A 57,671-nucleotide genomic window follows, 5' to 3' on the forward strand; every position below is an offset into this window, starting at 1 on the left:
TTTGCCAAAATTAACTTGAGAAGCTGTAATGTTATTATTGAGTTTGTTTAGGTTTTCTAATATCCAAATACACGAACTACAATGTATATGCGGAATATACAAGGTGACAATTTGAATACGTCCATCATTAAATTCCGTGAGTTTTTCAATAATGTTTTCTTTTGAGAGAAAATCATATTTACCCTGAATCTCTTTAGGTGCAGAGCCTGGTGATGCTTGTAAGTCGTAATAACAAGTTAAATCGTTTTCTGAAAAGATTTCATAAACCGTTTTACAACCATTACAACAAAATAATTTTTCGTCGTAAGTAATTTGTTCTGAATTGCATATATCACCACAGTGGAAACATTTGTGTTGTTCCATAAAATTTGCCCATTTATACCTTTTGCAAAGGTAAAATATAAGCATTGATTTAATATGATTTTTGTCATGTATTGTGTATTTTTGATGTTAACTTATTTTAGGCTGATATGAGTAAATGTGAATCCTGTATTGCAAAACAATTGAATTCTTTAAATGCTTTAACTAGCGAAGAATTGCGAAAGGTATCAGCTTGTAAAACAACACGTTTTTATAAAAAAGGTGATATTATTTTTGATGAAGGCGAATCGCTTCATGGCGTTTATTGTGTTCGTAGTGGTGTTTGTAAACTAACCAAATTAAGTGCAAATGGTAAAGATCATACCGTTAAATTACTTGGGAAAGGTGAACTTTTAGGGCAACGCTCTATTATTAGTGATGAGCGGACCAATTTAAGTGCTGTGGCTTTAAATGATATTGAATTATGTTTTGTGCCGAAAGATCAAATTATTACGCCTTTACACGAAAATCAAAATTTTTCATTTGATGTATTACAGAATTTAGCTAAAGATTTACGAAGCGCGGAAGACGACCTAATTAATATGGCTCAAAAATCCGTTAAGCAACGTATGGCGGAAACACTAATTTATATTCAACGTGTTTTTGGTGTTGATTCGTCTGGAGCATTAAATGTTATATTATCACGTGAAGATTATGCTAGTATTGTAGGTACAGCAACAGAATCTGCCATCCGAATTTTATCACAGTTTAAAAAGGAAAAATTGATTGCTACATCTGGTAAACACATAACGATTACAGATATTGAAGGACTCAAACGTGTGGATTAAAAAAAATGCTTCAATCGTTTTAGATTAAAGCATTTTTACCATTGTTATATTGATTTTCTTAAAACATTTTAACGGGTTTAAAAGGATTGAGTTGTAGTTTTTCCATTTCAGATTGATAGGTTTTCCAAGATTCTTTATAGAAAGCATTTGTTTTATTAATAGCTTCGTTAAGCGCATCTTCCGCGTGTTTTATCAAGGTGTCTTCAGTAGTTGTTATACCATTTTTACGAGACCTAGAATACCAACCTGCTGTTCCTAATCTACTACTTACGGGAATATCATCTGAATTCGTAATGCCTTGACGCTTATCTGGTTTTCCTAAATATAGGTTGATGAGCGCATCTGCCTGTTCAGAAATGTCTTTAGATTCTTTTATGGCATCCTTGTATTTTTCTTTATCTAATTTCTTTAAATCTGACGCATATTTATCGGCAGTATTCTTGCTTTCAACAAGCTGTTTTACAGCATTTGCCATTTTCTCTTGTAGCACTTCTAAACGTTTGGCTGTATTATAAATGGCCTCTATATTAGCTTGTGTTACATTTAATCGCGGATCTGATTTAACTTCAATATTTTTTTCAGACATTTCAGTTCCATAAGTCATGACCACACGGTATGTTCCTGGCTTAACCGAAACACCACCAGATTCGCTTGTTCGTTTTCTAATGGATCGGGATGCACGCGGAACACCAGCTTCATCCATATACCATGTCCATTTATGAACTCCTGTTTCTTTAGGTGTTTTACGTTTTAAAGTTCTAATAAGTCGATTGCCATCATAAAACTGTAAGGTGATGGAGTCCTTGGTGGCAATAGATTTCTCTACGACTTCTGAAGAATCTTCGTCTTCAAGTGTATCTTCTGTCTGATCTTCTGCTTCAGATGATTCTTTTAGTTTTTGTTCTTTTTGTTCTTTCCTTTTAGTTGAATCTACTTTTACGAAATAGGAGAGTTCAGCACCATAACTACGATTTTCACCATGATACGTAGCATCTGCTCCAAAACGACTTCCGGTTGGTTGTTGGTAAGTGGCTTGATAGGCAATTGGTGGACTAAACAACTCTAAATTCGCGTTGAGCATTTGTTTGTTTTTCGCCATGGCTCGTAACGGTCTAATATCATCTAAAACCCATGCTGCACGACCAAAAGTACCAATTACTAAATCGTGTTCTCTTGGGTGAATTACTAAATCCTTAACCGAAACGGTGGGGAAACCTTCGGTCCATTTTGTCCATTTGTTTCCAGCGTCTATAGATATATATAAACCATCATCTGTTCCTAAAAATAGTAAATTGGGTTCTTCTAAATCTTCAATAATTGACAGTGTGTAGCTTTCTACATCGTCTGCATTAACAATACGCGTCCAAGTTTTTCCGTAATTAGTAGTTCTATAGGCATAAGGCTCATAGTTAAAACGTCTGTAATCATTTGCAATCAGTAACGCTTCACCTTTATTTTTATTCGATGCTTTAATCTGTGGAATCCAGCTACCAGCTGGTAACCCTTTGATGTTTTTAGATACGTCAGACCAGGTTTCGCCACCATTTCTGGTAATATGTACGCGTCCATCATCGGTGCTTACCCAAAGCATATTGTTTTCAATAGGTGAGGGCTCAATGACCAAAATGGTGCAATGATTTTCAGCACCTGTTGCATCCATGGTTAAACCACCACTTTCATTTTGTTTGAGTTTTTCAGGATCGTTGGTTGTTAAATCGTCTGAAATAATAGTCCAAGTTTCGCCTTTGTCAGTTGATTTATGGACAAATTGACTCCCAAAATAAATGGTGCTATTATTAAAGGGATCTATGTTAATTGCTGAATTCCAATTGAAACGTAATTTTACATTCGGATCTGGATGGATGGGTTTTACCGTGTAATTACTTCCAGTTTCCCAATCATACCGACTTACGGAACCTTCTTGACTCATAGTCCAACCGTAACGAGAATCGTCTTTGTCTGGCACTACATCAAAACCATCACCAAAACTAATTTCTTGCCAATAACTATTTCTGATACCTTGTGCACGCCAAACATAAGCAGGTCCACGCCAAGAACCATTGTCTTGCATACCTCCATATACGTTATACGGAAAATCATTATCGACATTTATATGATAAAATTGAGCAACTGGAAGATTTCCTATAAAACGCCAAGTGTCACCACCATCATGTGTGATATTCAAACCACCGTCGTTACCATCAATCATAAAACTACCATCTTCTGGGTGCACCCACCAGGCGTGATGATCAGGATGAATTCCATTATCTACACCATAAGCAGGCATAAGTCTCTGAAAACTTTTTCCACCATCCTGACTGACATTTACATAGGTAAATACCGAATACACGCGATTTTCATTCTGCGGATCCACATATATTTCAGAATAATAGAATGGTCTATCGCCAATATCATTTTTGTCATTAATTTTGCGCCATGTAAAGCCACCATCTTCACTTTTGTAAAGTGCATTTTTTTTGGCCTCAACCAAAGCATAAATAACATCTGGTTTACTTGGCGCAATGGCAACACCAATCCTTCCTAAATTCCCGGAAGGAAAACCATCATCTTCGGTTATTTTTTTCCATGTATCACCACCATCAAAGGTAATGTGCATGCCCGAACCTTCACCTCCTGAATTAAAAAACCAAGGATCGCGTTTGTGTTCCCACATGGCAGCAATTAATTTGTTAGGATTGGTTGGATCCATAATTAAATCGGCAGCACCAGTTTTATTATTGGCAAAGAGAATATTTTTCCATGTTTTTCCACCATCCGTTGTTTTATAAACACCACGTTCTGGATGTTCTCCCCAAGGTGAGCCGATGGCAGCAGCATAAACCACATTCGGATTTGTTGGGTCAATAACCACACGATGAATATGTCGTGTTTTCTCTAAGCCCATAGCTTGCCAGTTTTTGCCACCATCCAAAGATTTATAAATTCCGTAACCACCATTTAAACTGTTTCTAGGATTCCCTTCACCAGTACCAACCCAAATAACACTCGGGTTTGATTGTTGAATAGCAACTGCACCAATAGATGCTGTAAGCTCATGATCGAAAATAGGATCCCACTTTATGCCACCTGAAGTCGATTTCCATAAACCACCTGAAGCAGTACCAACAAACATTACGTCTGGATTGGAATGTACAACATCAATAGCCGTTACACGACCAGACATACCTCCAGGACCAATATTTCTGGGTTTCATGTTTTTTACTAAATCGAGGTTGAAATCTTGCGAAAACCCTGAAATTGATATAAATAGGAATAATATAAGAAAACGTTTTTTCATAAGTGGTAGTTTAGTTTGCCTTAAAGTTAAGCAAGAAAACTTAAATAGATGTTAAGGCCTTAATTTTTGAGTGAAAATTGTCGTATTTTTATGATGCATGAAAAAAGAAGATAAACACAGAAAAGGCTTCGTATTTAAACAATATGAGTCGCCTTCACAAAGCCCGTTTGAAAAACTTTTTGATGTTTTCAAAGAGCTGATTACCCATACATCGGGTGATTTTGATGAAGCAATAGATTGGTTAAAACAATTGGATGACGAATACAAGTTAACAACTCCCGATTACACAATTGAAGACTTTATTGAAGATCTAAAAGCGAAAGGCTACATTCGTGAGGAAATTCGTCCGGATGGTAAAAAAGGGACAGCCATTACTGCAAAAACGGAACGTGCTATTAGACAATCTGCGTTAGCCCAAATTTTTGGAAATTTAAAAAAGAGTGGAAGCGGTAATCATAAAAGTAAAGGTCTTGGAATAGGTGATGAGCATACAGGGGATTTTAGAAATTACCAGTTTGGTGATGGCTTGGATAAAGTGAATATTACGGAAAGTCTTCGGAATGCCCAAATTAATAATGGGATAGGAAATTTTAATTTAACCGAAGATGATTTAGTGGTTGAAGAAACCACACATAAATCGCAAATGAGTACTATTTTAATGATAGACATTAGCCATAGTATGATTCTGTATGGTGAGGATCGGATTACGCCAGCCAAAAAAGTTGCCATGGCATTGGCAGAATTAATTACCACACGCTATCCAAAAGATACACTTGATATTTTGGTTTTTGGAAACGATGCGTGGCCAATAAAAATTAAAGATTTGCCGTATTTAAATGTGGGGCCTTATCATACCAATACAGTTGCAGGATTACAATTGGCTATGGATTTGTTGAGACGAAAACGAAATACGAACAAGCAAATATTTATGATTACAGACGGCAAGCCGAGTTGCTTAAAGTTACCAGATGGCACTTATTATAAAGATAGTAATGGTTTAAATCCGCACATTACTAATAAATGTTATGCTATGGCGCAACAAGCCAGAAAATTACATATTCCCATTACAACATTTATGATTGCTCAAGATCCCTATTTAATGCAGTTTGTTGAAGAATTTACAAAAGCAAATCAAGGCAAAGCATTTTACACAGGCCTAAAAGGTTTAGGCGAAATGATTTTTGAGGATTATGAAACGAATAGAAAGAAACGGATTAAGGGGTAAATAAAAGTTAAGAGTTACAAGTTAATAGTTGTGAGTTTTTCTCACTGTTATGAAAAAATGATATATGAAAATAAAAAGTATTAAAACATTAGTACAACTAAAAGAATCAGGTTACCAATCGCGATCCATAAAAGATGAATTGCGCGATAACTTAATTGAAAAAATTAAAAATAAAGAACCCATTTTTGAAGGAATCTACGGCTATGAAAATACCGTTATTCCAGAATTACAACGTGCTATTTTATCACGACACAATATTAATTTATTAGGACTTCGTGGACAAGCAAAAACCCGTTTAGCGCGTTTAATGCTCACCTTGTTAGATGAATATATTCCCGTTGTTGAAGGTTCTGAAATAAATGATGATCCGTTGAATCCAATTTCCCGATACGCCAAAGAATTAATTAATGAAAAAGGTGATAACACCCCAATTTCTTGGATGCATAGAAGTGAGCGTTTTGCCGAAAAATTAGCCACACCTGATGTTACAGTAGCCGATATTATTGGTGATGTAGATCCTATAAAAGCAGCCAATTTAAAGTTGAGTTATGCTGATGATCGTGTCATTCATTATGGCATGATTCCACGTGCAAATCGTTGTATTTTTGTTATTAATGAGTTGCCAGATCTACAAGCTAGAATCCAAGTAGCCTTATTTAATATTTTACAAGAAGGCGATATTCAAATTCGTGGATTTAAATTACGATTGCCTTTAGATATGCAGTTTGTTTTTACAGCAAACCCAGAAGATTACACCAATCGTGGTAACATTATTACACCATTAAAAGATAGAATTGGTTCTCAAATTTTGACGCATTATCCAGATGATATTGAAACGGCTAAACTGATTACACAGCAAGAAGCCAAATCCGATATACGCCAAAAGGAAAATATTCATGTACCAGAATTAGCCAAAGATTTATTAGAACAGATAGTTTTTGAAGCCCGTGAAAGCGATTTCATTGATGAAAAAAGTGGTGTTAGTGCTAGATTGAGTATTACAGCTTTTGAGAATTTATTAAGTACAGCAGAATTACGTGCGCTAAAAGCAGGCGATGCTAAAACAACGGTTCGTTTGTCTGATTTTCTTGGCATTATTCCAGCCATTACAGGAAAAGTAGAATTGGTTTATGAAGGAGAACAAGAAGGCGCAGCTCAAGTGGCATACAATTTAATAGGTGAAGCGGTTAAAAGTTTATTTCCCGAGTTTTTTCCGAAGATAGAAAAACTCCGAAAACAAAATGATGAGAGTCCGTATGATCCTATTGTATCTTGGTTTTTTAATAACACAGATGAATTTGAATTGTTAGACGATTTACGTGATAAGGCGTATAAATTGTTATTAGAATCGGTATCGCCTTTAGATGATTTATTAGGTGAACACCAACCAAAACTTTCCAAAAAGGAAAGTTATTTCGTGAAAGAATTTGTGCTTTGGGCTTTAGTGGAACATAAATTATTGAGTAAATACCGCTTTACAGAAGGGCTACAGTTTAAAGATCCCTATGGTAGTTTTATCAGTGATTTATAAAAATAGGTATTAATTAAAAATGAAAAAGCGGTCAATTTGATCGCTTTTTCATTTTAATCTGTTTCGGTTTTAACCACAACCAAAATCCCGTAAAAGCTAATAAAATCAAGCCTAGTGAGCTAATAGTGGAATAAAATAATTTTATAGGTTTTGACTGATTTCCAAAAAGATAATCCAGGATGGAGCCATCATGAATCATTTCAATAATATCAGCAGTTCGGGTTTTGTCCGATAGAATAGCACCCGAATAACAGTCAATTTGAATTTCGGTGAAATGGGTTTCAAAGCGTATTTTGGCAATGCCTTTAGAGGGTCTGTAATCAATCCGGTTTATTTCAGAAGGTAAGTTCTGCAGGTTTACATAATTGATGGCAATGGCTTGAATACTATCCAAACTAATCAGCTCCAACTGTTGACTTATTGCTTTTTGAGACTTTGGTTTTAGCTGTAATTCATCCTTCCATGTAAGGAGTAGTCCTGTAGCTCCCAAAATAAACATAAATACAACCAATGGCATAGCAATAAAGCGATGCATTTTACGATACCATCGTGATTGTTTAGCTAATTTTTTACGTTTTTCCTTCAAGTTAAGTAGTTATGGGACATGCGAAAATAAGTAATTGTTTGGTTTTTTCTCTTAAAGCTATGTTAACGCAAATTCAACAAAATTCTATAATTTAGAAACTTGAATGTAAAAATCGCTATCAACTGTCAGTTTTTCATCTGAAATAGTAGTTTTTTTCCATTCCGTTGTTGGATAAAGCCACTGTTCTTTGTTATTAAAAGTTACTTGGGTTGGCATATCAAAATCAGCAACAACATGGTTCCAACGGTATTTTAAACTACCATTGCTAATACTATATTCCAAGTTAGGAATATGTGACTGACGTAAATATTGATTAAAAAATGCGGTTAAATCAATTCCAGATTTTTCACTAATATAATCCTCAATCTGTTTGGTTGTGACTGTTTGATGGTAAAACGTTTTGTTCAATCCACGTAAAATATTACGCCATTTTTCGTCATCGGCAACTAATTGTCGTAAGGTGTGCAACATATTGGCTCCTTTGTAATACATATCACCAGAGCCTTCTTTATTTACATTGTAAGTTCCAATTAAAGGTGTATCATTTTGAATACGTTTTCGGGTGCCAATCACATAATCGGCAGATGCTTCTTTGCCATAAAAATAATCGACAAATAAATTTTCAGAATAGGCTGTAAACCCCTCGTGAATCCACATATCGGCAATATCTTTATTCGTGATATTATTGGCGAACCATTCGTGTCCAGCCTCATGAATAATGATGAAATCGAATTTTAAGCCCCAACCGGATTCCGATAAATCGTTTCCTAAATAACCCATTTTATATTGATTCCCATAGGTTACAGAACTTTGGTGCTCCATGCCTAAATACGGAACTTCCACTAATTTAAAACCATCCTCATAAAATGGATATGGTCCAAACCAATGCTCAAAGGCTTCCATCATGCGAGGCGCATCTTTAAAATGTGTTTTTGCTTTTTCTAAATTATCACGGAGTACATAATAATCCATATCCAAAGGCCCATTTTCACCTGAATAAACTTCAGAAAAATGTACATAATCACCAATATTTACATTCACACCATAATTATTAATTGGGTTTTTTACAGCCCAATTATATGTCGTGGTTTCTTTATTTTGAACAATACTTTGTAAACGACCGTTAGAAACATTCATTAATCCTTTTGGCACTGTTATGCTAATATCCATGCTATCCACCTCGTCATACATATGGTCTTTGTTCGGCCACCAAATACTAGCGCCTAGACCTTGACAAGATGTGGCCACAAAATGATTGCCGTTAGTATCTTTTTTCCAGGAAAAACCACCATCCCAAGGTGCACGAATGGCTTCTTTTGGATGGCCTTCGTAGTGTATTTCAATAGCATTGTTGGAGCCAAGAATTTGTTTATCAATCAATCCGATAAAATAGGCATTGCCATCACGCGATGCTTTCAATTCTTTACCATTTTGTGTGACCTTGGTTATATATAAAGGTTCTTGTAAATCGATTTGAATAATGGCATACGGTTTTAAAACGGTGTATTTAACCGTGTTTTTTCCCTTAATAAATTTGGTGTCTGGATCTACAGAAATATCTAAATGATAATAGGTTAAATCCCACCATTCGCGTTCTGGTGTTATGGAACCACGAAGCGTGTCTTGATGTGTAAAGGTGTTTTTTTCTTGAAGTAAACCTTGACTAAATATCGTAAATGGTAGTAGAAAAAAAACTATTAGGAGTCTGTATATTTTCATGATAAAATTTTTACTAAAATACGGAAAAAAGAGAAAACCACTATATATTGTAAAACCTGATTTAAACTTTTATGTTAAGACATTTATTACTTGTATAATTGATGCATTTCATTAATATGTTTTTTTATTTTATCTCTAAACCATTGTGGTTTTAACACTTCAACCATGTTACCTAGTTTTAAAATTTGAATTTCAAATTCGTAGTTAGGCTTTAGTTTATAGGTTACGGTTCCCCAATCCTGGATGCCATTCACACATATTTGCGATTTATGAATTGGTAAACTACGTAAATATTTTAGTTGGTTGTTATGCGCTTTAATAATAACATCTTCAACCTTGCCGCTTTCAGTCTCACTATAATTTAACCCAACTATATAATCGTATTGCTTTAATTGTTTTTCAACATTTTCAATCTTTGAAGACTTCGTGTTTATTATCTCTATTTTAGAAAGTCTATCAATTCCAAAATTTCTAATTTCTTTTTCTCCATCAGCTACAGCAATTAAATACCAGCGATTTGCGTATTCCTTGATACATAAAGGAGAAACCGTATACTCTTTTATAGTGTTTTCGTAATAATTTTCTTTAACAAATGTGATTTTGTGATTTATTGATATAGCTTGGATAAGCTTTTTCAGGTGATGAATTCCTGTAAATCCAGAACTATCTTCTGGAATAATCCATTTTTGAAAGGATTTATAATCTTTTAAACCACGCTCATATACTTCTGCCATAGCCGCGAATTTTGCAAACTTAAAAAATAGGGCTAAAGAATCTTCCGTATCTTCAATTGTGTAACCGCGAGATTTATGGTTATAATTGATTGATATACCAAAGTCTGATTCTAAAATGTTTTTATCGCGTTCTAAAGTGCGTTCTGCCACAACCAAATCATAATTATTGATCAAGCGTTCTAAAATCTCATTTTTAGTGATGTTAGGGTTTGCTTTAACTATTTGTGCTATACAGTTCAATCGTTTTAATATTTTATAGTCTGCCATAGAAGGAGTTTACTTCAAAATTATGAGTTAAACACAAAACAAGTTTGCTTTTTTTTTAGAAATATAAGATTAATTTTTCAGTCCGACATCATTTGGCGGTATGTGATACGTTCTTTGTATAAACAAACAAAAGATAACAGCATGGAAAATAATTTTTTACTTAAAACCGAATTTGAAAACTATTTAGATAATCTAAAAGGTGTACTTTGTTTTAAGACATCTTTTTATATTAACCAAATAATTAAACTAACCGAATCACACCATATTATGGAAAACCAAATTTGTTTATTTGAGATGTTGGAAAATGAGATACGCTGTGATAATCAAGAAAGAGTTGAAGAGATTATTATAAAATTTTTAGATAATATTGAACGGAAAGCAATTCGTAATAACGCTCATATTATTGATAATAAGTGGAATGCTTTACGAATAGGCTTATTAAAATATAGATTGTTTCTTCATCAATTTATGAAAAAAAAACAGATTAATAATTCGGCGGAATCTTCCAATATTTTCGATTGTGCAAAACGAAAACGATTAGAACTTTTATTTGACAAAAAAGATTCCTATTTCGTGCCTATTTACCATGATATATATACGTATAACCAGTTGAATATTGATTATATATGGCAAGTTTGTTTACAACTATATTCAAATAATGCTTTCGATAGTAAAGAAAAGCGAAAACCCCATCATTTTTATTTTGAAACGATAACAGTACGACAAGAAAAAAAGAGATTTTTAGAAATTATAAATGGAGGAAATACGTTTATCATGCTCACCCTTTTAATGCATGCTTTAAACGCGTTTTCTAAAGGCGATAATTTTTTGAATAAAAAGAGACATTCTGAAAAAACACTTAGCAAAACATTACAATTTGAAACCAACCTAAACGACCAAAGATTCTTTAATATTTTGATTAAAAACCACATTAATAAAAAGGCTACAACTCCTGAAGAAATAATAAAAATGGTGCCTTATAAATTTTTACCACTTTCTTTAAATGAAGGATATCATTTTCTAGAAACCACGTTTCGATTTGTGCAATTAATACAAGAATCACAAATTCCACAATCAGAAAATTATATTGCGGATATTGATGTTTTTATAAATAGTTTATTAAGGAATAGTAGTATAAACTTTGTAGAATTAACAGATGAACATTACGGTAAAACATATTTGAACGATACAGAACATTTAATACAAGATGTTATGTCGTGGTTATAAGCTCTTGTATTTATCAATTTAAAGTTAACAAAATTATATACATGAACACAAACATTTACTATGAAGTAGAGACTAAATATTGGCGACGAAACGTTCCAAATATTCACGATGAGTTTACCACTACAGTTCCTAAAAAAACAGATATAGTAGAATCATCCACTAAATTTGAAAACAAATCTCCTTTTCTCGCTAGAGAAAATGCCTTCAATCATTATTTTAGCATTTTAGATGTATTGTATGAAGGATTAGGAAAGGAGCACACCACGGATGCACAAGCTCGGATAGATTTACAGCACTACTTCGATTCTGGAAACGCTATTGAAATAGGAGGAAAGGAATCTAAATTCAAATCATCTCCTGATTGTGATAAAGGCATAGAAATTTACGCGGTTATAGAAGACACACTAAATAGCACTTCTGAAAAATTCTTAATACATGGCATTCGATATTTAGAGTATTTGGATAGATTCGATGTTGGTATTCAAGAATCTTTGCAAGGTTTGATTCAAGAATATAACTATTATAAACAAAATGAATTTCTAGTAACTAGTTATGTAGAAAATTTAGATATGGAATCTATTGGAGGTGAAAAAGTATCTGTTCTAAAAACCCCTTTCGATTGGGAAAAACTTACTACTGATTATTCAGGATTGGATTTGTTTGAGGTTTGGTAATCTTATATTATAAGAGTGTTAAGGTCTCCAGGTTATACTTCTAAAGGAAATGATTATGCTATATTTGGTATAAGAAATGTCATTTTAGAGACTTTTTAAAAATAAAATTAAACAATAAATAAAAACATGGTAAAAAAAAACAATCGCTTTTTTGAAGAGTCAAATTTCTATGACTGGTTGATTGATAATAACATTACGAGTAAAGCATCTGCAATTAGTTATTGTTCTTATGTTAATTCTGTAAACAATAATAATGATTTATATTTTAACAACAAATTGTTGGAAATACACAAAAATGAAATATCTCAAAATTATTCTGAATTAATAGAAGAAGTGTTACAGATTTTAACTGCTAAAGATTTTTATAAAAAAATAAACAAGGCAGATAAAACTATTAGCAATTGGAAAAGTGGATTTCGTGCTTACGGAGAGTTTTTAGTAAACAATTTTCAATTTGAGGATGAGGGAACTATCGCTTATGAGATTGACGATGAAAGTTTGTTGATGGATTATAAAATATCATACACGAAACAAGACTTATTTAAAAACTTCACTTTAAGACTAATTACACAAGATAGACTTTCAGGTGAAGTTTATTTCCCTATTAGTTTTATAAAGAAGATTTTTTATAAAACAAATAATAAAGCCTTTTTTGATGTATGGATTAAAAATATATTAAATAATACAGAGGTCCATCTTGAAAATAGCGAAATAAAACTAAATGAAATTAGTAATTTATATATTGATTCAGAAGGTGTTAAAATTGATCTTAAAAATAAGTACTTACATGTTTATACTAAACACGAAAATAACATAGATAAAAGTCCTTTCAAAACGAAAGAGCTAAAAAAGATATCATTGGATCATATCATACCAATGAAGCTAATTATGGATAAACTTGGAAGCCAACTTTTCGAATTTCAAAAAATAACATACGAAATTAATATTAAATTGAAAAAAGAAAAACTTAATCGTCCTAAATTGGCTAAAATTTCAAATGAGTTAATTTCTGAAATGTTTCTTGATAAAGTAAACTTAAACCAATTGAAAAATGATATGGATTTAATTAGAAAAAACACCAATTTGCAATTGATGGATAGCAAAATTAATTCAAAAAAGAGAGCTAATTAATCTTTGTGTATTAAATTGTGAATAATGGTTAATTTTAATTATTTGCAGTCTAACGAATTTATAAATAAATTTGAATATATAGAAAGTTTAAACTTAAAACCAGAAACTATGAAATGGGACATCAAACCAAATCAATCATCAATTTTTTATGAGGATACTAGTAAATCAAGGAGTATTAAAGCAATAGTAATTGATGTGGATAACCAAACTGTGAAAGAAATCGACATAAAAAATTATATTGACTATTTACAGAGGTTAATGAAATTCTATAATTATGAAGAACATCAGCTTACCAACGATAGAGATTTTATATTTATAAATAACGATTCCGACAGAAACACTAATCTTATGAAAGCCTTTTTTTGGACATCTAATAAAAACGCAATTTTCGGAAATGCAATTATCGTTAAAATTCCTAAAAGTGGTGATTACAATAAATTACAAAGCACGAAATTATCATTGGAGGAAGTAAAGGGTGCAGTAACTTTCGGAGAGTAAAAACCTAATAAATTTAAAAAGCCGTTCCGAATTTCGGAACGGCTTTTCGCTTCTAACTAAACTTAATCTATACTTAAAAACAGTATTTCTCTTCTTCTTTTACTTTTTCAGCAATTTCTTTACGTAAATCTACAATATCTGGATAGTTTGCATATTTAGTAAAACGTTTTAAGCCCATAAGCATCATACGTTGTTCATCCCCTTCAGCAAAAGAAATAATACTTTCTTTTCCTTTTTCTTCTACGATATCCACTGCGTGATATAAATATAATTTGGCCATGGCAATTTGAGCAGATTGTGCGTCTTCACCAAAACGTTTCGCATTCTTTTCGGTTCTTAATATAGCCGATTCTGCCATATAAATTTCGATTAAAATATCAGCAGCAGCAATTAATAATTGTTGATGTGCTTCTAAATCTGGACCAAATTTTTGAACGGCTCCACCAGCAACCATTAAGAATGTTTTCTTAAGTTTCTTAATCATTTCCTTTTCTTCAGAAAATAATTCAGAGTAATCTGGTGTATCAAATGAAGGAATTCCCATTAATTCATCCTGTACCTTTTGAGCAGGACCTAATAAATCAACGTGACCTTTCATGGCTTTTTTAACAAGCATACCAACAGCTAACATACGGTTGATTTCGTTTGTACCTTCGTAAATACGAGCAATACGTGCATCTCTCCAGGCAGCTTCCATAGGTGTCTCTTCCGAGAATCCCATACCACCAAAAATTTGAATCCCTTCATCAGCAGCATTCTGAACATCTTCAGAAACAGCTACCTTTAAAATAGAACATTCAATAGCATACTCTTCAACACCTTTTAATTCCGCTTCTTGATGCGAATTTCCAGCGGCTTGACGCATAGCAATACGATCTTCAATATTTTTAGACGCTCTATATGTTGCCGATTCACCAGCATATGCACTCGCAGCCATTTCAGCTAATTTCACTTTAATAGCTCCAAAATCTGAAATACGTGTGTTGAATTGTTTACGTTCATTAGCATACGTAACGGCTGTTGTTAAAATACGACGTTGCGAATCTAAACAGGCAGCAGCTAATTTAATACGACCAACGTTAAGAGCATTCATAGCAATTTTGAAACCTTCACCACGACCTGCTAACATATTTTCAGTAGATACAACTGTATCACTAAAGAAAACTTGACGTGTAGAACTGGCGCGAATTCCTAATTTATGTTCTTCTTCACCTAAAGTGATACCATTTGGATTTTCTTTGTCGTATTCAACAATGAAACCTGTAATGTTTTTATCATCTTCAATACGTGCAAAAACAATCATTAAGCGACAGAATCCGGCGTTTGAAATCCACATTTTCTGACCATTAATTTTATATGACTTTCCATCATCAGATAGGGTAGCGGTTGTTTTTCCAGAATTGGCATCTGATCCAGCACCTGGTTCCGTTAAACAATAAGCTCCAAACCATTCACCAGAAGCTAATTTAGGTACGTATTTTTGTTTTTGTTCATCAGTTCCGTAAAGTGTAATTGGCATTGTACCAATTCCAGTATGCGCACCAAATGCGGTACTGAAGGATCCAGTTCCACTTGAAATATAGTCGCAGGTTAACACAGTAGATACAAAGCCCATACCCATTCCACCATATTCTTCAGGAACAGCAACGCTTAAAAAGCCCATGTCACCAGCTTTTTTCATAACTTCTTCCGTTAAGGCAAAATCTTTTGCTTCAAAGCGGTTTTTGTGAGGAATAATTTCTCGGTCATTAAATTCTTTAACCGATTCTTTCATCATTGTTTGTTCTTCTGAAAAATCTTCAGGTGTGAACACATCTGCGCAATTCGTTTCTTTTACAAGAAATTGGCCACCTCTTAGGATGTCTTTATCTTTTTTTGCTTCCATTTTTTTGTTGATTCTAAACAGCTAGTAACTAAATTCTAAACTGTATTTTGTTGATTTAATTTCTGGTTACGTCTAATTTCTAGACTGGATTTTCTAATAGGCTTATTTCAGGAATTCAAAAATTCCACAAGCACCTTGTCCTGTCCCTACACACATGGTTACAGCGCCATATTTGCCGGCCATGTTACGTTTGCGCATTTCATCAAATAACTGAACTGATAATTTGGCGCCAGTACAGCCTAATGGGTGACCTAAAGCAATGGCTCCACCATTTACATTAATGATATCCGGATTTAAGTCTAATTCTCTAATAACGGCTAATGATTGAGATGCAAATGCTTCATTCAATTCTATAAGCTCTAAATCTGATTGTTGTAAACCAGCTTGTTTTAATGCTTTTGGAATAGCTTTTACAGGACCAATTCCCATAATACGAGGCTCTACACCAGCAGCTGCATAGTTTACTAAACGCGCAATTGGTTCTAAACCTAATTCTTTAACCATGTCCTCACTCATAACCATAACAAAGGCAGCACCATCACTCATTTGTGATGAGTTTCCAGCAGTTACACTTCCACCAGCAGCAAATACCGCTCGTAGTTTAGCTAAGGCTTCTTTACTAGTACCTGCACGAGGTCCTTCATCTTTGGTTACAGTATATGATTTTGTTGCTTTTTTACCATTAGCATCAACATAAGTTTGTTCAACTTCTATAGGAACTATTTGATCTTGAAAACGATTTTCAGCTTGTGCTCTTAAAGCTTTCATGTGTGAATGGTATGCAAACTCATCTTGATCTTCACGAGATACGTTGAATTGCTTGGCTACGGCTTCAGCCGTATTTCCCATTCCCCAATAATAATCCTCATGACCAGATTTTACAAGGTCATAATTTAATTCTGGTTTATAACCTGTCATAGGAACCGAACTCATGCTTTCTGCACCTCCTGCAATAATACAGTCGCCCATTCCAGCTTGAATTTTAGCGGTTGCCATTCCTATCGTTTCTATTCCAGATGAACAAAAACGGTTTACGGTAACACCAGGAACATCTACAATATCTAATCCCATTAAAGAGATTAATCGCGCCATGTTTAAACCTTGAGAACCTTCTGGCATAGCATTACCTACTATAACATCGTCAATGCGTTTTGGATCTAAATTAGGCAGTTCTTTCATCATGTATTTGATGGTTTCTGCTGCTAATTCGTCTGTTCTTTTAAAACGGAACACACCTTTTGGAGCTTTCCCAACGGCTGTTCTGTATGCTTTTACTATATATGCTTGTTTCATTTTTCTAGTTTCTTAATGGTTTTCCTGTTTTCAACATGTGCTGAATACGTTCTAATGTTTTACGCTCCGTACAAAGTGATAAAAATGCCTCACGCTCTAAATCCAATAGATATTGCTCGCTTACTAATGTTGGTTCTGATAAATCTCCACCAGCCATTACGTATGCCAATTTATTAGCGATTTTCATATCGTGTTCACTAATATAGTTGCTGTCTTGCATAGAATCGGTTCCTACTAAAAACATTCCTAATGCTTGTTTTCCAAGAACTTTAATGTCTGTACGTTTTACGGGTTGCGTATAACCTGAATCTGCCATTAATTTGGCATGCTGTTTAGCAACGGCTATTTGTCGGTCTTTATTAACGACAACCACATCTTTACCTTTTTGTAACAGGTTTAAGTCGAAAGCTTCATAAGCAGAAGTTGATACTTTAGCCATTCCAATAGTTAAGAAATGCTCTTGTAGGATATTTAATTGCACATCGCCTTTTTCGAAAAGATCTTGAGCTCTTAAAGCCATTTCTTTAGAACCTCCACCACCAGGAATAACACCAACACCAAACTCTACAAGTCCCATGTAAGTTTCTGCTGCTGCAACTACTTTATCAGCATGAAGCGATAATTCACATCCACCACCTAAAGCCATACCGTGAGGTGCAGAAATTGTAGGGATTGAAGAATAGCGCATGCGCATCATGGTATCTTGGAAATATTTGATAGCCATATTTAATTCATCATATTCTTGTTCGGCAGCCATCATGAAAATCATTCCAATATTTGCGCCCACAGAGAAGTTAGCGGCTTGATTTCCGACAACTAATCCGTCGAAATCTTTTTCTGCTAAATCTATCGCTTTATTAAGACCAGCTAAAACATCGCCACCAATGGTGTTCATTTTGCTTTGGAATTCGCAGTTTAAAATGCCATCTCCTAAATCTTCAATAACAACGCCTGAATTTTTAAAGACTTCATTGGATTTTCTAATATTATCTAAAATGATGAAACTATCTTGTCCAGGAATCTTTTCTTGAGATTTCTTCTGAATATCATAAGCATAAGAAGCGCCTTCTTTTACTGTGTAGAAAGATTTGCTTCCAGAAGCTAACATATCATTTACCCAAGCATTAGGCTCTAAACCTTCCGCTTTCATCAATTCAATTCCTTTTTCAACACCAATAGCATCCCATATTTGGAATGGTCCATGTTCCCAACCGAAACCAGCTTTCATAGCATCGTCAATTTTGTATAGATCATCTGCAATTTCAGGAATACGATTTGAAACGTAAGCGAATAATGCCGCAAAACTCTTACGGTAGAATTCACCTGCTTTATCTTTTCCTTTTACTAGAATTTTAAAACGATCAATAACTTTATCAACTGTTTTAGTTAATTCCAATGTTGCAAAGTTCGCGCGTTTTTTCTCTCTATATTCTAATGTGTTTAAGTCAAGTGATAAAATTTCTGAAGATCCATCATCTTTTCTTACCTTTTTATAAAACCCTTGACCTGTTTTACTTCCTAGCCATTTGTTTTCCATCATAGTCTTGATGAAATCTGGTAATTCAAACAACTCTAAACGTTCATCATTAAGACAATTTTCTCTAATTCCGTTAGCAACGTGAACTAAAGTATCTAATCCAACAACATCGACTGTACGGAAGGTTGCCGATTTTGGACGTCCAATAACTGGTCCAGATAGTTTGTCTACTTCTTCGATAGTTAAATCTAAATCTTTAACGGCGTGAAATAAGCTTTGAATACTAAATATTCCCACTCTATTTCCAATAAATGCTGGAGTATCTTTAGCTATAACAGACGTTTTACCTAAAAACTTTTCACCATACTCATTTAAGAAGTCCAAAACAGCTTGATCTGTCTTTGGACCAGGAATAATTTCAAATAACTTTAAGTAACGTGCTGGGTTGAAGAAGTGTGTTCCACAGAAGTGTTTCTGGAAATCTTCACTACGACCTTCACTCATAAAGTGAATAGGAATACCAGAGGTATTAGATGTAATTAAAGTACCTGGCGTTCTGTGTTTTTCCAAGTTTTCAAAAACTTGCTTCTTAATATCGAGACGTTCTACAACAACCTCAATAATCCAATCTACATCTTTTACCTTTGCAATATCGTCTTCTAAATTACCAGTGGTAATGCGGCTAGCAAATTTTTGATGATAAATAGGAGAGGGTTTTGATTTTAAAGCGGCTGTTAATGAATCATTAACGATGCGGTTTCTAACTGCTTTATCTTGTAAAGTTAGTTTTTTAGCTTCTTCTGTAGCGGTTAATTCTCTAGGAACAATGTCTAATAATAGGACATCGACACCAATATTGGCAAAATGGCAAGCAATACCGCTTCCCATAATTCCAGAGCCAATAACTGCTATTTTTTTTATTCTACGTTTACTCATATTATTTAGGATTGTGTTCTTTTTGATTGTAAATTTTCTTGTTAGATATCATATTATTGATAATGTCAGCAACTTCATAAAAGCTTTCTAATTTTTCTGCTGAAACATTTTTACGAATAGCGTCATTAAAAGTCAAAACTTTTTCTCTTGAATAGGCACGTTTTTCACGACCAAATTCGGTTAAGTGAATAATAACACCACGACCATCTTCAGGGTTTGGCTTTCGCTCAATGAGTCCTTTATCCTGCATGATCTTTAATGTTCTAGAAAGACTTGTAGCTTCCATGCCCATTTTAGGACCTAATGAAGTACTTGCTGTGCCGTGTTCAGGGTCTATACTTAATAATGCAAACCCTGTAGACATGCTTGTCTCAAATTTTGCAGCCTCTTCGTTATACATTTTATTAATAGCTAACCATGTGGTTCTAAATATATAATCGATGGTTTTATCCTTCATATTTGCTTATTGGAATCCAAATATAGTAAAAATTTATTATGCACGCATAACAAATTGTAAAATTTTAACATTGTTATTGGACAAAAAAAAACTCCTAAAGAATTAGGAGTTTGTTATTTAAGGACGGTATATTTTTTCGATGAGGTCTTTGTAAATTTCTTTAATAACCTTTCGTTTCATTTTCATAGTAGGCGTTAAGTGTCCGCCTTCAATGGTCCATGCATCGGGTGTTATTTCAAACTTTTTAATTTGTTCCCAATGACCAAACTTTTGGTTAGCTTCATCTATTTCTTCTTGAATACGATCTCGCAAAATTTGGCTTGAAGGGATATCGTCTTTAGATTTTAAGGGATGGTTGTGTCGTTTTGCCCATTCCTCAACAAATTCATAATTAACCTGAATTAAAGCAGCTGGCATTTTTTCACCTTCACCAATAACCATGATTTGTTCAATAAAACGCGATTGTTTAAATTTATTTTCTAATAATGCTGGTGCTACATATTTACCACCAGACGTTTTAAACATTTCTTTTTTTCTATCTGTAATCTTTAGGAAACCATCTGGATCAATTTCGCCAATATCGCCCGTGTGGAAATAGTCACCTGTCATCACTTCTTTTGTTTTTTCAGGATCTTTAAAATATCCCATCATCACATTTGGTCCTTTAACTAAAATTTCACCGTCGTCTGCAATTTTCACATGGACTTGATCAATAACTCTACCAACGGTTCCTACGCGAAAACCTCCGTCTCTCATATCGTTTACGGAAATAACAGGTGAGGTTTCAGTTAAGCCATAACCTTCCATGATTGGCATTTCAGCAGCTGCAAAAACACGTGTTAATCGTGGTTGTAATGCCGCGCTACCTGATACCATTAAATCCAATTGACCTCCTAATCCTTCTTTCCACTTGCTAAAAATTAGTTTTCTAGCCAATTTTAGTTGTGTTTCATACCACCAACCATTAGCACCATATGGTTCGTATTTCAATCCTAAATCTACAGCCCAAAAGAAAAGCGCCTTTTTAATTCCTGATAATTCGCCTCCTTTAGCGACTATTTTGTCAAAAACCTTTTCATAAAGACGTGGTACAGCGGTCATTACATTAGGTTTAATTTCTTTGAGATTATCACTCATTTTCTCGATAGATTCGGCAAAATAAATTTCCACACCACAATACTGATATAGGTACAAAATCATCCGTTCAAAAACGTGGCAAACAGGAAGGAAGCTCAATGATTTAGAATGGCCATAATCAAATGGTACACGTTTTTCACTATTTAATACATTGGACACTAGGTTTTTATGAGATAGCATGACGCCTTTAGGACGTCCTGTTGTTCCCGATGTATAAATAAGCGTGGCTAAATCCTCTGTGGTTACGGCTACTTTTCTATCGTCAACCTCATTTTGATTAGTCGTATCTTTTCCTAATTCTAAAATATCTTCCCAGCTATTTTCATTAGCAACATCATCAAATGTATAAACGGCTTTTAATTTTGTTTGGCCCTTGATGTCATTTAATTTTTCTAAAATATCTTCATCTGAAACAAAGCAATAGGTGGCTCCAGAATGATTTAAAATATATTCATAGTCTTCTTTGGAAATTGTTGGATAAATAGGCACATTTTGAGCACCAATTTGTAAAATACCAATATCCATAACATTCCATTCCGTTCTGTTTGTGGTTGAAATAACAGCAATTTTATCGTTTGGTTGCACTCCTAGGCGCAGTAATCCACGACTTATAGCATTTGACTGATCTACATATTCTTGTGAGGAAATAGACTCCCATTTACCATTTTTTTTGGATGTAAGGGCTTTATCTAAATTGTATGTTTCCAACTGATGTTGTGGAAAATCAAAAATTCTGGTAATTTGAGTCATGTTTATATGAAGTTTGAAGACTTGCAAATTATGAAAAAAAACTGATATTAAAATAACTACACAAAAAAAGGAGCTTGAAATATCCAAGCTCCTTGATTAGTAATTAATTATACTTTTGAATTATTTATTCTCAATCCATTTTTTAGCATTCACAAAAGCTTCTAGCCAAGGCGAAACTTCGTCTTTTCTGCCTTCTGGATAATTTGCCCAGTTCCATTGGAATGTTGATCGCTCAATATGTGGCATGGTTACTAAATGTCTTCCTGTAGTATCGCACATCATGGCTGTATTAAAATCTGAACCATTAGGATTCGCAGGATAACCTTCATAACCAAATTTAGCGACGATGTTATAATCTTTCTCCTTGTTTGGTAGACTAAATTTACCTTCACCATGAGATATCCAAACGCCTAATTTGCATCCTTCTAAACTGGATAACATAACAGAATTGTTTTTCTGGATTTCTACAGAAGTAAACGCGCTTTCGTGTTTTTTGGAGTTATTATAGGTTAGCTTTCCATGTGTATCATGCTCTGGATTTACCAACTCGAGTTCCATCCAAAGTTGTGCGCCATTACAGATACCTACTGAAAGTGTGTCTTCACGTTTAAAGAAATTCTTTAAAGCTGTATTGGCTTTCTCATTGTATTTGAAAGCACCTGCCCAACCTTTAGCAGAACCTAAAACATCTGAATTTGAAAAACCACCAACAGCGCCAATAAACTGAATGTCTTCAAGTGTTTCACGACCAGAAATTAAATCGGTCATGTGAACATCTTTTACATCAAATCCAGCTAAATACATGGCGTTTGCCATCTCGCGTTCAGAGTTTGAACCTTTTTCACGCAGAATAGCCGCTTTTGGTTTAGATTCTTCTTTTGCGTTCTGAATGACAGGAAGTTTTCCGGTGAAATGTTTAGGGAAAATATATTCTAATGGCTGATTCTTATAGTTGTCAAATCGGTCTTGTGCCAAGCCGTTTGCTGTTTGTTTTTGATCCAATAGGAAGGATGTTTTATACCAAACATCACGTAATCTTGAAATGGTTAATGTGAAAACTTCATCATCATTAATAATGCTTAATACATCACTACCTTGAACGGTTCCTATATTGAAGAATTCAATATTTGCGTCTGTTAATAGTTGTTCAACTGAATCATCAGCGGCTTGAAAAACAATTCCAGCATTTTCAGAGAAAAAGAGTTTTATAGAATCCGCTTCAGCCAAGTCAGTTAGGTTTAATTCGGCTCCTAAATTCACATCTGCAAAACACATTTCTAAAAGTGTCGTGATTAAACCACCTGAAGCCACATCATGTCCTGCAACAATTTTATCAGCTTTAATTAAATCCTGAATCGTATTAAAAACGGTTTTTACAAATTCTGGATTTGTTACATCTGGCGTTTCATTTCCAATGGCATTTAAGGTTTGGTTGAATGAACTTCCACCTAATTTAAAATCATCTTGGGATATGTTGATATAATAGATGTTTCCAGCATTTTTTTGAAAAACAGGTTCTATAACTTTCGTAATATCATTACAGTTTCCAGCAGCTGAAATAATAACCGTTCCTGGAGAAATAACGTCTTCATTCGGATATTTTTGCTTCATGGAAAGCGAATCTTTTCCAGTGGGAACGTTAATTCCTAAATGGATAGCAAATTCTGAAACGGCTTCAACAGCTTCATAAAGCCGTGCATCTTCACCTTCATTTTTACAAGGCCACATCCAATTGGCGGACAAAGAAACACTTTTCAATCCATCTTTTAAAGGAGCCCAAATAATATTGGTAAGTGATTCTGTAATGGCATTTCTACTACCAGCTTTTGGTGAAATTAATCCTGAAATCGGTGCATGACCAACAGAAGTTGCAATACCTTCTTTTCCTTTATAATCCAAAGCCATGACGCCACAGTTATTCAAGGGTAACTGTAAAGGTCCAGCACATTGCTGCTTGGCCACTTTTCCACCAACACAACGATCTACTTTATTGGTTAACCAATCCTTACAAGCCACAGCTTCTAACTGTAAAACTTGATCCAAATAGATGAGTACGTTTTTCGATTTATATCTTGGATTCTTATATTTTCTGACAACTGTATTGTCTGTCATGATGGTTTTAGGCGAGCTTCCAAATATATCTTCCAACGCTAAATCCATTGGTTTTTCACCCGTGGTTTTAGACTCAAAAGTAAAACGATCATCACCTGTAACATCACCAACTGTGTACATTGGCGAACGCTCACGCTCTGCAATTTTTTGTAAGGTTTCAATATGTTTTTCAGAAATAATCAAGCCCATACGTTCTTGCGATTCGTTTCCGATAATTTCTTTAGCCGAGAGGGTAGGATCTCCAACAGGTAATTTATCTAAATCAATTTTACCTCCAGTGTCTTCAACCAATTCACTTAAACAATTTAAGTGACCACCAGCACCATGATCGTGAATAGAAACAATAAAATTCTCATCACTTTCCACCATACCACGAACCGCATTTGCGGCGCGTTTTTGCATTTCTGGGTTGGAACGCTGAACGGCATTTAATTCAATTCCAGAAGCAAATTCTCCAGTATCTGCTGATGAAACAGCTGCACCACCCATTCCAATTCGGTAGTTTTCACCACCAAGAATTACAATTTTGTCACCAACTTTTGGCGTGTCTTTTAGTGCTTGATCTGCTTTGCCATAGCCAATTCCACCAGCTTGCATAATAACTTTATCATAGCCCAATTTCCTTGCTTTTGCATCGCTAGATGCGGCATTTTCTTCGTGCTCAAATGTTAGAACAGAACCACAAATAAGTGGTTGCCCGAATTTGTTTCCGAAATCTGAAGCACCATTAGATGCTTTTATTAAAATATCCATAGGTGTTTGGTACAACCACGGACGTGCTTCCATTTTTTCTTCCCAAAATCTCTTTTCTTCTAATCGCGAATATGCTGTCATATAAACAGCTGTTCCAGCTAATGGTAATGAACCTTTTCCGCCTGCTAATCTATCGCGAATTTCACCACCTGAACCTGTTGCAGCACCATTAAAAGGCTCGACGGTTGTTGGGAAATTGTGTGTTTCTGCTTTAAGCGAAATAACAGAATCAAATTCTTTTATTTGATAAAAATCTGGTTTGTCAGCTGTTTTAGGTGCAAACTGTTCCACTCGTGGTCCTTTTACAAAAGCTACGTTATCTTTATATGCTGAAACAATTGTGTTTGGGTGTTGTTTGGATGTTTCTTTTATTAATTTAAAAAGTGAGCTTGGTTTTTCTTCACCATCAATTACAAAAGTGCCATTGAAAATTTTATGGCGACAATGCTCTGAATTCACTTGCGAAAATCCAAAAACTTCAGAATCAGTTAATGGTCTGTCTATTTTTTTTGAAACCCCTTCTAGGTATGCTATTTCTTCATCATTTAAAGCTAGGCCTTCTTGTTGGTTGTAAGCTGAAATATCATCAATATTTAAAATAGCTTCTGGCTTGATATCAAAAGAAAAAGAATCTTGATGTAACCCGTTGTATTTTTCTGAAATCATAGGATCGTAATCCTTGAAATCTTCATCAGCCGCTTGAAACTCTTCAATACGGATAATGCCTTCAATACCCATGTTTTGCGTAATTTCCATAGCATTGGTACTCCAAGGTGTAATCATGGCAGCGCGAGGTCCAACAAAAAAAGCATCTAGAGATGCTTGTTCTATTTTTGGCTGGTTGCCAAACAACCACATTAATTTAGATGTGGTTTCGGTTGATAATTCTTTTGTTGCTTGAACAGCAAATATTTTACTGTTTTGGTTTCCGAAGAAATGAATCATTATGTATGAGTTATAGTTGCCTTCCTATTCGTCTGGCAGGTTGTTTAAAATGCAAATTTACTTTTTTTCAACGTAATAATTACTATTTCTATTATTGAAAATGGCGAGTTATCCACGCTGTTATTAACCATAAAAAAAGCGACTCGTTAAAGTCGCTTTTTGAAGTTTATTTTTTAATAAGCTTTTTGCTTATGGTTGTTTCATTTTGTTTAATCCGAATAATGTACATACCACTACTTAATTGTTCTGTATTAATTATATCAGATTTATAGATAACTTTAGAAATTACCTTTTTGCCAAGAACATTATAAATATCTATTTGGGTTTGTTTCGGGTTATTTAAGTTAATATTTAAACTGTTTTTTACAGGGTTTGGATATATATTAATATTAGAAACTGCAAAATCGTCCGTGCTTAAATTCGTATAACATGTCCATGATAAATCATCAAAAGCAACTCTATTGGTTGTACTACTATTTCCATCAATGACAATTGAAACAGATCCTTCAACATTTATATTAGGAATAGTAATAGTTTGCACAGCATCTTGATCGCCATATGCAATAGTGCCAACAATTGTATTATTCACTTTCAAATTAAAAGTTCCACCAGAACCTCCAAACACACGTTTAGTGGATATGGTAAAACTACCAATGCCTCCAGTTGCAGTAGGAGCAGTAAGGCTTCCGTTTCTAATTGTAATAGCTCTACTTGTTATAGATTGATCTGTTCTAGCATCTGTAGCCGTCCAGTCTCCACCATTGTCACCCGTCCAATTTCTTGTATCGTAATTGCCAACGTTTGCAGGAATACTCTCAAACGTTTCAGCCATGCAATTAACACCTACACCATTATCTGTAGTGGTTTCGCAAGCTTGGTTACTAAAACCAGATTCATTTCCAGCTGCATCTTTCGCTTTAATGGTAAAGCAATAGTTGGTGTCTGCTGTTAAACCAGGAACTGTAAAATTAGTTCCAGATGTACTGAACGAATTAACACCTTCAACATAGATATCGTAAGAAGTAACGGCAACATTATCTGTTGAAGCTGTCCAATTTAAATTAATAGTATTATCCGTTGGATTGGATGCTATTAAGGTAGTAGGGATTGAAGGTGCTTCTGTATCTGGAGTTGGGTTCCAAATTAAATTGGCATAACCAGGATTGTCAATAAAAGGGTTTCTATTTCCTTGGTGAATATATGAAGCATTGTTTCTGTTTATTTCTCTTTGATTTACAGCATCGTTGTTATGCCAATCTAATAATAAAGCAATAAACCAATCTTCATAAACTTGATCGCTTGTGTTGTTTAACATGGCATGGTTCCATGAAGCAACTTGATTTTCATAACGAACAGCAAAGTATAAAAGACACCTTGCAATGTCTCCTTTAAATTCGTCTATTGGTTCAAAAACAGTCCCTGTATAACCAGAAACACTACTAGTTCCTCTTTTAGAACCATTCATATAAGTGTTACTTGCCGAATTTGTTTCACCAAAAGCTAAACTTCCTCTCCCATTATTTACATAGCCATCTGTAGGGATTACTTGATGTATATCTCCAACCATTGGCATAGCGCTTCCATACACACTTTGTGGCATTAAATGTTCTCCATTATAGCAATCCATTTCGCTATTATATTGTCCGCATTTATCTGAAGGGTTTGCGTAATAACTGTAATTGTATGGATCTGTTGAGATAGGATTTTCAGAATACATGTCTATAACAGAACCATCGTTTTCATAAAAATCGTCTACATCTGAAGCTCTATAGCCAGTTGCTAAATTGAATAATTGATCGTAAGTTTTAGGGCTATGACCATTTGTTATAATGGTTTTTAACTGTGTTTTTAATGTGTAACCAGTTCCAGTTGCTGTGCTGTAGTAGTTAGCTGGAATTTGTGCAAAAGCAACAGTGCTGATTAATAAAACGAGTAGGGTGTAAAATTTTTTCATGCTATTAATTTTTTATTTTTTTTGAAGTAAGGCCATATAAAATCCATCGAAACCAGTTTTCGATGCTAATACTTTATTCTCTTTTACAAATGTAAAATCTTTTCCAGCTTCCGAAGCTAGAAATGTTTCCACTTGATTCTGGTTTTCAGAAGGTAAAACGGAGCAGGTGGCATAAACCATTTGTCCACCAGACTTTACAATTCGTGAATACTGTTGAAGAATTTCTTGTTGTGTAATTTTTATTTTATCTAAAAATTCAGGTTTTAATTTCCATTTCGCATCTGGATTTCTTCGTAAAACGCCTAGACCAGAACACGGTGCATCAATTAAAACACGATCTGCTTTATCATATAGTTTTTTGATGACTTTCGTAGAATCAATATGTCTTGGTTCAATATTGTGAGCGCCATTTCGTTTTGCACGACGTTTTAATTCATTCAGTTTATTGGCATAAATATCTAATGCAATAATTTGTCCTTTGTTTTCCATTAAGGATGCTATATGCAATGTTTTTCCTCCAGCACCAGCGCAGGTATCTACCACGCGCATTCCCGGTTCCACATTTAAAAATTCAGCAACCAGTTGCGATGATGCATCTTGTACTTCAAAATGTCCGTTTCTAAACGCATCTGATGTAAACACATTGGCACGTTCTTTTAATTTTAAAGCATTTGGGTAATCTTTAATGAATTCCGTATCAATTTCTAAATCGAATAATTCAGCTTGTAGTTTTTCCTTGGTCGTTTTAAGCGTATTGACACGTAGAATAACATCTGCTTGCTCATTTAAAGCAGCAATTTCTTTAGTCCACGCCGCTTCGCCTAATTCTTTAACGCCTAACTCATCCATCCAATCTGGAATGGATTCTTTGAATTTTCTAATTTTAGAAAGTTCATCAAAACGGCCTTTAATTTTACGTAAAGGTGTGTTTTCAAAATATTTCCAATCGGGTAATTTAATACCACGCAACGTTGCCCAAACAGCAAAAACACGCCATAAATCTTCACGACTATACGGTTCTTTTACTTCTGCTATTTCAGAATATAAGCGTTTCCATCTTACAATTTCGTATGTAGTTTCTGCTACAAAACCACGATCACGACTGCCCCAACGTTTATCGCGTTTTAATAATTGCTGTATGACTTTATCAGCATATTTCCCTTCATTAAATATAAGTGTTAAACCATCTATAACGGCAAAACATAAGTTTCTGTGTAATCGCATTCTGTATATATATGTTGTATTCCGAAATTGTTTTTTGAAACTTTATCGGTATACTTTTTAGTTATTTAAAAGCATGCAAAGGTACACAAAGTTTATTTCTTTGGAAGTTTATCTAAATATTCGTTTAGCTTTTCTATTTTTATACAAAATAATCAATCATGAGAAATTTGCTTCTAGTACTAGTAGTCCTTACAATGGTAGCTTGTAAGAACGATTCAAAAAAGCCTTTACTACCTATTTCAAGCGTTGAAATTGAAACGATTTTAGAAGATTCAACCTTGAGTATTCGTGCTTTAGAAATACTAGATTCTAAAAGCTTAGCCTTTGGCGCTAATAAAAACACCTATGGATTATATAATATGGAATCGGATACATGGTTGGTTTCTGAACAGACTCATGATTCACTTGATTTAGAGTTTCGAGCGATTGGGAATAATTCTGAAGATTTTTTCATGTTAAATGTTGGAAACCCTGCGCTGTTATTTAAAACATCTAATTCTGGAGTTATGGAATTAGTTTATAAAGAAGTTCATGAGAAGGTGTTTTATGATGCTATGGCATTTTGGAATAAGCAAGAAGGTATTGCCATAGGTGACGCAACAGATACTTGTTTAAGCATTATTATCACGAGAGATGCTGGTAATACGTGGCAAAAAATTCCCTGTGATGTGTTACCAGATGTAAGCAATGGTTCCGCCGCATTTGCAGCGAGCAATACCAACATTGTGGTAAAAGGATCAAAAACATGGGTTGCAACAGGAGGAAAGGTAAGTACGGTATTATATTCTGAAGATAAAGGTGAAACTTGGGAAGCTATTCAGACACCTATTATTCAAGGTTTAGAGACAACAGGTATGTATTCTATTGATTTTTATGATGAGATGACTGGTTTTGCAATTGGAGGTGATTATACTAAGCCTGACGATAATTCAGCAAATAAAATTCGGACTATAGATGGCGGAAAAACGTGGAAATTGGTTGCTGAAAATAAAGAGCCTAGTTACCGTAGTTGTGTCCAGTATATTCCAAATAGTGACGGTAAAGAATTATTAGCTGTTGGATTTAAAGGCATGGATTACTCCAATGATAATGGTACAACATGGACGCATCTGTCAGATGAAGGGTTTTATTCCATTCGTTTTTTAAATGACAGTGTTGCTTATGCATCTGGACAAGGAAGGGTTAGTAAACTCGTTTTTAAACGATAATAAAAAAGCAGCCAATTAGCTGCTTTTTTATTAAGGTGTGTTTTTCGACTTTCCGTGTCGGTTTTTGTATTCTTCAAACATTTTACGCTTAAAATCATCTTCCACTTTTTTTAGTAGAACAACTTTTTTAGCAGGTAAAACGGTTTGTAAGTCTTTCATGTATTTCTGATAAGACTGATATCTTTTCTCGTAAAGCAATTCCATTTCCTTTATTAAACTCTTGGCGTTGCTCTCCGTTAAATTTTCCATATCAATATCTTTTCGTTTATCTGAGACGTCGTTGCGTAGTTTATTGTGATCTTCCTCAAACTTATTATAAATAGGCCAGAAGTTCTGTGCTTCCGTTTGTGTCAGGTTTAATTTTTCAGTGATATAAGCTACTTTCAAGGTTTTAATTTTTTCATGATGGTCATCACGATTTTGAGAAAAGCCAACTGTGCTTAATAATACAGTTACTAATATTAAAATTGTCTGTTTCATTCCGTATGTTTTATTTTTATTCAAGATCTTCTAATTCTGAATTGTTATACAAATAACTTTCTAGTGACACATCACTTAAAGCGTCTGTGTAAATAGCATCTTCAAAAGCTGAAGGATCAATAATAAGATTGTTTAAGGTTGATGATTCGTAATCATTTGAAAGTATATAATCTTCAATACTTTCATTATCTAATGATGAGAAACTAACCGGTTTATTAAAATCTGGCAAACTTATCACTAAAATGGCAATAGCAGCAATACTAGCAGCGTAGAGCCAGGTTTTTTTAGAAAAGAGCGGGATAACTTTTGTTTCCGTTTTCTCTTCTGAAACTATATCCAGTTTTGGTACTTTGAAAGTTTCAAAATAATTTTCTGGTACCTTAAAACCCGATGACTTACTTTGTTCTTTGAGAGCTATTTCGCTTAAAAGCGTTTCCTCAAAATTCTTGAAGTAATTATCTGGTGTTTTAAAACCTGATTTTTTAATAGTATGTAATTTACTGTTGTTCATTACTGTTTAGACTCAAAATTCTTAAAAAGGTTTAATCGTTCAGTAAGTAGTCTTCTACTTTTTTAACCGCAATGTGATAAGATGCTTTTAAAGCACCTTCACTAGTTTCTAATATTTCAGACATGTCTTTATATTTCAATTCTTGAAAATACTTCATATTAAAAACGAGTTGTTGCTTTTCTGGTAATCTAGCAATAGCACGCTGTAATTTTAGTTGAATATCTTCCCCTTCAAAATAAACATCAGCTTGCAGATTTGCAATAGCTAGATCCTGAACTTCCTCATTGGTGATCTGCATCTGTTTAGCGCGCTTATTAATAAATGTTAAGGCTTCATTAGTTGCAATGCGGTACATCCAAGAAAATAATTTGCTATCACCTTTAAAATTATCAATATTGCGATAAATTTTTATGAAGGTATTCTGCAACACATCATCTGTATCGTCATGTGATTTAACAAGATGCCGAATATGCCAATATAGTCGCTCTTTGTATTGCGATACCAAATCGTTGAAAGCCACATGACGTGTGCTTTCAGACTTTAAATCGGCTACTAATTGGGTTTCGGTATTCACAAATCGATTTTTACTTTAGACTAGCAGAAGGTAAAAAAGTTTAATGAGACTTTGAGAATAAGTTTACAGTATTCAGTGAACAGAAAAACAGGAACAGAGAATATAGCGTAAAGAAAATAGACTAAAAGCTAAAGAATTAGATGTAATTACAAGGAAAATTAGATGGTTTAATTGATAAATTTCAAATTATCTTTTATTTAAAATCTACTCAAAACTTTGCATTTCTACCAATCTGCGGTACATACCATTTTTGTCTATCAATTCAGTATGTGTTCCTTGTTCCACTATCTGACCATGTTGCATAACAACAATTAAATCGGCATTCTGAATAGTGGATAAACGGTGTGCAATAACAATAGATGTTCGGTTTTTCATCATGTTATCAAGCGCCACTTGAACTAATCGTTCGCTTTCGGTATCTAAAGCCGAAGTGGCTTCATCTAGTATCATAATTGGTGGGTTTTTAAGAACAGCTCTAGCAATACTTAAACGCTGCTTTTGTCCGCCCGAAAAGTTGTTTCCAGCATCGCCAACATTGGTGTTAATCCCATTTGGTAATTCTTGAACAAATTCCCAAGCATTAGCTATTTTTAAAGCATCAATTACTTCCGTATCGGTAGCACCTGGTTTACCAATTAATAAGTTGTTTTTTATGGAGTCATTAAATAAAATGGAGTCTTGGGTTACTAATCCCATTTGGTCTCTTAATGACTTTTTGGTCATGTCCTTTATATCGATACCATCTATTGTAATATTGCCTTCATTTACATCGTAAAAACGGGTAACCAAATTAGCAATGGTACTTTTTCCACTACCAGATTGCCCAACAAACGCCAAGGTTTTACCTTTCGCTACTTGTACGCTAAAGTTTTTTAGAACAAGATCATTATCGTATTTAAACGAAATGTTATTGATAGAAACTTTATCTTTAAAATCCTTGAAATCTATAGCATCAGGATTATCTTCCATGTTGTCTTCTTCATGTAGAATTTCAAAAACACGATCGGCAGCTGCCATACCATTTTTAACTTTATAACTCGCTTTGCTAATTGCTTTTGCAGGCGTTAAAATACCATATGCAAGTAACATGAAACCAATAAATGTTGTGCCTTCTATCACTTCATCAATAAGTACTAATTTACCACCGTACCATAATAATACGGCTATGGTAATGATTCCTAGTATTTCGCTTATAGGGCCAGCAAGATTATTTTTTAGGCCTATACTATTGGATAACTTTAAAAGCTTACTTGCCGAGTTTCTAAAGTTTTCTTTAAAAAGTGGTTCTGCATTATAGCTTTTTACAATTTTTAAACCCGTTAAAGTTTCTTCAACTATAGAAATTAATCGACCAGATTCTTGTTGTGCTGTTAAAGATTCACTTTTAAGTCTTTTTCCAATCCTCGAAATTATAAATCCAGCAGTTGGGATAAAAACTAAAACAAAGAGTGATAAGCGCCAGTTTATATAAAACATGGTTCCTAAAGCAAAAACAATGTTTAAGGGCTCTCTTACTATTAATTCTAAAACGATAAATAGAGAGTTTTGCATTTCACCAATATCACCTAAAATACGTGCCATGACATCTCCTTTTTGTCTTTTTGAGTAGAATTTTAATGGCAGATTAATAATATTGTCATACATATCATTACGTAAATCTGTTAACACACCATTTTTAAGATACATAACATGTTGACTCGCTAAATAACCAAATAGGTTTTTTAGCGCAAATGTGGAAATAACGATGGCGATTACTATAACCAAAGCCATTTGGGCATTATTAGCATCCAGATAACCGCTTATTTTAAAGTTAAGCAAATCATTGGCGTAATTCTTTAAGTCGCCAATGCCATTCCAAATTGGTGCTTCTGTTACTCTATTCGTTTTATCGAATAAAACATTAAGCATAGGAATTAATGCGACAAAGGAAAGGGTTGTAAACAACGCATTTAGAACATTAAAAATCACATTTAAAACAACGTGTTTTTTATAGGTCTTAATAAATGGTAATAGCTGGATTATTATTTTTTTCATCTAGTTTAGATTCATGTCCTTCAAAATTGCATCAATCTTGTTTTCCAATTTCTGTTCCGTTGCTTGAAACGCTGACACATTGTCCAAAGTGGCATTAACGCTAATGTAAAACTTAATTTTCGGTTCCGTTCCACTTGGCCTTAAAGCTATTTGGCTACCATCCTCTAAATAGTAAATTAATACGTTTGATTTTGGAATATGAAGTTGTTCAATATGGCCATTGCTTAACTGTCTAGATTGTGATAATTGATAATCTTCAATTTTAACAACTTTAGATCCATTCACTCTTTCCAAAGGGTTTTCGCGTGCATCATACATCATCTGTTTAATTTCTTGAGCACCTTCAATACCTTTTTTGGTGATAGAAACTAAACGTTCTTTATAAAAACCATGTTCTACATATAAGTTGATTAATGCTTCATAAATGGAGCTGCCTTGTGCTTTTGCCTGGGCTGCAATTTCACAAGCCAAAAGGGTAGCGGTAACAGCATCTTTATCGCGAACAAAATCGCCAACCATGAACCCGAAACTTTCTTCACCACCACCAATAAAATTAAGTTCTGGGAAGTCTTTTATCATTTTAGCAATCCATTTAAATCCGGTTAAACCAATTTTACATTCCACCTGATATGCATCTGCTAACTTTTGCATCATGGGCGTGGATACAATGGTAGAACCAATAAATTCCTTGCCTTTAATTCTGTCGGATTTTTTCCATTGCTTTAATAAAAATTCCGTCATGATTATCATGGCTTGGTTGCCATTGAGGATAATCATTTTATTATCTAAATCTCTAACAGCCACACCAACACGATCGCTATCTGGATCAGTTCCAATAACAATATCAGCTTGTACTTTTTCTGCTAATTCCAAAGCCATTTTTAAGGCTGCAGGTTCTTCAGGATTTGGCGATTTTACAGTAGGGAAATTACCGTCTGGTTTGGCTTGCTCTTCAACAATATGCACCTGATTATAGCCAGCGCGTTTTAAGGTTTCTGGAATAATAGTGATAGATGTACCATGTAAAGAAGTGAAAACAATATTTAGATTGTCTTTTGCTTCCGGATCTGTATTAAAACTTCCATTTTTAACAGAAGCATTAATGAACACATTATCTAAAGCTTCACCAATGTAATTAATTAGCGGTTCTTGCGCTTCAAAATTAATTTCAGAATATTCTAAGCGATTAATTTCGGCAATAATTTCAGCATCTTGAGGTGGAACTAGTTGACCACCATCTTGCCAATACACTTTAAATCCGTTGTATTCTGGCGGATTATGAGAAGCCGTTAATACAATACCACAATGGCATTTTAAATATTTTAATGTGAAGGATAATTCAGGAGTTGGACGTAAATCTTCGAATAAAAAGACTTCAATATTATTGGCTGAAAACACATCTGCAACCAGTTTGGCTAAAGATTGACTGTTATGTCGACAATCGAAAGCAATAGCAACTTTTATAATTTCACCAGGGAAGCTTTGTTTCAGATAGTTGCTTAAACCTTGTGTGTTTTTTCCTAACGTATATTTGTTAATTCGGTTGGTTCCGATTCCCATAATACCGCGCATGCCTCCAGTTCCAAACTCTAAATCTTTATAAAAAGCTTCTTGTAATTCCGATGGATTGGTTGCTATTAAATTTTTTATATAATCTTGAGTCTCTGTATCAAAAGTAGGCGTTAACCAAGTGTTTATACGCGCTAATAATTCAGGTTTAATATGTATCATAGTTGTAATAAAGTAGCGTACATCAGTACGAAATTCATAAAAATGTGAGCTGGATAACCGTTAAATAGCATTTTTTACTAAATACCGTTTTCTGTTTTCTTTGGTTCGTAATATAATTTCGCCTAGAAAACCAGCAACAAAAAATTGGGTACCAATAATCATGGTTACCAAGGCAATAAAAAACTGTGGTCTTTCGGTAATAAGTCGGCCGTAAGGATTTAAAAATAGTTTATCAATTCCTAAATAAAAGGAAAATGCAAATCCAATAGCAAACATCATTACGCCAAGTGCACCAAATAAATGCATAGGTCTTCTTCCAAATCTGGAAATAAACCAAATAGTTATTAAATCTAGAAAACCGTGAATAAAACGATCCATTCCAAATTTTGTTTCGCCATACTTTCTAGCTTGATGCTGCACCACTTTTTCACCAATTTTAGTAAAGCCTGCATTTTTTGCTAATACCGGAATATAACGATGCATTTCACCATTGACATCAATGTTTTTTACCACATTTTGTCGGTATGCTTTTAAGCCACAATTAAAATCATTGAGTTTAACACCAGACGTTTTTCTAGCTGCCCAATTGAATAGTTTTGACGGCATATTTTTAGAAAGTACGGAGTCGTAGCGTTTTTTCTTCCAACCGGAAACCATGTCAAAACCGTCAGAAATAACCATATTGTATAAATCAGGAATTTCTTCTGGATTGTCTTGAAGATCCGCATCCATAGTAATTACAACATCGCCTTCGGCTTTTTCAAAACCAGCGTGTAAGGCTTGCGATTTTCCGAAATTCCGTAAAAACTGAATACCTTTTACAGCCTTGTTTTTTTCTGAAAGCTGCTGAATGATTTTCCAAGAATCATCTGTGCTACCATCATCAATAAAAAGGATTTCATAAGAAAAATGATTGGATTGCATAACATTTGCAATCCAATCATGTAGCTCTATTAAAGACTCTTGTTCGTTAAGTAGTGGTATGACTACTGATATATTCATGGATGTGATTTCATAGGTGAAACACCAAAAGTAACGAAATTATTTAAGCTTGTATATCTTCTTTTTTAACAACCAAAGCAACAATAAGGCCAACGACGCTAAAACCGACCAATTGAAATGCCAAAGCTTGTAAAATATTACCAATAGAATACATATCCTCTTGCTTTTCCATTTCTTCAACTATTTGAGCAATTGATTCTTCTGGTGCACCAAAACCACGCATCATTTCAACCTGTGACGTCAGTATTTTTTCTTGTAATATTCCTGAAGCTTCTGGATCGACAATGTTGAAAATTACATAACTAACAACAGTACTAATCACTAATCCTATAAGGACTGTAATAAAAAATGATGTAAATGCGCCTTTAAAACTAATAAAGCCATTTAGTGCGCCTCTTGATTTTGTTGAAGACATAACACCTAAAACAATAACCAAAATCATCATGGCAATTCCAAACCACCATTTAGTAAATAAATCTAGACTTATAGCATAAGCCATAACTGTTAATAATGATAAAATTCCGCCAAGATATAGACCGAAATTAATTGCAATTGATTTAGTAGATGTTTCCATTTTGTTAATTTCTTTTAGTTGATTATAAAAAGTTAGTAAACAAATATAACAAAACGTTACAATAAACTGTATTTTAAATACCTACTTATTGTTTAATTATGGGAATTTGACTACTTTTGCTTTTAGAAGAAAAAGAAGTAAGAAAGGCAATTAGAAAAAAGAGGTGAGACGGAATAATTTAGCAATATGACATATTTCATATAAATAAATTAAAAAAGTATTGCATAGTTATTAAAATTGCCTAAATTTGCACTTCGAAAAAAGTTAAGATATTAAAGCATTTAGCGATGAAAAAAGAAATACATCCAGAAAATTATAGAGTAGTAGCGTTTAAAGACATGTCTAATGAAGACGTTTTTTTAACAAAATCTACAGCAAACACGAACGAAACTTTAGAAGTGGAAGGTGTTGAATATCCATTAATTAAAATGGAGATTTCTAGAACATCACACCCGTTTTACACAGGTAAATCTAAATTAATAGATACAGCTGGTCGTATTGACAAGTTTAAAACTAAATACGCTAAATTTAAAAAATAAATTTAGTCTAAAATATATTTCTAAAAGCCTTTCAACTATTGAAAGGCTTTTTTTATTTTTACCAAAAAGCATATCTCATGAACTACATTCTTTTTGATGGTCCTTCGCGCAATAATTTATTGCCTTTTACGTATACACGACCTGTTGCAGACATTCGCATTGGTATATTAACCATTCGCGAGAAATGGGAACTTTATTTAGGTTCTACAACCACGACCGTAACAGAAGAGTATTTATCAGACAAATACCCAATGGTTGAAATGGAGCAGAATGTCATGATTAATGCCTCTTATTTGCCAAATGATGAATTGGTAGCCATGATTACAGATTTGAGTGAAAACCAAGCCATTTTTAAGGATGAGGATGTTATTGCTTTTTATACGAAAGAATCTCAAGAGGAAGTTAATTTTGATACTTATGAGGCTATTGAATATACCGAATCACTTTTAAAAGTTGAAAATACATGGGATATTTTCTCTAAAAACGGCGAAGCGATTCAAGATGATTTTGAACTACTAACAACGAATAGAAAATCGCAACCCATTCCAGCAACGGTTAATACAATTCATCCGGAATCTATATTTATAGAAGAAGGCGCAAAACTAGATTTTGTAACCTTGAATGCTACAAATGGCCCTATTTATATTGGTAAAGATGCCGAAGTTATGGAGGGAAGCGTTATTCGCGGACCTTTTGCTTTATGTGATCATGCAACCGTGAAAATGGCTTCTAAAATTTATGGACCAACAACGGTTGGACCTCATAGTAAAGTAGGAGGAGAGGTGACTAATTCCGTGATTTTCGCATATTCTAATAAAGGTCATGATGGTTTTTTAGGAAATTCTGTTATTGGCGAATGGTGCAATTTAGGCGCCGATACCAATAATTCGAATTTAAAGAACAATTATGCGGAGGTACGCCTTTGGGATTACCAAACGGAAGGGTTTGCAAAAACAGGTTTGCAATTCTGCGGACTTATGATGGGTGACCACAGTAAATGTGGTATTAACACCATGTTTAATACGGGAACGGTTGTAGGTGTAAGTGCTAATATTTTTGGGAGTGGATTTCCGCGAAATTTTGTACCAAGTTTTTCTTGGGGAGGAAGTAGTGGTTTTACAACCTATTTAACCAAAAAAGCTTTTGAAGTTGCAGAAGTTGTTATGTCACGACGCGATATAAAATTCACAGCACAAGATGCCGCGATTTTAGAGCATGTTTTTGAAGAAACGAAACGGTTTAGAAGGGAATAGAGGTTAAAAGTTTTATTTTATTCATTGAATTCAATCGGTCTTTTTCACGCGTTTTAACTCCAATAAATTAATCGGGTTAATCCCCAAACCCGAAATATTTTTTCTGGTAAATCGGACAACTTCATCATAGAACATTGGCACAACAGGAGCAGAGGCCATCACTAAACTATCCATTTTGGTGTAAAGCCTTTCTCTTTCTAAAGTGTTAGTTTCTGTAAAAGCCTGTTCATACCAAGCATCAAACTGGTCATTTTTATAATGTGTGTAATTAGGACCATTAGGTGCAAAATTTTTGCTGTAATAGAGTGATAAATAATTTTCAGCATCTGGATAATCTGCTACCCAGCTAGCGCGAAACATATCTAATTTACCATTCGCTTTAGAGTCTTTTAAACTAGACGCAGGAATAACATTAATAGAAACCAAAAGGCCAGTTTTTTGGAGTTCTCTCTGAATATACTCGCAAAAACTTAAATAATTACTTGTAGTTGTAATCGTGATTTCAGGATTTTTATTGCCAGTTTCTGTTTTGAATTGTTCAACTAATTTTTTTGCTTTTTCTGGTTGATAATTAAATCCAGATTTTTGACTGTAACCAGGTAAGCCTTTCGGAATAAACCCGCCATGAGCTGGAATACCTACGCCATTCCGGAGGTAAATCATCATTTTCTCTCTATCAAAACCATAATTTACTGCTTTTCTGATATATTCTGATTGTATTTCCGAAACGTCAGAATCCATATAAAACGCCAAATATTCCGTATTTAAATAAGGACCACGTATCATGTTTACATCATTAGAATAATTGTCACGAAGTTTTCCATTGGCTGTTAGAATTTCATCTTTATAGGAAGCATCCAAGCCAGATACATAGTCTAAATTTCCTTGTGCAAACTGTAGAAATTCACTTTGCTTATCCGGAAGAAATGTTATAGCAACGGCTTCTAAATACGGCAGATTTTCACCTTGTTTGTCAGATTCAAAATAGTTATTGTTTTTTCTGAAAACGAGCTTTAAATTCTCTTCCCATCTTTTAAATTTAAAGGGACCAGTACCTATTGGGTTAGCTCTAAAATCAGTGCCATAATGTTCTACAATTTCTTTAGGAACTACGGAACAATACTTCATGGTTAGTAAGCCTAAAAAAGCAGGAAAGGGCTGTGTCAGTTTTATTTCGAAGATAGAATCATTAACCGCATAAAAGTCCTCTACTTTATTTAACACCCAACTGCCAGGCGATGCAATTTGTTTGTCTTTAATTCGGTTAAAGCTGTATTCAAAATCGGAAGCCTTTACCGTTCTGGTAGAATCCTTTCCAAATAAACCATGATTATGAAAATACACATCATTACGTAACGTAAACGTATAGGTTTTAGCACTATCTGAAACTATCCAATTTATGGCAATGCTTGGTTTGACGTTTAAGCTGTCATCCATTTCAACCAAGCCATTAAAAAGCTGATTGGTTGCCCAAATATCGGCTAGATCTTTAGAAAACGCTGGATCTAGCGAACTGATGTTTTTGTGTTCATTATACCGAAAAATATTTGTCAATTCTTTATTTTCAGGTGAACAGCCTAAAACAAGTAAAAAAAGTATAAAAATGTATTTCATTCTTAAGAGTAAGAAACATATCAGATTAGCCGAATAAAAAAACTAAAAACTTTTGATAAAAATACATTTTTTAAAACAATTATATCAAAAATAAACATTGGGATAAATATTAGATGCGAACACCAACGGGAAGCATACTTTTGTATTGTCTGTTTTTTCTAATAAATCTGGCTATTTCAGGACTTGTGGGAACAACGCTTAAATTACGCTCTTGGATGTTTTTGAAAACGATAATTATAAATTCGTTTTGAAATGATTCCGAAAACACGTCTTCGGGAATAATAAGCTTGGTTAAAAATATTTTACGTTCCTGAAGTGAATATTCAATTTTTGCAAGTTGATCGTCTATTTTTAACTCAAACTGACGCAAAAAGTCATTGTCAATGAGTTCATGTTCTTCTATCATAATATTCTTTTTATTCAATGGAATTATAGGGAGTGAAAACTATTTTTATATAGTTTTGTAACACAAATTTACGAAAAATTATTGTCATTGTTAATATTAAAGGCTTTTAATACCTTATGAATCAAGATATAATACATGTATATTTTATGCCTGGATTGGCTGCAAGTCCAACCATTTTTGAATATATAAAACTACCCGAATCAAATTTTAAAATTCACTTGTTGGAATGGCAAATTCCGGAAGTTAATGAAACACTATCTAGTTATGCATTACGATTAGTAAATCAAATAACAGAAAATAATATTGCGCTAATTGGCGTTTCATTTGGTGGGGTTTTAGTTCAGGAAATGAGTAAGCATTTAAAAATTAAGCGATTAATAATTATTTCTAGCATAAAAAGCAAAGAAGAAATGCCGAATCGGATGAAAATTATGCGTGCAACTAAAGCCTTTAAATTGTTTCCAGCTTCTTTAATGGGTAACATGGATCTAATGGCAAAATACGCTTTTGGAGAAACCGTTAAAAAGCGCGTGGCGCTTTATAAAAAGTATCTTTCCGTAACAGATCCAAGATATATTAATTGGGCGGTAAAAGAAATGATTTGTTGGAATCAAAATAAAGCACCAGAGAATATAATCCATATACACGGATCATTGGATAATGTTTTCCCATACAGGCATATTAAAAATTGTATTACGATTGATAAAGGAACCCATATCATGATCCTCAATAAATACCGTTGGTTTAATGAACATTTACCACAACTTATTTTAGAGGGTTCTAGTGAATCATGTTGATTTTTTTTATAACTTTAAACAAAAACTTACAGAGATGAAATTGATGAAAAGAATGTTAATGATGGTAGGATTGTTAAGTTTAACTTTCCTATTTATTTTTGCGCAACAGAATGCAAAAACCGATGAAAATTTTGAGAAGCAACTCATAAACGATTATAATGTTTATGCACTGCAAATTCCTGATAATTTAGATTTTGCAGGTGAAGCATTACCATTAAAAGACCCGGATATTTATGAACGCATGGACCGTGAATTATTGGTAAATACCTATTGGCAGTCCAACGGTTTACTCATGTTTAAGCGTGCCAAAAAGTACTTTCCAATTATTGAGCCTATTTTAGCAAAACATGGTGTTCCTGACGATTTTAAATATTTAGCCGTTATAGAAAGTGGTTTAACAAATGCTGTTTCGCCAGCAGGTGCAAGAGGTGTTTGGCAAATAATGCCAGCAACTGCACGTGAATATGGATTGGAAGTAAACGATAATGTAGATGAGCGATATAATTTAGAAATGTCGACTGAAGTCGCTTGCGATTACTTAAAAAAGTCCAAAGAGAAATTAGGATCATGGACATTGGCAGCTGCGGCTTATAATGCTGGAATGTCTGGAATATCTAGACGTTTAAGTGAACAAAATGTTACTGGATATTATGATTTGCTTTTAGGTGAAGAAACAGGACGCTATATGTTTAGAATTGTTGCATTAAAAGAAATTTTATCTAACGCAGATAAATATGGTTTTAATTTTAGAGATAAAGACTTATATATAAATATTCCTACCTATAAGGTAGCTGTAGATACAGCGGTTACGGATTTTACTGCTTTTGCAGAAAATTATAAAATCAATTATAAAATATTAAAAATTCATAACCCTTGGTTACGTGAACCTTTTTTAAACAATAAGTCTAGAAAAAACTATTTGATTGAAATTCCGCAAGACGGTTACTATTCCACAAAACCTTAATGTTAGACTTCTTAATTGATAATATTTGGGTCATTGTAATTATCCTGAATTATGTTTTAGCAATTTCGGCTGCTATAACTATTTTATTTAAAAACATAAATCCCACTAAAACCCTTTCTTTTATAATGGTTTTAGTGGTTTTTCCATTTTTAGGATTGATAGTCTATTACTTTTTTGGACAGGAATACCGTAAGAATAAAATTTTCAACCGAAAAAATGTTCTCAACGAAAAAATTATACAAAATCTGGGGAGAGATTTTGAGTTAAGTGAAAGCCAGCTTCATAAATTAGATGATTTTTTAGACGAAAAAATTAAACTCGTTCATCTCCTTAATACTAATAAAAACACGCCTGTAACATTACATAATGACCTTCAAATAATTAAAAATGCCAAAAAGAAGTTTGAATTATTATTTGAGGACTTAAAAAATTCCACGCATCATATTCATTTAGAATACTACATTTTAAAAGACGATAATATCGGAACAAAACTTATTGATATTCTTTGTGATAAAGCGAAGGAAGGTATTAAAGTCCGATTAACTTTTGATGATGTAGGAAGTAAAATGTCTTGGAGAACTAAAAGAAGAATGCGCCAAAGTGGAATTGAGTTTTATGCGTTTATGCCTGTTTTGTTTCCCAGTTTCACGGGTAAAATGAACTATAGAAACCATCGAAAAATTGCTATTATTGATGGAAAGATAGGCTATGTTGGAGGTGTAAACATTTCAGATAGCTATGTGAATTATAAAAATGGTGATTCGTATTGGCGCGATACCCATTTACGAATAGTGGGCGAAGCATTAAAACCGCTTCAAGTACATTTTTTAATGACCTGGGACTTTGTATCTAATTCAAGTTGTGAAATTTCTTCGGAATTATTCCCTGATATTCAAATTGAATCCACCAAAGCAGTTCAAATTGCCGCAAGTGGTCCTGATACCGATTGGGCAAATATTATGGAAGCTATGTTTGTAGCCATTAATACAGCTGAAAATTATGTGTATATAACAACACCTTATTTTATTCCAAATGATGAAATAGTTACAGCTTTGCAGGTAGCAGCAAAGATTGGTTTGGATGTACGATTGCTAATTCCTAAAACGTCAGATTCTTGGACAGCCAAACATGCTACCAACTCGCATATAGAGCGCTTATTAGAAGCGAAAGTAAAAGTATACCGCTATACCAAAGGCTTTGTTCATGCAAAAACGATGGTAGTAGATGATTTGTTTTCTACCATTGGAACCGCAAATTTAGATTACAGGAGTTTTAATGTTAATTTTGAAATTAATGCGCTTATCTATAATAAAGAAACAAGTGTTGAACTAAAAAATATTTTTCTAGAAGACCTTGAAGATAGCGAGGAACTTATATTAGAAAAATGGCAACAGCGTTCCAAGTTTGCTAAACTAAAAGAATCCTATTGCCGACTTTGGTCACCGTTACTATAAATTAACGTCTTTTACCGCGCATTTGATTCTGACCATAATGTTGATTTGGGCCTTGAGAACGTTTCATGTTCTCTTTCATCATTTTAATTTGATCAGCAAGCATGTTACGTTTATCTAATTTCTCCGCTTCTTTAAGAAGTAATTTAGATTCGTTTTTTCTGTTTTTAGTAAAAGCAATTCCGGCTAAATTTAATTTGGCCATTGCTAAATCATGATCCATAGATAAGCCTAAAGAAATTGCTTTTTTAAAGTGCTTCTCGGCTTCATTCATATTAGATTGAGATACCATAATACCATGTAAATAGTAGTAATAACCTTCTTGTTTCTTTACTAAAGCGCTACTTGGGTTTTTAATTTTATCAAGCCATTTTTTCGCACCTTCAAAATCTTGTTTTCGAAGTCTTAAGAATGCTATTAGAATAAATTCATTTTTAAAATATAGAAACACAAAAATTGACGATAGTAATATAAACATGATACCATTACCAATGTTACCTTCCACAAATTGATAAATAGCAAACGCAATGATGCCTATAGCTATGATTAATTTTATAATTTTATTGTACATAAAGTTTCGTTTTATAGGTTGTAACCGAATTTATAGTTGTTGGTATTTTTACTGAATTATTTTGCAAAGATACAGTGTTACCTTGAGTTTTAGAAGTCACAGACATAGTTTTTACAATACCCGTCTTAATATCTGCAGAAATAAGCGTTTTTTGTTCACCTTCTAAAATCATAGTGTAATTTTCTTCAACAGACTCTAAAGAAATATATGCGGTGCCTAAAATGTCAATCGATGGACTTAATGCTTTAAGAGTCCATGTATTTTTGGCTTCCAATTCACCCGAATAGGTGTTTTCCCAGCGATCATTAACAGCCACTTTTTTTGACGGATAAATAAAGGTGAATTGCTCAAAACTATCTGAAAGACTTTGGCTACCAAATTCTTTCTTCATTTCCTCAATCATGATTTGTTTTGTGAATTCGTCTTCAATTCCAGCGTGTTTCATCATATTATTAATTAGGCGTGTTGTACCACGAACACTAATAATATCACCAGTTTTTAAAAGTTCAATCTTTAGTTTAGATTGGGTTAGTCCAGAAAAAATAGCCGCTTCCGTATCACCGTTTTCAATGGGTTCATCTGTATTAATAGACATAATTTCGCCATATAAATTGGAGTTTGACTGCAGTTTAAAAAGTTTGTACGTAAAATCTAAAATATAGGAGCTATCTGTGACTGTTTTAACCGCTAAAACAAACTTGCTTTCCAAAATATTGGTCATTTCATGCTTCGTTCCATCAATATCTTGGGTAATTTTTTGATTAGCTTTCTGATGAACTGCAATGCTATCTCCAATTTTTAATTTATATTGCAACTGCGTTTGTGCATAGGTATTACTACCTAATAGGGTGAATAGTAATATACTAGTCGCTAAAATTCTCTGCATTTATTTACCTTTTTTAAGGACTACAAAGAAACTAAAATTTTATCTATAAAATATTTTTAAAATAAGGTTTGTTAAATAAAAAAGGGTTTGTATATTTGCACGCAGTTTTAGGGATAGAACCTAAAACAAGGTTAAAAGATATTAAGAAGACTTTAAAGATATAAGTAATGAGTAAAAGAACATTTCAGCCGTCAAAAAGAAAAAGAAAAAACAAGCATGGTTTCAGAGAAAGAATGGCCAGTGCTAATGGAAGAAAAGTCCTTGCTCGTAGAAGAGCTAAAGGAAGAAAGAAAATATCTGTATCTTCTGAGTTAAGACATAAAAAATAATGAATTAACAATTGTTAATATATAAAGGTGTTCCAAATTGGTAACGCCTTTTTTTATACCCATTCGTTAACTACTTTTGCACAAAATATTTCAACATGCCTAAAAACAAAAACATAAAATCTGTTCTGCTTATAGGTTCAGGACCCATAGTTATTGGTCAAGCTTGTGAATTTGATTATTCAGGAACCCAAGCATTACGATCATTAAGAGAAGACGGAATTGAAACTATTCTTATCAATTCTAATCCAGCAACCATCATGACAGATCCTTCCATGGCAGATCATGTTTACCTGTTGCCACTTACCACGAAATCCATTATTAAAATTCTGAATGAACATCCGCAAATTGATGCTGTTCTTCCTACAATGGGCGGACAAACTGCATTAAATTTAGCGATTGAAGCAGATGAAAAAGGAATTTGGGATGATTTCAATGTCAAGTTAATAGGTGTTGATATAGAAGCTATTAATATTACTGAAGATCGTGAGCAGTTTCGTGAACTCATGTTGAAAATTGGAATCCCAATGGCACCTCAAGCTACAGCAACGTCTTATTTAAAAGGTAAGGAAATTGCTCAAGAGTTTGGTTTTCCGTTGGTTATTAGAGCGTCCTATACACTTGGTGGAGCAGGAGCTTCCATTGTTTATAAAGAAGAGGATTTTGATGAATTATTAACACGTGGATTGGAAATTTCGCCAATTCATGAAGTAATGATTGACAAAGCACTTTTAGGTTGGAAAGAATACGAGTTAGAGTTATTACGCGATAGAAATGATAACGTTGTTATTATTTGTACGATTGAAAATATGGACCCTATGGGAATCCATACTGGCGATTCTATTACAGTTGCTCCAGCAATGACGTTGTCAGACAAAACCTTCCAGCGCATGCGTGATATGGCTATCCATATGATGCGTAGTATTGGTGATTTTGCGGGTGGTTGTAATGTGCAGTTTGCTGTAAGTCCAGATGAGAATGAAGATATTATTGCTATTGAAATTAATCCACGTGTATCACGTTCTTCGGCATTAGCAAGTAAAGCAACAGGTTATCCCATTGCTAAAATAGCATCAAAATTAGCAATTGGTTATAATTTAGATGAATTAACTAATCAAATTACAGGATCTACTTCCGCTTTATTTGAACCGACTTTAGACTATGTGGTAGTAAAAATTCCACGTTGGAACTTTGATAAGTTTGAAGGATCAGATAGAACTTTAGGACTTCAAATGAAATCAGTTGGTGAGGTTATGGCAATTGGTCGTTCATTCCAGGAAGCCTTGCATAAAGCAACGCAATCGCTTGAAATTAAACGTAACGGACTGGGAGCTGATGGAAAAGGTTATAAAGATTACGATCAAATTATTGAAAAGTTGACCAACGCAAGTTGGGATCGTGTTTTCGTGATCTATGATGCTATTCAAATGGGTATCCCGTTAAGTCGTATTCATGAGATTACAAAAATTGACATGTGGTTCTTAAAGCAATATGAAGAATTACATCATTTAGAAAAAGAAATTTCTAAATTTTCAATTGAAACTATTGAACGCGATTTATTACTAGAAGGTAAACAAAAAGGTTATGGCGACCGACAAATAGCACACATGCTAAAATGTTTGGAAAGTCAGGTTTATACAAAGAGAGAAGAATTCAAAATTAAACGTGTTTATAAATTAGTTGATACTTGTGCTGCCGAATTTAAAGCGCAAACACCTTATTACTATTCAACTTTTGAAAATGAAGTAGAGTTAGAAAATGGTGAAATAGCATCCTCTAATGAAAGTGTCGTTACTGATAAAAAGAAAATTATAGTTTTAGGTTCTGGACCTAACCGAATTGGTCAAGGTATTGAATTCGATTACTGTTGTGTTCATGGTGTTTTAGCAGCTGCGGAATGTGGTTACGAAACCATAATGATTAACTGTAATCCGGAAACAGTTTCAACCGATTTTGATATTTCCGATAAATTATATTTTGAGCCAGTGTTCTGGGAACACATCTATGATATTATTCGTCATGAAAAACCAGAAGGTGTTATTGTACAGCTTGGTGGACAAACGGCATTAAAATTAGCGGAAAAATTAGACCGTTACGGTATTAAAATTATTGGAACAACCTATAAATCTCTAGATTTAGCTGAAGATAGAGGAAGTTTTTCAACTATTTTAAAAGAAAATAATATTCCATATCCAGAATTTGCTGTGGCAACAAATGCAGATGAAGCTTTAGCAATTGCAGATGTTTTAGATTTTCCAATCCTAGTTAGACCGTCTTATGTTTTAGGTGGTCAAGGCATGAAAATTGTTATCAATAAAAAAGAACTAGAAGAGCATGTGGTAGATTTATTACGCCAGATGCCAGATAATAAATTGTTGTTAGATCATTATTTAGATGGTGCTATTGAAGCGGAAGCCGATGCTATTTGCGATGGTGAAAACGTATACATCATTGGGATTATGGAGCATATTGAGCCTTGTGGAATCCACTCTGGTGATAGTAATGGTGTACTACCACCTTTTAATTTAGGTGATTTGGTGTTGCAGCAAATAAAAGATCATACCAAGAAAATTGCATTAGCCTTAAATACAGTAGGTTTAATAAATGTACAATTCGCAATTAAGGATGATGTGGTTTATATTATTGAAGCCAATCCAAGAGCATCAAGAACAGTTCCTTTTATTGCAAAAGCTTATGGTGAACCCTATGTAAATTACGCAACAAAAGTTATGTTAGGCGAAAAGAAAGTTACCGATTTTAACTTTAACCCAAAGTTAGAAGGGTACGCCATTAAACAACCTGTTTTCTCTTTCAACAAGTTTCCAAATGTTAATAAAAAGCTTGGACCAGAAATGAAGAGTACAGGTGAAAGTATTTTGTTTATCGATAGCTTGAAAGACGATGAGTTTTACAACTTATATGCGAGACGTAAAATGTACTTAAGTAAGTAATTAAGAAATCTTTAGTAACATTTTTTTTAGTAACGCTTTTTTAAAAATTGCTTTTAAAAAAGCGTTACTTTTGTTTTGTAAATATCCTAATCATGATTAGACAACTACTTATTATACCTTTTTTAATGATCTCTTTCTGGACTTTTGCACAAGTATCTGCGGGACAAATAGATGATTTTGAAGATGGAACCGTTCAGAATTGGATTATTGGATCTACTACTGGAGCACCAGAAAACATTACTACTGGTGGACCAAACGGTGTTGATGATAATTTTTTAGAATACACATCCATAGGTGGTAGTGGAGCAGGAAGTAGAATGGTATTTTTTAATTCCTTTTCGCAATGGTCTGGTAATTTTATTTCGGAAGGTATTGTTGAAATTCAATTTCAAGCACAAGCGTTAACAAACGATTTAAATTTACGTTTAGCGTTTCAAGGACCAATGGGAACTCGTATGGTTTCTACAAACCCTGTTTTTCTTGCTGCGGGAACTGGTTGGACAAGTGTTGCATTATCACTTGCAGTATCTGATTTCACAGTTGTTCAAGGACCTGCTTCTGTTGCAGAAGTGTTGGGAGATGTGTCAACTATGCGTATTTTAAGTCATTCTTCAATTGACAATTGGAAAGGTGAAGTAATTGCATCTACATTACGTGTTGATAATATTACGGCCTCTACAACGTTAAGTCGTTCTAATTTTACAAAGGAATTGGGTTTTACTATTTACCCAAACCCAAGTAAGTCGAAATTAAATATCCGTGTAGCTTCATCTAATAATTTTTCTAAAGTTGAAGTTTATAACATTTTAGGATCTCGTGTGTATCAAGGTCGTATTAAGGCTTTAAATACATCCATAAATGTGAGTCAGTGGGATAGTGGTGTTTATTTAGTGCGAATTTCTAATACTAAAGAAACTATTTCAAAGCGCTTTGTAAAGCAGTAACCTAATTTTTATATTACATATACAAACCACTAGATTTATCTGGTGGTTTTTTTATACTAATACTTGAAATATTATACCTGTAATGATGGCAATACCGAAGCTAATGAGCGTGCCAATTAAAATGTATTCCGTGAGTTTTCGGTGTTTACTTTCTTTTAAATCACCGAATCTAAAAACGGATTTTGCTGTAATTAAGAATCCTACAGCTTCCCAATGATTCATAATAATAAAGATGAATACCAGAAGACGCTCAAGAATCCCAATATACTTGCCAGCATCCTTTAATGATTCGTTGCCTTTGGTGAGTTTCTCTATATTCCATTTACTAAAAATAGCCTGCATGATTATTGAAACAGGTTTTGTTAAAAATAGCAAACAGGTAAGTAGAAGTAGAGCAGATTCGGCAGGTATTTCAGATGTTGTAAACGATGTGTTTGTGTAGATGAAATAAGCAGCAAAAATACTGATGATGTGTAACAGCTGATCAATAAAAAACCATTGACGTTTGGTTTTCTTATTTTGAAAAAACAGTTTGATAGCATCTATAATAAAATGCAATAATGTAATAATTAGTAGTAATGGCCAATAGGATACATCCCAAACTAGAATAAATAACAACGCCATGTGAATGGCAACATGTAAGTATAGTTTAGGCGATTTTAGTTTTCTCTTTTCTTTACTTTTTACCCAAGACTTTGGTTGAAGAATAAAATCTCCAATCAAATGTGCTAAAATAAGTTTTACTAATAAAATCATCCTACAAGTTACTTATTTTAATGATATACAAGTTGTTCAGTTCTAATATTTCTTCAAGATTAGCGCGTTTCATCCGTTTGCTTACGGCTTCTTGATTAATACCAATTAGTTGTGCAATTTCACTTTGAATCTTATGGGGATTTTCAATTTGTATTTTTATAATTTCGGCAGAATTTACGGTCCAATTATCCATGCTAATCATAGCTAATTTAAAGTATAAATTCATATCTCTATTTAAAATAGTATCTGATGTTTTCAGCTTTAAATTAATCTTGTCCTTTTTTAGGTTTTCTAATGTTTCCCCTGAAAATTGAAAGGCTTCTCCATTTGATTCGGTTACGGTTTCACCTTGATATGTTTTAGTACCAATTCCTATTGCTATGCGTACATCTAAGCCCTTTATCATTTTAACACAAGCTTTGATATAAACAGCATGTAAAAAGCTGTTTTGAGGGGTTTTTATTTCTATTTGAAAGCTATCACCTCTGTATATTTCCCACAAACGCGTGTCAGACTCTAAAAAGGTTAGCGCATCCTTGAGTTGCGGCAACCAAATAGCTGGTTTCACGTTTTTAGAATTTATAATATCGCCTGTAATAACACTAGTCATAAATGTTGATGCTTTAATTATATGCCTTTATATATGAATAATTCAAAATATTCCACAATTAAGGAATAAATTAATATATTCCGTTTAAAAGGAATAATCAAATATCGAATATTTTATTGAAATATCCAAATGGTTGGTAATCAAAACAAAGTTAAAAAGGGTGTTTGGGTTATATAACCAAGATTATAGATCAATTTTAATATTGTAATCGGCTAATTCTTTCAAATAATTTTCCAAAACAAAATCTGTACTATTAAACTCAATAAGCCTATTTTTCTTGGTTTTATTACGTTCAATAGCTTTTAAAAATCGCTTTACTTCTTCTAAAGATGATAAAATGAGTCCAGGTACTGGTGACGATTTTCCGTTATCATCTTTGGCAACCATGGTAAAATAGGATGAATTACAGTGTTTAACATGTCCTGTTCTAATATTTTCTGCTTCCACACGAATTCCAACAACCATAGATGTTTTTCCTACGTAATTGATGGAAGATTTCATGGTAACAAGCTCGCCAATTTCCACCGGTTCTAAAAAATTTACGGTATCCACAGAAGCGGTCACACAGTAATTTTCAGAATGTTTGGAAGCGCAAGCATACGCAATTTGATCCATAAGGCTCAACATATAGCCACCATGAATTTTACCGCCAAAATTAGAGTGTGACGGTTGCATTAATTCAGCAATGCTAATACGCGAGCATTCTACAGTTTTATAAGATTTTTTCATATTAATAGCGCCTGTTATTACGTTCTTTGTCCAATACTACTTTAGTGATAAAGTATTTGGTGTCACCTAACCAAAATAAGGTTTTATAACGTTCATAATAATGTAATTTCACATATTTACCTTGCATTTCTGTTAAGTCCTTAATGACTTGCTCTTCGCTATCTTCCACAGAGAATTCAAACAATTGGGCTTCTGAAACACCTTGACTAATTTCACCTTCCCACGTTTTTATAATAACGCCTTTACTACTAAACTTAACCAGTTCGCCAGCGCGAATACCTTCACTATATGTTGCAAAATAAATAAAACAGCCATAACCAACTATGACTAGGACTAAAGCGACAATTAATTTAGTTAATATATTTTTCATCGTGTAATTTGTTTGTTATTCGTCATCATCAGATGACAGTTTTGCTCTTTTTAAAATAGCTTCAGGTAATGCTTTTTTAGCTTTGGCACCTAGTTTTTTAATTTTTTCAACACTTGTAATAAGGTTTCCTTTTCCTTCAACTAACTTATTCATGGCTGATGAATAGTCTTTTTTAGCATCATCAATTTTCTTTCCTACGCCTGTTAGGTCTTTTACTAAACCTTCAAATTTATCATATAAAGCACCAGCTTGCCTGGCAATTTCAATGGCATTTTGTTGTTGTTTTTCGTTATTCCACATACTATCTACCGTTCGTAAAGTAGCTAAAAGGGTAGAAGGTGTAACAATAACTATGTTTTTCTCGAATGCCTTATTGTAAATGGAGTTGTCTGCATTAATGGCGACCGCAAAAGCAGGTTCTATAGGAATAAAAAGTAATACAAAATCAGGACTTTCTATATCGTATAAATCTTCATATTTCTTTTCAGAAAGTTGGTCTACGTGTTTTCTAATAGAATTTATATGTGCTTTAAGATAAATTTCACGTTCATCATCCTCTGCGTTTACATAGCGTTCGTAATCTGTTAATGACACCTTACTGTCAATAATCATTTTTTTATTATCCGGTAAATGCAATACAATATCCGGAAGCACTCTGGTGCCATCTTCTCTCGTAAAGTTCTGTTGTACAAAATACTCTCTATCTTTTTCTAGACCAGATTTTTCTAGAACACGTTCTAAAACTAATTCGCCCCAATTTCCTTGCATTTTACTATCACCTTTTAAAGCTCTAGTTAGGTTTGTAGCTTCTTTGGTCATTTGCTGATTTAAATCTTTTAAACCCAACAATTGTTCTTTTAAAGCCGAATGCATGCTGATACTTTCCTTTTGTGTATCGTCTACTTTTTTCTCGAAAATTTGAATTTTTTCTTGAAGCGGGTTTAAAATATTTTTTATGTTCTCTTTATTCTGAAGGGTGAATTTCTCTGTTTTTTCGTCTAAAATTTTAGTAGCTAATAGCTCAAAATCCTTACGTAATTGTTCTTGGCGAAGTTCTAATTCTTCATCGCGTTTTAAAAGTTGTTGTTCCAAGTTTTCGTATTCTGAATTGCGCCGTGCTAATTCTGAATTTAGAAGTTCTTTTTCTTTTCTAATGTCATCTCTATCAATTTCAATTTTGGATAGGAGTTCTTTTAAATCAGTTGTTTGTTGATTAAAATAGGATTGTTGTTTTTGAGTTTCTTCATCAAAAGACACCTTCAAGCTAGCGAGTTGTTGCTGCAAATTAGTGTTTCGCTCCTCAAGTGTACTTGTGTCACTTTTGTTTTTTAGTTTGGAAATAGTCAGACCAATATAGGCGCCAATAGCACCCGAAAAAATAATAGCAATAATGAGAATAAGGCTGTCAATCATTTTTAAAAAGAGAATTTCACCAAAGATAATTTTTTTTAATTGGAACTTGTAAAATTCGCCATATGAAGTTTTATCATTTAATAGATGTTGTAAAAGGGTAAAAAATATATCCTGTTTTTACTCGAAAACAACAAACAGAATGACTTAAAGAGGTACTTTTAAGTATAGATATGAATTATCAGCAATACACACAATTTAATATTTCATTAAAGAACGGACGTACTAATTTCAATATCTGCATCTTGCCAAGCCGTGTTAAATTCTTGCATAATAGCGGAAGCTTCGTCTAATTTTTCTTGCGCCATTAAGCTTTCATACAACCCCATTAAAGACCAACCATTTTGTCTTAAATCCATTAAATCTTCTAAATATACCTTTTCAGCTTCTTGATATTTACCCGCTTTTAGTAAGGTAGCTCCTAAATTTTGTCTTGGTGGAATGTACCAAGATGCAGGTTCATTATAAATTAAATTGTCTTCCAATTCTACAGCCTTTTCAAAATGTGAAATGGCAAGATTGTATTTTTTATCCAATGAAGCAATTTCACCAGCAACTACTTCATAAGCTAATTTTGCAATGGTTGTTCCGTTGTCAAATCCAGTTGCTGTAATATTTTCCATGTCTGGATCATCAATTAATAGTTGAATAGCCTCCAGTTCCTCTTTTGCTTCCTTATTATTGTTTTTTCTAACAAAAGCAACACCTCTTGCATAATGCCAGATAAGTTTTAAATGTTTTATATCATCATGAGGTTTTGGGTAGGTTAAAATATCATTCCATTTTCCAAATCTAGTATAGGCTAAAAGAGGTGTGGCAGCAAAATTTTGTAAGAAATGTAAATCCTTCATTTCGCCAACGGGAACTTTTTCAGCTGTTTTTTTTGCGGCGTCAATAGCAATTTCACTATTACCTAACAGACTAGCAGCAGACCATAAAAAATGAATATTATGTGGGTAATAACCTAAAGGATACATGCCTTGAGCGTAACACTGTGAAATATAATCCTCATCTGCTAAAATAGCTTGCTGATTCACTAAAACGGCATCTTTATAACGACCTACACGAATATAAATATGAGAAGGCATATGAACAATATGTCCTGCTCCAGGCATTAAAGTTCCTAATTTATCTGCACTTGGAATGGCTAAATCTGGTTTAGGTAGTTCCACCATGTGAATATAATAATGGTGTGCTCCAGGATTATCGGGACTTAAAACCATGGCTTCTTCTAATGCTTTTTTAGCTTCTAGAATATTAGGTGACGGGTTTCCTTTTTTATCCCAATAATTCCATGGTACTGTGTTCATTACCGAAGCTGCATAAAGAATTAGGATATCGGAATCTTCTGAATATTCTGCTGCCACTTCAGCCATGAATTCCATGTAATTATAGTTTAAATCACCTGTGTCTTTTGTTAAATCTTTGGAGTATCGGTAAGTTAAAGCATTAATTAAAGCTTGTTCTTTTTTTGTGGCTTTCGGAGCCAATTTTATAGCTTTTGCTATGGCTTCATTGTATTTGTTTTTACGATCATCATCTGGAAATGGGTCATTAATGTTTGGGCCAAGCGTATAGGCTTGTCCCCAAAAAGCCATAGCTAAATTAGGATCCAAACGTGAAGCTTCCATAAAAGAACGATGAGCTTCCGCATGATTAAAAGCGTATGTTAACCGTAAGCCTTGATTAAAAAAGCGTTGTGCCAATTCATTTTTGGTACTGACTTTATAGCTGTGTATACCAAGATTTTCAAATAATGGCGAAATTTGTTTGGTGGTATCAACATCTGTTAACAGGAATTTGGCAGGCATACATTTAATGTAATTCATACCGACTTGTTTTGTATAATCAAATTCTGCTTCTTTGTTATAATGAAAAAGCAAAAAACTTACTAAAGAAACTAATGTGACAAGAATTAAACTGATTTTGAATTTCATGACCTTTGGATTAATGATTACTAGCGTAATAATTAAGATAGGTTAGAATTAAGTAGATTTGTTAATATATTGAAAATGAATACACTAAATGTAGTTCTTTTGGGCTTAAAATGAAAATTTATAGTTACTTTTTAACCCGAAAGCTACCAGTCCGATTATCAAAAGCAATTAAATCTTTAGGAAAAAGCGTATCAAAAACACCTTTAGAAATCAGGTTACAAGGTGTATCGGTTATAACCGTGTTGTTTGTCATGACCACCATAGTGTCACACAATTGAATAGCTAAATCTATTTCATGCGAAGAAAATAGAATGGTTTTATTGGTTTCTTTAACCAACCTTTGAAGCAATTTTAGAATGTAAGCTTTGTGATACATATCCAAATGCGTCGTAGGTTCATCCAGAATAATTAAATCGGTATCTTGAGCCAAAGCACGTGCAATCATGACTTTTTGTAATTGACCATCACTTAATTCAAAGCACTTTTTATCTTTTAAAGCTTCAATATTGGTTTGGTTTAAAGCCCGATTAACAACTTCCAAATCATTGGCAGATAAATTCCCAACCCAATTGGTATATGGTTGTCGGCCTAAAGCCACCAATTCAAAAACAGATAAATTTTTAGAGGCAATTTTTTCAGTTAATACCAAACTCATGGTTTTGGCCAAATCAGCATTTGTATAGGTTTCTAGATTTTTTTCATTTAGAAAAACCGTGCCTGATAATTTATCTTGCACATGAGTAAGCGTTCGTAACAGTGTGGACTTCCCAATACCATTAGCACCAACTAAACCAATTAACTGCCCTTTTTGTAAGGCCATATTAATATGGGAAGTCACAATAGTATCTGCTTTCTTGGAAGCGTAACCGATGGTGAGGTTTTCCGTTTTAAGAATGGTATGTTGATTGCTTTTAGTCACTTTCTATATTCTATATTCTATTATCTTAAAATAACATTTTACGTTTACGCACCAACAACCAAATAACCACAGGAGCTCCAATTAATGACGTAATTGCGTTAATTGGCAAGGTATAATCACTAGTTGGTAATTGCGCAATACTATCGCAAATAAGCATGATAATGGCGCCAAATAAAAATACGGCTGGAATTAATATTTTATGATTAGATGTTGTAAATACTTGGCGTGTAATATGCGGAATAGCTAAACCAATAAAAGCAATAGGTCCTGCAAAAGCGGTTATGGTTCCGGCTAATAAACTAGTAGAAATAATAATAATAAGTCGCGTTTGTTTGATGTTTAATCCAAGACTCTTCGCATAATTTTCACCTAATAAAAGTGAATTTAAACCTTTGATTGAGAAAATCGTCAACAGCATGCCGAGGCTATAAACGATAAAGAAAATACCCAATTCTTGCCATGATAGGTTTCCTAAACTTCCAAATCCCCAGAAAATATATTGCTGAAGTTGTTCTGCGCTACTAAAGTAGGAGAGGACACTGACCACAGCAGCGGTAATACTACCAAACATTAGTCCTATAATGAGGATAGCCATGGTGTCTCGCACTTTTGAAGAAACAACTAAAACTGCTGAGAGCACGAGAAAACTCCCTAAACTAGCCGCAATAATAATACTCCATTTGGATACAAAAATTGTGGCAAATGCGCCGCCAAAAATTCCAGCTCCTAAAATAACGAGTGCCACACCTAAACTAGCGCCGGAACTAATTCCTAAAACAAACGGACCAGCCAATGGGTTTCTAAATAAGGTTTGCATTAATAATCCGGAAATACCTAAACCAGAACCGACTAAAATAGCCGTCAGCGCTTTTGGTAAGCGGTAATCTTTAATGATATAAGACCAAGATTCGTGATCTAAAGTGCCAATAAAACTTTCAATAATTGCAGATATGGGAATGGATACCGAACCCAAACTAATATTTGCTAAAAAGCAAATTACCAGTACGATTATGAGGGTAATAAAAGCGTATGTGTAGTTGGTATTCATAAAACGGATTCGTGCAAATATCGGTTTATTCTAAACGTTTAAAAAACTGTAATTCATAATTTTCAAGCAATTCAGGATGCGTTATTTTCACCAAGTCTTTCAATACCAAATCGGG

General features: G+C 33.7%; 49 protein-coding genes (2 of these 49 cut by a window edge). 16 read left to right on the forward strand and 33 right to left on the reverse strand.

Annotated features, from left to right (window positions below):
- Positions 1–363 carry the beginning of a heavy metal translocating P-type ATPase gene (locus ES675_RS14795; protein WP_066252180.1) on the reverse strand. The gene continues 2,010 nt to the left of window position 1, outside the view, so 363 of the gene's 2,373 nt are visible here — the first part of the coding sequence; the start codon lies at positions 361–363; its stop codon lies off the left edge, out of view.
- 107 nt (positions 364–470) lie between these two features.
- Here ES675_RS14795 and ES675_RS14800 point away from each other — a divergent pair, with 107 nt between their 5' ends.
- Positions 471–1,148 (forward strand): Crp/Fnr family transcriptional regulator, encoded by a 678-nt coding sequence (locus tag ES675_RS14800; protein ID WP_066252183.1) that lies wholly within the window; start codon positions 471–473, stop codon positions 1,146–1,148.
- Positions 1,149–1,206: 58 nt separating this feature from the next.
- On the opposite strand, the gene ES675_RS14805 is transcribed toward ES675_RS14800, so the two are convergent.
- Positions 1,207–4,446, reverse strand: coding sequence for a VPS10 domain-containing protein (locus ES675_RS14805; RefSeq protein ID WP_066252186.1), 3,240 nt, complete (start codon positions 4,444–4,446; stop codon positions 1,207–1,209).
- Between the two features lie 97 nt (positions 4,447–4,543).
- Between ES675_RS14805 and ES675_RS14810 the strand changes: the two genes are divergently transcribed.
- A complete protein-coding gene (locus ES675_RS14810) occupies positions 4,544–5,671 on the forward strand; it encodes a vWA domain-containing protein (protein WP_066252189.1) in 1,128 nt (375 codons plus the stop codon).
- 64 nt (positions 5,672–5,735) lie between these two features.
- Complete coding sequence (locus tag ES675_RS14815) at positions 5,736–7,202, forward strand: MoxR family ATPase (protein ID WP_066252192.1); 1,467 nt, start codon at positions 5,736–5,738, stop codon at positions 7,200–7,202.
- Between the two features lie 31 nt (positions 7,203–7,233).
- On the opposite strand, the gene ES675_RS14820 is transcribed toward ES675_RS14815, so the two are convergent.
- The 3 genes from ES675_RS14820 to ES675_RS14830 all read right to left on the reverse strand — a co-directional run bounded on the left by ES675_RS14820 (position 7,234) and on the right by ES675_RS14830 (position 10,508).
- A complete protein-coding gene (locus ES675_RS14820) occupies positions 7,234–7,788 on the reverse strand; it encodes a PepSY-associated TM helix domain-containing protein (protein ID WP_082985919.1) in 555 nt (184 codons plus the stop codon).
- A gap of 84 nt (positions 7,789–7,872) precedes the next feature.
- Positions 7,873–9,507 (reverse strand): M1 family metallopeptidase, encoded by a 1,635-nt coding sequence (locus ES675_RS14825; RefSeq protein ID WP_066252197.1) that lies wholly within the window; start codon positions 9,505–9,507, stop codon positions 7,873–7,875.
- A gap of 86 nt (positions 9,508–9,593) precedes the next feature.
- Positions 9,594–10,508: a helix-turn-helix transcriptional regulator gene (locus ES675_RS14830; RefSeq protein WP_066252200.1), complete on the reverse strand. Its 915-nt coding sequence runs from the start codon at positions 10,506–10,508 to the stop codon at positions 9,594–9,596.
- A 141-nt stretch (positions 10,509–10,649) separates the two neighbouring features.
- Here ES675_RS14830 and ES675_RS14835 point away from each other — a divergent pair, with 141 nt between their 5' ends.
- The 4 genes from ES675_RS14835 to ES675_RS14850 all read left to right on the forward strand — a co-directional run bounded on the left by ES675_RS14835 (position 10,650) and on the right by ES675_RS14850 (position 14,038).
- Positions 10,650–11,735, forward strand: a complete 1,086-nt coding sequence (locus tag ES675_RS14835) for a hypothetical protein (protein WP_148367530.1) — start codon at positions 10,650–10,652, stop codon at positions 11,733–11,735.
- Positions 11,736–11,776: 41 nt separating this feature from the next.
- Positions 11,777–12,409: a hypothetical protein gene (locus ES675_RS14840; protein WP_066252207.1), complete on the forward strand. Its 633-nt coding sequence runs from the start codon at positions 11,777–11,779 to the stop codon at positions 12,407–12,409.
- Positions 12,410–12,535: 126 nt separating this feature from the next.
- Positions 12,536–13,540, forward strand: coding sequence for a hypothetical protein (locus tag ES675_RS14845; protein ID WP_148367532.1), 1,005 nt, complete (start codon positions 12,536–12,538; stop codon positions 13,538–13,540).
- 108 nt (positions 13,541–13,648) lie between these two features.
- Positions 13,649–14,038, forward strand: coding sequence for a hypothetical protein (locus ES675_RS14850; protein ID WP_148367534.1), 390 nt, complete (start codon positions 13,649–13,651; stop codon positions 14,036–14,038).
- A gap of 73 nt (positions 14,039–14,111) precedes the next feature.
- Here ES675_RS14850 and ES675_RS14855 read toward each other — a convergent pair whose 3' ends face one another.
- From ES675_RS14855 to ES675_RS14890, 8 genes are all read right to left on the reverse strand, one after another.
- A complete protein-coding gene (locus tag ES675_RS14855; RefSeq protein ID WP_066252218.1) occupies positions 14,112–15,923 on the reverse strand; it encodes an acyl-CoA dehydrogenase family protein in 1,812 nt (603 codons plus the stop codon).
- Between the two features lie 102 nt (positions 15,924–16,025).
- Positions 16,026–17,216 (reverse strand): acetyl-CoA C-acyltransferase, encoded by a 1,191-nt coding sequence (locus ES675_RS14860; RefSeq protein ID WP_066252220.1) that lies wholly within the window; start codon positions 17,214–17,216, stop codon positions 16,026–16,028.
- A gap of 4 nt (positions 17,217–17,220) precedes the next feature.
- Positions 17,221–19,629: a 3-hydroxyacyl-CoA dehydrogenase/enoyl-CoA hydratase family protein gene (locus ES675_RS14865; protein ID WP_066252221.1), complete on the reverse strand. Its 2,409-nt coding sequence runs from the start codon at positions 19,627–19,629 to the stop codon at positions 17,221–17,223.
- A 1-nt stretch (position 19,630) separates the two neighbouring features.
- Positions 19,631–20,086, reverse strand: coding sequence for a MarR family winged helix-turn-helix transcriptional regulator (locus ES675_RS14870; RefSeq protein WP_066252223.1), 456 nt, complete (start codon positions 20,084–20,086; stop codon positions 19,631–19,633).
- A gap of 117 nt (positions 20,087–20,203) precedes the next feature.
- Positions 20,204–21,973: an AMP-dependent synthetase/ligase gene (locus tag ES675_RS14875; protein WP_066252225.1), complete on the reverse strand. Its 1,770-nt coding sequence runs from the start codon at positions 21,971–21,973 to the stop codon at positions 20,204–20,206.
- Positions 21,974–22,093: 120 nt separating this feature from the next.
- Positions 22,094–25,783, reverse strand: a complete 3,690-nt coding sequence (gene purL, locus ES675_RS14880; protein ID WP_066252227.1) for a phosphoribosylformylglycinamidine synthase — start codon at positions 25,781–25,783, stop codon at positions 22,094–22,096.
- A 166-nt stretch (positions 25,784–25,949) separates the two neighbouring features.
- Entirely contained in the window at positions 25,950–27,737 is a 1,788-nt protein-coding gene (locus ES675_RS14885; protein ID WP_066252229.1) for an endonuclease, read from the reverse strand.
- Positions 27,738–27,749: 12 nt separating this feature from the next.
- Positions 27,750–28,961 (reverse strand): RsmB/NOP family class I SAM-dependent RNA methyltransferase, encoded by a 1,212-nt coding sequence (locus tag ES675_RS14890; protein ID WP_066252230.1) that lies wholly within the window; start codon positions 28,959–28,961, stop codon positions 27,750–27,752.
- Positions 28,962–29,119: 158 nt separating this feature from the next.
- Here ES675_RS14890 and ES675_RS14895 point away from each other — a divergent pair, with 158 nt between their 5' ends.
- Complete coding sequence (locus ES675_RS14895; RefSeq protein WP_066252233.1) at positions 29,120–30,169, forward strand: WD40/YVTN/BNR-like repeat-containing protein; 1,050 nt, start codon at positions 29,120–29,122, stop codon at positions 30,167–30,169.
- A 30-nt stretch (positions 30,170–30,199) separates the two neighbouring features.
- On the opposite strand, the gene ES675_RS14900 is transcribed toward ES675_RS14895, so the two are convergent.
- From ES675_RS14900 to ES675_RS14930, 7 genes are all read right to left on the reverse strand, one after another.
- Entirely contained in the window at positions 30,200–30,649 is a 450-nt protein-coding gene (locus ES675_RS14900; protein WP_148367536.1) for a sensor of ECF-type sigma factor, read from the reverse strand.
- A gap of 16 nt (positions 30,650–30,665) precedes the next feature.
- Positions 30,666–31,160 (reverse strand): hypothetical protein, encoded by a 495-nt coding sequence (locus tag ES675_RS14905; protein WP_066252726.1) that lies wholly within the window; start codon positions 31,158–31,160, stop codon positions 30,666–30,668.
- Between the two features lie 31 nt (positions 31,161–31,191).
- On the reverse strand, positions 31,192–31,734 hold the full coding sequence (locus tag ES675_RS14910) for an RNA polymerase sigma factor (protein ID WP_066252723.1): 543 nt from the start codon (positions 31,732–31,734) through the stop codon (positions 31,192–31,194).
- Between the two features lie 204 nt (positions 31,735–31,938).
- Entirely contained in the window at positions 31,939–33,768 is a 1,830-nt protein-coding gene (locus ES675_RS14915) for an ABC transporter ATP-binding protein (protein WP_066252720.1), read from the reverse strand.
- On the reverse strand, positions 33,769–35,499 hold the full coding sequence (locus ES675_RS14920) for a phospho-sugar mutase (protein ID WP_148367538.1): 1,731 nt from the start codon (positions 35,497–35,499) through the stop codon (positions 33,769–33,771).
- Between the two features lie 60 nt (positions 35,500–35,559).
- Positions 35,560–36,501, reverse strand: coding sequence for a glycosyltransferase family 2 protein (locus tag ES675_RS14925; RefSeq protein ID WP_066252718.1), 942 nt, complete (start codon positions 36,499–36,501; stop codon positions 35,560–35,562).
- 43 nt (positions 36,502–36,544) lie between these two features.
- Positions 36,545–37,075: a DUF4199 domain-containing protein gene (locus ES675_RS14930; protein WP_066252714.1), complete on the reverse strand. Its 531-nt coding sequence runs from the start codon at positions 37,073–37,075 to the stop codon at positions 36,545–36,547.
- Positions 37,076–37,362: 287 nt separating this feature from the next.
- On the opposite strand from ES675_RS14930, the gene ES675_RS14935 reads away from it, so the two are divergent.
- Both ES675_RS14935 and ES675_RS14940 read left to right on the forward strand, forming a co-directional pair.
- Positions 37,363–37,614, forward strand: coding sequence for a type B 50S ribosomal protein L31 (locus ES675_RS14935; protein ID WP_066252712.1), 252 nt, complete (start codon positions 37,363–37,365; stop codon positions 37,612–37,614).
- 77 nt (positions 37,615–37,691) lie between these two features.
- A complete protein-coding gene (locus tag ES675_RS14940) occupies positions 37,692–38,867 on the forward strand; it encodes a GlmU family protein (RefSeq protein WP_066252711.1) in 1,176 nt (391 codons plus the stop codon).
- A 30-nt stretch (positions 38,868–38,897) separates the two neighbouring features.
- Here ES675_RS14940 and ES675_RS14945 read toward each other — a convergent pair whose 3' ends face one another.
- Entirely contained in the window at positions 38,898–40,481 is a 1,584-nt protein-coding gene (locus ES675_RS14945; RefSeq protein ID WP_066252708.1) for an ABC transporter substrate-binding protein, read from the reverse strand.
- Between the two features lie 109 nt (positions 40,482–40,590).
- The gene (locus ES675_RS14950) at positions 40,591–40,887 is read right to left on the reverse strand and encodes an N-acetyltransferase (RefSeq protein ID WP_211362534.1); all 297 of its coding nucleotides are present in this window, start codon (positions 40,885–40,887) and stop codon (positions 40,591–40,593) included.
- 116 nt (positions 40,888–41,003) lie between these two features.
- Between ES675_RS14950 and ES675_RS14955 the strand changes: the two genes are divergently transcribed.
- Genes ES675_RS14955 through cls form a run of 3 tightly spaced genes read left to right on the forward strand, consistent with a single transcriptional unit; the run spans position 41,004 to position 44,102 of the window.
- Positions 41,004–41,684: an alpha/beta hydrolase gene (locus ES675_RS14955; RefSeq protein WP_066252706.1), complete on the forward strand. Its 681-nt coding sequence runs from the start codon at positions 41,004–41,006 to the stop codon at positions 41,682–41,684.
- Positions 41,685–41,718: 34 nt separating this feature from the next.
- Positions 41,719–42,648: a lytic transglycosylase domain-containing protein gene (locus ES675_RS14960; protein ID WP_066252704.1), complete on the forward strand. Its 930-nt coding sequence runs from the start codon at positions 41,719–41,721 to the stop codon at positions 42,646–42,648.
- A complete protein-coding gene (cls, locus tag ES675_RS14965) occupies positions 42,648–44,102 on the forward strand; it encodes a cardiolipin synthase (protein ID WP_066252702.1) in 1,455 nt (484 codons plus the stop codon). The genes ES675_RS14960 and cls overlap by 1 nt, the downstream gene beginning before the upstream one ends.
- Position 44,103: 1 nt before the next feature.
- Here the strand turns inward: cls and ES675_RS14970 are convergent, their stop codons facing one another.
- Together ES675_RS14970 and ES675_RS14975 are read right to left on the reverse strand one after the other, a co-directional pair.
- Positions 44,104–44,670, reverse strand: coding sequence for a hypothetical protein (locus tag ES675_RS14970; protein WP_066252700.1), 567 nt, complete (start codon positions 44,668–44,670; stop codon positions 44,104–44,106).
- Entirely contained in the window at positions 44,660–45,556 is an 897-nt protein-coding gene (locus tag ES675_RS14975; protein WP_066252699.1) for a DUF6263 family protein, read from the reverse strand. Before ES675_RS14975 ends, ES675_RS14970 begins: the two co-directional genes overlap by 11 nt.
- A gap of 167 nt (positions 45,557–45,723) precedes the next feature.
- On the opposite strand from ES675_RS14975, the gene rpmH reads away from it, so the two are divergent.
- From rpmH to ES675_RS14990, 3 genes are all read left to right on the forward strand, one after another.
- A complete protein-coding gene (rpmH, locus tag ES675_RS14980; RefSeq protein ID WP_066252696.1) occupies positions 45,724–45,885 on the forward strand; it encodes a 50S ribosomal protein L34 in 162 nt (53 codons plus the stop codon).
- 95 nt (positions 45,886–45,980) lie between these two features.
- The gene (gene carB, locus ES675_RS14985; protein WP_066252693.1) at positions 45,981–48,833 is read left to right on the forward strand and encodes a carbamoyl-phosphate synthase large subunit; all 2,853 of its coding nucleotides are present in this window, start codon (positions 45,981–45,983) and stop codon (positions 48,831–48,833) included.
- Positions 48,834–48,925: 92 nt separating this feature from the next.
- A complete protein-coding gene (locus ES675_RS14990; protein WP_066252691.1) occupies positions 48,926–49,777 on the forward strand; it encodes a T9SS type A sorting domain-containing protein in 852 nt (283 codons plus the stop codon).
- 51 nt (positions 49,778–49,828) lie between these two features.
- Here ES675_RS14990 and ES675_RS14995 read toward each other — a convergent pair whose 3' ends face one another.
- The 9 genes from ES675_RS14995 to ES675_RS15035 all read right to left on the reverse strand — a co-directional run.
- Entirely contained in the window at positions 49,829–50,533 is a 705-nt protein-coding gene (locus ES675_RS14995; RefSeq protein ID WP_066252687.1) for a DUF3307 domain-containing protein, read from the reverse strand.
- 1 nt (position 50,534) lies between these two features.
- Complete coding sequence (locus ES675_RS15000) at positions 50,535–51,143, reverse strand: transcriptional regulator (RefSeq protein WP_066252684.1); 609 nt, start codon at positions 51,141–51,143, stop codon at positions 50,535–50,537.
- 183 nt (positions 51,144–51,326) lie between these two features.
- Positions 51,327–51,872, reverse strand: coding sequence for an acyl-CoA thioesterase (locus ES675_RS15005; protein ID WP_066252682.1), 546 nt, complete (start codon positions 51,870–51,872; stop codon positions 51,327–51,329).
- Position 51,873: 1 nt separating this feature from the next.
- Complete coding sequence (locus ES675_RS15010; protein ID WP_066252681.1) at positions 51,874–52,242, reverse strand: 6-phosphogluconate dehydrogenase; 369 nt, start codon at positions 52,240–52,242, stop codon at positions 51,874–51,876.
- A 15-nt stretch (positions 52,243–52,257) separates the two neighbouring features.
- Complete coding sequence (gene rmuC, locus ES675_RS15015) at positions 52,258–53,655, reverse strand: DNA recombination protein RmuC (protein ID WP_066252679.1); 1,398 nt, start codon at positions 53,653–53,655, stop codon at positions 52,258–52,260.
- A gap of 206 nt (positions 53,656–53,861) precedes the next feature.
- Positions 53,862–55,589, reverse strand: coding sequence for a tetratricopeptide repeat protein (locus ES675_RS15020; RefSeq protein WP_082985929.1), 1,728 nt, complete (start codon positions 55,587–55,589; stop codon positions 53,862–53,864).
- Positions 55,590–55,713: 124 nt separating this feature from the next.
- The gene (locus ES675_RS15025; protein ID WP_066252677.1) at positions 55,714–56,508 is read right to left on the reverse strand and encodes an ABC transporter ATP-binding protein; all 795 of its coding nucleotides are present in this window, start codon (positions 56,506–56,508) and stop codon (positions 55,714–55,716) included.
- A 25-nt stretch (positions 56,509–56,533) separates the two neighbouring features.
- On the reverse strand, positions 56,534–57,556 hold the full coding sequence (locus ES675_RS15030; RefSeq protein ID WP_066252674.1) for a FecCD family ABC transporter permease: 1,023 nt from the start codon (positions 57,554–57,556) through the stop codon (positions 56,534–56,536).
- A 25-nt stretch (positions 57,557–57,581) separates the two neighbouring features.
- A protein-coding gene (locus ES675_RS15035) for an ABC transporter substrate-binding protein (protein WP_066252672.1) crosses the window boundary here: on the reverse strand, positions 57,582–57,671 show its 3' portion. 1,068 nt of this gene lie beyond the right edge of the window; 90 of the gene's 1,158 nt are visible here — the last part of the coding sequence; the start codon falls outside the window, past its right edge; it ends in the stop codon at positions 57,582–57,584.

The sequence above is a fragment of the Algorimicrobium algoritergicola genome, assembly GCF_008086165.1.
Classification (GTDB): domain Bacteria; phylum Bacteroidota; class Bacteroidia; order Flavobacteriales; family Flavobacteriaceae; genus Algorimicrobium; species Algorimicrobium algoritergicola.

Excerpts from the sequence above, each read along its gene's own strand:
- ES675_RS14800 (WP_066252183.1), top strand. The coding sequence starts at position 471 with ATGAGTAAATGTGAATCCTGTATTGCAAAACAATTGAATTCTTTAAAT.
- ES675_RS14805 (WP_066252186.1), bottom strand. The coding sequence starts at position 4,446 with ATGAAAAAACGTTTTCTTATATTATTCCTATTTATATCAATTTCAGGG.
- ES675_RS14810 (WP_066252189.1), top strand. The coding sequence starts at position 4,544 with ATGAAAAAAGAAGATAAACACAGAAAAGGCTTCGTATTTAAACAATAT.
- ES675_RS14815 (WP_066252192.1), top strand. The coding sequence starts at position 5,736 with ATGAAAATAAAAAGTATTAAAACATTAGTACAACTAAAAGAATCAGGT.
- ES675_RS14825 (WP_066252197.1), bottom strand. The coding sequence starts at position 9,507 with ATGAAAATATACAGACTCCTAATAGTTTTTTTTCTACTACCATTTACG.
- ES675_RS14830 (WP_066252200.1), bottom strand. The coding sequence starts at position 10,508 with ATGGCAGACTATAAAATATTAAAACGATTGAACTGTATAGCACAAATA.
- ES675_RS14835 (WP_148367530.1), top strand. The coding sequence starts at position 10,650 with ATGGAAAATAATTTTTTACTTAAAACCGAATTTGAAAACTATTTAGAT.
- ES675_RS14840 (WP_066252207.1), top strand. The coding sequence starts at position 11,777 with ATGAACACAAACATTTACTATGAAGTAGAGACTAAATATTGGCGACGA.
- ES675_RS14845 (WP_148367532.1), top strand. The coding sequence starts at position 12,536 with ATGGTAAAAAAAAACAATCGCTTTTTTGAAGAGTCAAATTTCTATGAC.
- ES675_RS14850 (WP_148367534.1), top strand. The coding sequence starts at position 13,649 with ATGAAATGGGACATCAAACCAAATCAATCATCAATTTTTTATGAGGAT.
- ES675_RS14855 (WP_066252218.1), bottom strand. The coding sequence starts at position 15,923 with ATGGAAGCAAAAAAAGATAAAGACATCCTAAGAGGTGGCCAATTTCTT.
- ES675_RS14860 (WP_066252220.1), bottom strand. The coding sequence starts at position 17,216 with ATGAAACAAGCATATATAGTAAAAGCATACAGAACAGCCGTTGGGAAA.
- ES675_RS14865 (WP_066252221.1), bottom strand. The coding sequence starts at position 19,629 with ATGAGTAAACGTAGAATAAAAAAAATAGCAGTTATTGGCTCTGGAATT.
- ES675_RS14870 (WP_066252223.1), bottom strand. The coding sequence starts at position 20,086 with ATGAAGGATAAAACCATCGATTATATATTTAGAACCACATGGTTAGCT.
- ES675_RS14875 (WP_066252225.1), bottom strand. The coding sequence starts at position 21,973 with ATGACTCAAATTACCAGAATTTTTGATTTTCCACAACATCAGTTGGAA.
- purL (WP_066252227.1), bottom strand. The coding sequence starts at position 25,783 with ATGATTCATTTCTTCGGAAACCAAAACAGTAAAATATTTGCTGTTCAA.
- ES675_RS14885 (WP_066252229.1), bottom strand. The coding sequence starts at position 27,737 with ATGAAAAAATTTTACACCCTACTCGTTTTATTAATCAGCACTGTTGCT.
- ES675_RS14890 (WP_066252230.1), bottom strand. The coding sequence starts at position 28,961 with ATGCGATTACACAGAAACTTATGTTTTGCCGTTATAGATGGTTTAACA.
- ES675_RS14895 (WP_066252233.1), top strand. The coding sequence starts at position 29,120 with ATGAGAAATTTGCTTCTAGTACTAGTAGTCCTTACAATGGTAGCTTGT.
- ES675_RS14900 (WP_148367536.1), bottom strand. The coding sequence starts at position 30,649 with ATGAAACAGACAATTTTAATATTAGTAACTGTATTATTAAGCACAGTT.
- ES675_RS14905 (WP_066252726.1), bottom strand. The coding sequence starts at position 31,160 with ATGAACAACAGTAAATTACATACTATTAAAAAATCAGGTTTTAAAACA.
- ES675_RS14915 (WP_066252720.1), bottom strand. The coding sequence starts at position 33,768 with ATGAAAAAAATAATAATCCAGCTATTACCATTTATTAAGACCTATAAA.
- ES675_RS14920 (WP_148367538.1), bottom strand. The coding sequence starts at position 35,499 with ATGATACATATTAAACCTGAATTATTAGCGCGTATAAACACTTGGTTA.
- ES675_RS14925 (WP_066252718.1), bottom strand. The coding sequence starts at position 36,501 with ATGAATATATCAGTAGTCATACCACTACTTAACGAACAAGAGTCTTTA.
- ES675_RS14930 (WP_066252714.1), bottom strand. The coding sequence starts at position 37,075 with ATGGAAACATCTACTAAATCAATTGCAATTAATTTCGGTCTATATCTT.
- ES675_RS14935 (WP_066252712.1), top strand. The coding sequence starts at position 37,363 with ATGAAAAAAGAAATACATCCAGAAAATTATAGAGTAGTAGCGTTTAAA.
- ES675_RS14940 (WP_066252711.1), top strand. The coding sequence starts at position 37,692 with ATGAACTACATTCTTTTTGATGGTCCTTCGCGCAATAATTTATTGCCT.
- ES675_RS14945 (WP_066252708.1), bottom strand. The coding sequence starts at position 40,481 with ATGAAATACATTTTTATACTTTTTTTACTTGTTTTAGGCTGTTCACCT.
- ES675_RS14950 (WP_211362534.1), bottom strand. The coding sequence starts at position 40,887 with ATGATAGAAGAACATGAACTCATTGACAATGACTTTTTGCGTCAGTTT.
- ES675_RS14955 (WP_066252706.1), top strand. The coding sequence starts at position 41,004 with ATGAATCAAGATATAATACATGTATATTTTATGCCTGGATTGGCTGCA.
- ES675_RS14960 (WP_066252704.1), top strand. The coding sequence starts at position 41,719 with ATGAAATTGATGAAAAGAATGTTAATGATGGTAGGATTGTTAAGTTTA.
- cls (WP_066252702.1), top strand. The coding sequence starts at position 42,648 with ATGTTAGACTTCTTAATTGATAATATTTGGGTCATTGTAATTATCCTG.
- ES675_RS14970 (WP_066252700.1), bottom strand. The coding sequence starts at position 44,670 with ATGTACAATAAAATTATAAAATTAATCATAGCTATAGGCATCATTGCG.
- ES675_RS14975 (WP_066252699.1), bottom strand. The coding sequence starts at position 45,556 with ATGCAGAGAATTTTAGCGACTAGTATATTACTATTCACCCTATTAGGT.
- rpmH (WP_066252696.1), top strand. The coding sequence starts at position 45,724 with ATGAGTAAAAGAACATTTCAGCCGTCAAAAAGAAAAAGAAAAAACAAG.
- carB (WP_066252693.1), top strand. The coding sequence starts at position 45,981 with ATGCCTAAAAACAAAAACATAAAATCTGTTCTGCTTATAGGTTCAGGA.
- ES675_RS14990 (WP_066252691.1), top strand. The coding sequence starts at position 48,926 with ATGATTAGACAACTACTTATTATACCTTTTTTAATGATCTCTTTCTGG.
- ES675_RS14995 (WP_066252687.1), bottom strand. The coding sequence starts at position 50,533 with ATGATTTTATTAGTAAAACTTATTTTAGCACATTTGATTGGAGATTTT.
- ES675_RS15000 (WP_066252684.1), bottom strand. The coding sequence starts at position 51,143 with ATGACTAGTGTTATTACAGGCGATATTATAAATTCTAAAAACGTGAAA.
- ES675_RS15005 (WP_066252682.1), bottom strand. The coding sequence starts at position 51,872 with ATGAAAAAATCTTATAAAACTGTAGAATGCTCGCGTATTAGCATTGCT.
- ES675_RS15010 (WP_066252681.1), bottom strand. The coding sequence starts at position 52,242 with ATGAAAAATATATTAACTAAATTAATTGTCGCTTTAGTCCTAGTCATA.
- rmuC (WP_066252679.1), bottom strand. The coding sequence starts at position 53,655 with ATGATTGACAGCCTTATTCTCATTATTGCTATTATTTTTTCGGGTGCT.
- ES675_RS15020 (WP_082985929.1), bottom strand. The coding sequence starts at position 55,589 with ATGAAATTCAAAATCAGTTTAATTCTTGTCACATTAGTTTCTTTAGTA.
- ES675_RS15030 (WP_066252674.1), bottom strand. The coding sequence starts at position 57,556 with ATGAATACCAACTACACATACGCTTTTATTACCCTCATAATCGTACTG.